This is a genomic window from Streptomyces sp. NPDC058880 (genome assembly GCF_042742535.1).
Lineage (GTDB): Bacteria > Actinomycetota > Actinomycetes > Streptomycetales > Streptomycetaceae > Streptomyces.
The window spans coordinates 1-40,765 of the sequence record NZ_JBHYMC010000065.1; the positions used below are offsets into that span (position 1 = coordinate 1).

The 40,765-nt window shown below is 72.4% G+C and carries 28 protein-coding genes and 5 pseudogenes; 18 read left to right on the forward strand and 15 right to left on the reverse strand.

Annotated features, from left to right (window positions below; genetic code table 11):
* From ACFW2G_RS27540 to ACFW2G_RS27550, 3 genes and pseudogenes are all read right to left on the reverse strand, one after another.
* Positions 1 to 383, reverse strand: a 383-nt coding sequence (locus tag ACFW2G_RS27540) for a hypothetical protein (protein WP_384681080.1), incomplete at its 3' end; no start/stop codon positions are given.
* A gap of 175 nt (positions 384 to 558) precedes the next feature.
* A pseudogene (locus ACFW2G_RS27545) lies at positions 559 to 1,207 on the reverse strand (STAS domain-containing protein); the annotation flags it as partial.
* A pseudogene (locus ACFW2G_RS27550) lies at positions 1,207 to 1,734 on the reverse strand (polyphosphate kinase 2); the annotation flags it as partial. The pseudogenes ACFW2G_RS27545 and ACFW2G_RS27550, both read right to left, overlap by 1 nt.
* A gap of 126 nt (positions 1,735 to 1,860) precedes the next feature.
* Between ACFW2G_RS27550 and ACFW2G_RS27555 the strand changes: the two are divergent.
* A pseudogene (locus ACFW2G_RS27555) lies at positions 1,861 to 2,901 on the forward strand (GAF domain-containing sensor histidine kinase).
* An 89-nt stretch (positions 2,902 to 2,990) separates the two neighbouring features.
* Positions 2,991 to 3,637: pseudogene (locus ACFW2G_RS27560) on the forward strand (response regulator); the annotation flags it as partial.
* 109 nt (positions 3,638 to 3,746) lie between these two features.
* Here the strand turns inward: ACFW2G_RS27560 and ACFW2G_RS27565 are convergent.
* Positions 3,747 to 4,622 (reverse strand): universal stress protein, encoded by an 876-nt coding sequence (locus ACFW2G_RS27565; protein WP_384584158.1) that lies wholly within the window; start codon positions 4,620 to 4,622, stop codon positions 3,747 to 3,749.
* A 315-nt stretch (positions 4,623 to 4,937) separates the two neighbouring features.
* Positions 4,938 to 6,077 (reverse strand): helix-turn-helix domain-containing protein, encoded by a 1,140-nt coding sequence (locus ACFW2G_RS27570; protein WP_037928783.1) that lies wholly within the window; start codon positions 6,075 to 6,077, stop codon positions 4,938 to 4,940.
* A 133-nt stretch (positions 6,078 to 6,210) separates the two neighbouring features.
* Between ACFW2G_RS27570 and ACFW2G_RS27575 the strand changes: the two genes are divergently transcribed.
* Both ACFW2G_RS27575 and ACFW2G_RS27580 read left to right on the forward strand, forming a co-directional pair.
* Entirely contained in the window at positions 6,211 to 7,221 is a 1,011-nt protein-coding gene (locus ACFW2G_RS27575; protein ID WP_037928785.1) for a ferredoxin reductase, read from the forward strand.
* 7 nt (positions 7,222 to 7,228) lie between these two features.
* Positions 7,229 to 8,347 (forward strand): fatty acid desaturase family protein, encoded by a 1,119-nt coding sequence (locus tag ACFW2G_RS27580; RefSeq protein ID WP_384455499.1) that lies wholly within the window; start codon positions 7,229 to 7,231, stop codon positions 8,345 to 8,347.
* A 176-nt stretch (positions 8,348 to 8,523) separates the two neighbouring features.
* On the opposite strand, the gene ACFW2G_RS27585 is transcribed toward ACFW2G_RS27580, so the two are convergent.
* The 5 genes and pseudogenes from ACFW2G_RS27585 to ACFW2G_RS27605 all read right to left on the reverse strand — a co-directional run bounded on the left by ACFW2G_RS27585 (position 8,524) and on the right by ACFW2G_RS27605 (position 14,845).
* Positions 8,524 to 9,915, reverse strand: coding sequence for a serine/threonine-protein kinase (locus ACFW2G_RS27585; protein ID WP_384584161.1), 1,392 nt, complete (start codon positions 9,913 to 9,915; stop codon positions 8,524 to 8,526).
* Positions 9,912 to 10,721, reverse strand: a complete 810-nt coding sequence (locus ACFW2G_RS27590) for a serine/threonine protein kinase (RefSeq protein WP_172671409.1) — start codon at positions 10,719 to 10,721, stop codon at positions 9,912 to 9,914. Before ACFW2G_RS27590 ends, ACFW2G_RS27585 begins: the two co-directional genes overlap by 4 nt.
* 497 nt (positions 10,722 to 11,218) lie before the next feature.
* Positions 11,219 to 12,085: a hypothetical protein gene (locus tag ACFW2G_RS27595; protein ID WP_384584209.1), complete on the reverse strand. Its 867-nt coding sequence runs from the start codon at positions 12,083 to 12,085 to the stop codon at positions 11,219 to 11,221.
* 461 nt (positions 12,086 to 12,546) lie between these two features.
* Positions 12,547 to 13,248, reverse strand: a pseudogene (locus ACFW2G_RS27600) (glycosyl hydrolase family 32); the annotation flags it as partial.
* A gap of 25 nt (positions 13,249 to 13,273) precedes the next feature.
* Entirely contained in the window at positions 13,274 to 14,845 is a 1,572-nt protein-coding gene (locus tag ACFW2G_RS27605) for a peptidoglycan DD-metalloendopeptidase family protein (RefSeq protein ID WP_384584164.1), read from the reverse strand.
* A 229-nt stretch (positions 14,846 to 15,074) separates the two neighbouring features.
* Here ACFW2G_RS27605 and ACFW2G_RS27610 point away from each other — a divergent pair, with 229 nt between their 5' ends.
* On the forward strand, positions 15,075 to 17,531 hold the full coding sequence (locus tag ACFW2G_RS27610) for a penicillin acylase family protein (protein ID WP_384584167.1): 2,457 nt from the start codon (positions 15,075 to 15,077) through the stop codon (positions 17,529 to 17,531).
* Between the two features lie 53 nt (positions 17,532 to 17,584).
* Positions 17,585 to 18,616: an alpha/beta hydrolase gene (locus tag ACFW2G_RS27615; RefSeq protein ID WP_384455512.1), complete on the forward strand. Its 1,032-nt coding sequence runs from the start codon at positions 17,585 to 17,587 to the stop codon at positions 18,614 to 18,616.
* Between the two features lie 102 nt (positions 18,617 to 18,718).
* On the opposite strand, the gene ACFW2G_RS27620 is transcribed toward ACFW2G_RS27615, so the two are convergent.
* Positions 18,719 to 20,464 carry a peptidase M23 gene (locus ACFW2G_RS27620; RefSeq protein WP_384584170.1) on the reverse strand — a complete coding sequence of 582 codons (1,746 nt, stop codon included), beginning with the start codon at positions 20,462 to 20,464 and terminating at the stop codon, positions 18,719 to 18,721.
* Positions 20,465 to 20,620: 156 nt separating this feature from the next.
* On the opposite strand from ACFW2G_RS27620, the gene ACFW2G_RS27625 reads away from it, so the two are divergent.
* On the forward strand, positions 20,621 to 21,286 hold the full coding sequence (locus ACFW2G_RS27625; protein ID WP_384584173.1) for a cutinase family protein: 666 nt from the start codon (positions 20,621 to 20,623) through the stop codon (positions 21,284 to 21,286).
* Here ACFW2G_RS27625 and ACFW2G_RS27630 read toward each other — a convergent pair whose 3' ends face one another.
* Positions 21,287 to 22,372, reverse strand: coding sequence for a BTAD domain-containing putative transcriptional regulator (locus ACFW2G_RS27630; protein ID WP_384584176.1), 1,086 nt, complete (start codon positions 22,370 to 22,372; stop codon positions 21,287 to 21,289).
* 117 nt (positions 22,373 to 22,489) lie between these two features.
* Positions 22,490 to 22,621: a hypothetical protein gene (locus ACFW2G_RS27635; RefSeq protein ID WP_384455343.1), complete on the reverse strand. Its 132-nt coding sequence runs from the start codon at positions 22,619 to 22,621 to the stop codon at positions 22,490 to 22,492.
* Positions 22,622 to 22,712: 91 nt separating this feature from the next.
* On the opposite strand from ACFW2G_RS27635, the gene ACFW2G_RS27640 reads away from it, so the two are divergent.
* From ACFW2G_RS27640 to ACFW2G_RS27660, 5 genes are all read left to right on the forward strand, one after another.
* Complete coding sequence (locus tag ACFW2G_RS27640; protein ID WP_384455382.1) at positions 22,713 to 23,048, forward strand: hypothetical protein; 336 nt, start codon at positions 22,713 to 22,715, stop codon at positions 23,046 to 23,048.
* Positions 23,033 to 23,716: a hypothetical protein gene (locus ACFW2G_RS27645; protein ID WP_384455346.1), complete on the forward strand. Its 684-nt coding sequence runs from the start codon at positions 23,033 to 23,035 to the stop codon at positions 23,714 to 23,716. Before ACFW2G_RS27640 ends, ACFW2G_RS27645 begins: the two co-directional genes overlap by 16 nt.
* A gap of 1,032 nt (positions 23,717 to 24,748) precedes the next feature.
* Positions 24,749 to 25,909 carry a hypothetical protein gene (locus tag ACFW2G_RS27650; RefSeq protein WP_384455349.1) on the forward strand — a complete coding sequence of 387 codons (1,161 nt, stop codon included), beginning with the start codon at positions 24,749 to 24,751 and terminating at the stop codon, positions 25,907 to 25,909.
* A complete protein-coding gene (locus ACFW2G_RS27655; RefSeq protein WP_384455352.1) occupies positions 25,903 to 26,580 on the forward strand; it encodes a hypothetical protein in 678 nt (225 codons plus the stop codon). The genes ACFW2G_RS27650 and ACFW2G_RS27655 overlap by 7 nt, the downstream gene beginning before the upstream one ends.
* 1 nt (position 26,581) lies before the next feature.
* The gene (locus tag ACFW2G_RS27660) at positions 26,582 to 27,262 is read left to right on the forward strand and encodes an RES family NAD+ phosphorylase (RefSeq protein WP_384584179.1); all 681 of its coding nucleotides are present in this window, start codon (positions 26,582 to 26,584) and stop codon (positions 27,260 to 27,262) included.
* A 76-nt stretch (positions 27,263 to 27,338) separates the two neighbouring features.
* On the opposite strand, the gene ACFW2G_RS27665 is transcribed toward ACFW2G_RS27660, so the two are convergent.
* Positions 27,339 to 29,216, reverse strand: coding sequence for a caspase domain-containing protein (locus ACFW2G_RS27665; protein WP_384455358.1), 1,878 nt, complete (start codon positions 29,214 to 29,216; stop codon positions 27,339 to 27,341).
* 380 nt (positions 29,217 to 29,596) lie between these two features.
* Here ACFW2G_RS27665 and ACFW2G_RS27670 point away from each other — a divergent pair, with 380 nt between their 5' ends.
* The 4 genes from ACFW2G_RS27670 to ACFW2G_RS27685 all read left to right on the forward strand — a co-directional run bounded on the left by ACFW2G_RS27670 (position 29,597) and on the right by ACFW2G_RS27685 (position 37,640).
* Positions 29,597 to 30,667, forward strand: a complete 1,071-nt coding sequence (locus ACFW2G_RS27670; protein WP_384584182.1) for a hypothetical protein — start codon at positions 29,597 to 29,599, stop codon at positions 30,665 to 30,667.
* Positions 30,668 to 30,756: 89 nt separating this feature from the next.
* Positions 30,757 to 35,109 (forward strand): CHAT domain-containing protein, encoded by a 4,353-nt coding sequence (locus ACFW2G_RS27675; protein WP_384584185.1) that lies wholly within the window; start codon positions 30,757 to 30,759, stop codon positions 35,107 to 35,109.
* A gap of 64 nt (positions 35,110 to 35,173) precedes the next feature.
* Complete coding sequence (locus tag ACFW2G_RS27680) at positions 35,174 to 36,406, forward strand: TerD family protein (protein WP_384584188.1); 1,233 nt, start codon at positions 35,174 to 35,176, stop codon at positions 36,404 to 36,406.
* 283 nt (positions 36,407 to 36,689) lie between these two features.
* On the forward strand, positions 36,690 to 37,640 hold the full coding sequence (locus tag ACFW2G_RS27685; protein WP_384584191.1) for a serine hydrolase: 951 nt from the start codon (positions 36,690 to 36,692) through the stop codon (positions 37,638 to 37,640).
* A 215-nt stretch (positions 37,641 to 37,855) separates the two neighbouring features.
* On the opposite strand, the gene ACFW2G_RS27690 is transcribed toward ACFW2G_RS27685, so the two are convergent.
* Positions 37,856 to 38,446: a hypothetical protein gene (locus ACFW2G_RS27690; protein WP_384584194.1), complete on the reverse strand. Its 591-nt coding sequence runs from the start codon at positions 38,444 to 38,446 to the stop codon at positions 37,856 to 37,858.
* Between the two features lie 389 nt (positions 38,447 to 38,835).
* Here ACFW2G_RS27690 and ACFW2G_RS27695 point away from each other — a divergent pair, with 389 nt between their 5' ends.
* Positions 38,836 to 39,264: an SsgA family sporulation/cell division regulator gene (locus tag ACFW2G_RS27695; RefSeq protein WP_384455376.1), complete on the forward strand. Its 429-nt coding sequence runs from the start codon at positions 38,836 to 38,838 to the stop codon at positions 39,262 to 39,264.
* Positions 39,265 to 39,677: 413 nt separating this feature from the next.
* The gene (locus ACFW2G_RS27700; protein WP_384455379.1) at positions 39,678 to 40,655 is read left to right on the forward strand and encodes a hypothetical protein; all 978 of its coding nucleotides are present in this window, start codon (positions 39,678 to 39,680) and stop codon (positions 40,653 to 40,655) included.
* Positions 40,656 to 40,765 lie beyond the last annotated feature (110 nt).

Consider the following 40,765-nt stretch of genomic DNA (forward strand, 5'->3'; position numbering starts at 1 on the left):
GCGCAGGGCCGAAGGGCCCTGCGCAGCGACCGAACGGGACCGAACACGGCGGGGCGGGGCGAACCCCCCGCCTGAATTCCAAGCCAGACTTCTCCCGCAAGATCACCTTCGTCGTCCACGGCGATCTCGCCAGTCAGTTCGTAACCGACTCGCACCGGGAGTACAGCAAGAAACTCGTCCTCGCCGCACGGGAACGCGAGCAAGGACATCGCGGATGCGTGGTGGACGGGAACGGATTCGTCGACTTGATCGATGGATATCCCGCGCCCTGCCGAGAGCTGCAACGGGCCCAGGGCGCGGACGACGGCGTCTTCGTCCTTACCCGGTCCGAAGACTGAACCGAGATGGACCTCGCTCACGGAAGCCAGCGAAATCATGCTCACGTGGGCTCCCGGCTTCGCCGGATGCTGAGCCAAAGACTCAGCCCCTGCCATGCGCAGCAGGCCCCCGGCGCAGGCGACACACCAGCTCGGAGAAGACCCGAACCACCCCGACTACGCTCCCCGGCCCAGTCACCAGCAGGTGCCGGGCAGCCCTCTTCGGGACGGCAGGTCCTGCTCATTCCGCCTCGGGCCCTGCCCCGCGGCTCCATTCCCGATCGGCGTCCAGAGCCGTGGGCAGGGTCGGGTAGATGCGGTCGGCGCCCACAGAGGCGGTCAGGCCGTATGCGTCCAGGTCCTCGCGGAGTTCCTGCTTGACCCTTGCCGGGACCAGGACGACGCCCTGGTCCTTGAGTTCCTGACGGAGTGCGTCCACGGCGTCCAGCGCCGTGATGTCCACCTCCATGTTCGCCTCGGTGTTGAGGACGAACCACCGTGTGGGAGAGGTCTGCTCGTCGATCGCTGCCAGGGCACGAGGCGGAAGTTCTCCGCGTTGGCGAAGAACAGCGGCGAGTCGTAGCGGTAGATCACCAGCCCCGGAACGGTCCGCGCCGTCGGGTAGTCGTCCACGTCGTGCATGCCGGCGAGCCCGGGCACCATTCCTTCCACGGCGTCGTGCGGGCGGGCCACGCTGGCCAGCAACTCGACCACGGACAGGGTCACGGCGACAAGGACCCGTACAGGATGCCGAGGGCGAGAACGCCCAGAAGGCAACCGAGTGCCAGGAGCAGTTCGCGTCGGCGAAAGGCCGCGAGGCGCCGGAACTCGCCCAGTTCGACGAGGCGGACGGCGGCATAGGCGACGATGGCGCCGAGCACGGCGCTCGGCGCGAGTACGCCTCCGAGCGCGTGAGGGACTCCAGGTCCATCGGGGGGAGCTTCCAGCGCCGCAGCGGGTCCTCCGCCGGGCGCGGAACCGCTCCTCCTGCACTGCGTCGCTGGCGGAGAACCAGTACTTGCGGAGCAGGATCCCGTCTTCGACGAGCATGTGCTCGAAGAGCGGGCACTGGCGCAGGAAGAGCCGGTGTTCCGCGGGTGTGCAGAAGCCCATGACGTGCTCGACTCCGGCGCGGTTGTACCAGCTGCGGTCGAACAGGACGATCTCGCCGGCAGCCGGCAGGTGCTCGACGTAACGCTGGAAGTACCACTGGCTGCGCTCCCGCTCCGTCGGAGTGGTCAGGGCCGCGATGCGTGCGCCCCGGGGGTTGAGGTGTTCCGCGACACGCTTGATCGTGCCGCCCTTGCCCAGCCGCGTCGCGGCCCTCGAAAACGACCACGAGCCGAGCGCACTCCGCACGCACCCACTCCTGGAGTTTGATCAGCTCCGTCTGGAGCCGTAGCAGCTCGTCCTCGTAGACCGCGGCGCTTCGGTCAAGTCAGTCTCGGCTGGCATCCGCGCGCAACGATGCCCATCGGGCCTGGGCGTGTCGATACGCTGACCGTGGATCGGGCCACCGAGCGAGCCGTCGGAGGGAAAGCACGTGGGTGTGAGGGATCCGTTGACGCAGGTACCGCGGAGGCGACTGGACGAGCTGCTGGACGAGCTCCAAGCGCGCATCGACGAGGTGCGAGGCACCCGGGACCGGGTGCACAGCCTCCTGGAAGCCGTGGTGTCGGTGGGGCGGGAACTGGAATCTCGCCCAGGTGCTCCGGCGGATCGTGGAGGCCGCCGCGCTGCTCGTCGACGCCGAATACGGCGCGCTGGGAGTGATCGGCCCCGACGGCCGGACTCTCTCACAGTTCCTGACCGTGGGGCTCACGGATGAGGAGATCGCCGAGATCGGTCCCTTGCCGGCGGGCCACGGCCTGCTCGGGGAGGTCATCCACCACCCGGAACCGCTGCGCCTGACGGATCTCGGCGCGCACTCCTCCTCCTACGGCTTTCCGGCCCATCACCCGCCCATGCGCGCCTTCCTCGGTGTGCCGATCCGGGTCCGCGACGAGGTGTTCGGCAATCTCTACCTGACCGACAAGCGTGGCGGGATCGACTTCGACACCGAGGACGAGACGGTGATCTCCACCCTCTCGGTGGCGCCGAAAGGGTCGGCCGGGCGGTCGACGACCTGGACGAAACGATCAAGATCATCCGGTCGACGATCTTCGGGCTGCGCACCAAGGACCGCGAGGGCGGTCCTGGTCTGCGGGCGCGCGCCGCCCGTGCCGTCGGCGACGCGGCCACCACCCTCGGTCACCCGCCGCGCCTGAGCATGGAAGGCCTGCTCGACACCGACGTACCTCCACAGATCGCCGACCACGTCATGGCTGTGCTGGGCGAGCTGCTCAGCAACGCCGCCCGCCGCGCACAGGCGACCCGGGTCGGAGTGACCCTCAAGGCCGGCCAGGGCGAGATCGTGCTGACCGTCTCGGACAACGGGACGGGCATTCCGGCCCAAGGCCGCAGAAGCGGCCTGCTCAACCTCGACGAGCGGGCGCAGAGCCTGGGTGGCTCCTTCACTCACGAGACTCCGGAGGACGGGGGTACAAGGCTCGTCTGGCGGGCTCCCCTCTCCACCGGGGGTTGAGGACCGGGGCACGGCATCAGCCCCGGTCCGCGGGCACGGGCTGCGCCGGGTCCGCCTCCAACCGGAACCTGGTGACGAGATCCGGACGGATGAGCGGCGCGACCGATCCCATCAGCATCTTCCTGCTCGACGACCACGAAGTCATACGCCGGGGAGCGCACGACCTGTTGGACGCCGAGCCCGACCTGACCGTGGTCGGTGAAGCCGGCACGGCGGAACAGGCGCTGATCCGCATCCCCGCGCTGCGCCCCCGGGTCGCGATCTTGGACGTACGGCTCCAGGACGGCGACGGGGAGAGCGTGTGCCGGGAATTGCGCTAGCGGATGCCCGAGCTGGCCTGCCTGATGCTCACGTCGTTCGACGACGGGGAGCACTGCTGGACGCCGTGATGGCCGGGGCCTCCGGCTACGTGCTCAAGCAGATCACCGGCACCGACCTCGTGACCGCCGTCCGGACGGTGGCCGCCGGCCAGTCGATGCTCGACCCCGGGGCCACCACGCGGCTGATGGCCCGCATGCGCGGCGACGTGCCCAAGGAGGAGCAGGCCCCGGGGCTACCGGGCTTCACGGACCGGGAGAAGGAGATCCTGCTCATGGTCAGCGAGGGTCTCACCAACCGGGAGATCGGCCAACGGCTGTACCTGGCGGAGAAGACCGTCAAGAACATCATCTCGCGGCTCTTCATCAAGCTCGGCGTGGAGAGGCGCGTCCAGGCCGCGGTGATCGCCAGTCACGCGCCGACCCCGCCCGGTCGGCACCCGGTCCGGCCGGGGAGTAGGAACCGTCCACGGGACGGGCCGGGCACGCCGTACGACGGCGGGCCCGGCTTCAACCGTCGATTCGGCGTCAGTGGTGCGGGACGACAGCGACGGGGCAGGCCGCGTGGTGGAGCACGGCATGGGCCACCGAACCGATGCGCGTACCCACCGCCGACTCGCGGACCCGGCGGCCGACGACGACCAGCTGGGCGTCCGAAGCCTCGGACAGCAGCACGTGGCCGGCGCTGCCCCGCTCCACGTGCGCGACGACCTCGACCTCGGGAAACCTCAGCCGCCACGGCTCCAGCGCCTGGTCCAGCGCGGCCTTCTCGAACGGCTCCAGCCCGCCGAACTGCTCGGCGATCCACATCGAGCCGGGGCTGTATCCGTACACCGGGGGCAGGTTCCAGGCCCGGACGGCGCGAAGCGGTACCTTGCGCGCCGCGGCCGCCTCGAACGCGACGCGTAGTACCTCGGCGGACTCCTCCACACCACCCTGCTGTCCCACGACGACCTCGCCCTCCTCCGGCACGGCCAGCGGCCTGGCGTGGGCGGAGCGGACGGAGACGACGGGGCACTCGGCGGCAGCGATCACCTGCTGACCGTAGGAGCCGAGCAGGAAGCCGAGCAGGGCTCCGTGCCCGCGGGTGCCGAGGATGAGCATCTCGGCTTCCTTGGCGGTGCGCAGCAGGGCCGGCACGGGCGCGTCGCACAGGACTTCCGCGGTGAGCGCGAGCGACGGGTACCGGTGGGTGAGCTCCTGCTCGACCTCCTTCAGGATGTCATCGGCGCGGCGGGACTCGGTTTGGCGGTCCTGGACGATCGGAACGGCGAGCGGCTGCCACAGCCAGGCGTGGACCACCTGCAGGGGCAGGTCACGCCGTACGGCTTCGCGCGCGGCCCAGTCCGCAGCGGCCCGGCTTTCCGGGGATCCGTCCACTCCGACGACAAGGGTGCGCTTCACAGGTCTGTCCTCCGTATTGATGTGCGAGGCATCGGGGTCCGCCAGCGGGACTCACGTTGCTCGTGACCGGCAGGGGCGGACAAGGGCCGACGGTCCCTTCTCGAGGGCCGGTCCTCCTCTCGCGGCCGCACCTCGGCAGGTGCAGCAGACGAAGAACCTCCTGGTGAGCTGCTCCCCGAAGAAGCTCGGCTTCTTTGTAGAGCCTGAAAGACGGCGCCTGACCTGGGCTTTCGCCCGTCAGGCGCCGTCGGCGCGACCCGCTCGACACGGGTGCCAACTCTTTCTGTTCCTCCTCTCCCCCGATCGCGGTACGCGTCAGCCGGCCCGAAGACCGACCGCCAGCGTCAGCTCGAGGACCCGGTGTGGCGATGCGAGATCCGGAAACAGCTCCCGCAGCTGCGACATCCGGTACCGGACGGTCTGAGGATGGACGAACAACGCCGCCGCCACCTCGTCCCGCCTGCCGTGGTGAAGCAACCACGCCCGCAACGTCTCCTCCATCCGCCGTGCGGTCGCGACAGGCAAGGTCCGCAACGGTGCGAGGGCCCGGGCCCGCAGGTCTGCGAACGCGTCCGCGTCGGCGCTCAGCACCAGCTCGGGCAGGTGGTCCTCGGTGTCCCGGATATCCGGGGAGAGGGAGCGCGCGCGTGCGGCTCGTGCGTACGAGGCGGACGCACGGGTCCATGGCCGGGCCGGGCCCACCACGGCGGTGCGGTCGGTCAGCTGCCGCAAGAGGTGCGACCGGTCGGCATCGGGGACGAGCAGCACGCCGTAGGCGTCCGGCAGGTCGTCGAGGACGAGGGTGCCCGGGTCGAGCGTGCGGTAGGCGGGCCGGGTCTGGGCGGCGGGCAGCAGGACGGCGGTCAGCGTAACGGGGGGCTGCCACCCGGCCCGTTGAACAGCGGCCAGCAGCACATCCTGGCTCGCGCCGGCGAGGAGGTCGCGGGCCAGGTGTTCCAGGTGGCGCTCGTGGTCCCGGCCCCGGGCGGCCAGTTCGTCGGCGTGGCCCGCGGCGCTGGCGGCGGAGAGCTCGTCGATGTAGGCGAAGGTCAGCTCGGCGAACTTGGCGACCTCGGCGGCGGGCAGACCTGCGGGTACGGCACCCGCTGCCAGGCATCGCCAGGCCACGCGGGCGCCGACGCGGTAGGCACTGAGCAGGGCGTCCATCGAACGCCCGTCGCGCACCTCGCCCCGGCCCAGCTCGTAGGCCGCGTCACCGGCGTCGCCGCCCGTGGCGTTCCCGCTCGCGAGGTCCAGATAGTGCCCCAGGGCGGTGCGGACCGCTCGGCGGATGGTGACGCCCATGCGGCCCGAAAGGGCGTTGGCGTAGGGAGGGACCTCGTCGATGATCGCCTGGACGACCTCGTCGGCGGTGGTCGTCAGCGCGGCCCGGAGTGCGGTGACCGTTGTCGGGTCCAGAGCCGGTTCGGTGACCCTCCGGATCGGATGGCTCATGTCTTTTATTCCCTGCGAACAATTCAGCCGGCCAGATTTACGTCCTGCGGTCAGGACTTTACGCCCTGAGGCGCATCAAGCTGGGGTCATGACGAGTGCAGCCCTCCGCAGTAGGGCGTGGAAACTGCTGGAGATGGTCACGACGCCGCTGCTGCCGTCGGACTACCTCGACCTGGTCAGCCCGCTGCGTGCGGGCGCGGACCTGCGGGGGCGCATCGAGGCCGTGCACCCCGAGACGGGGGACGCCGCGACCATCGTGATCAGGCCGGGAAAGGGCTGGCGCGGTCACACGGCCGGCCAGTACGTGCGGATCGGGGTCGACGTCGACGGCAGGCGCCTGTGGCGCGCCTACTCCATCACCTCGCCGGCGAACCGCCGGGACGGCCGCGTCACGATCACCGTGAAGGCGATCCCGGACGGCAAGGTCAGCAACCACCTGGTCCGCAGGGCACAGCCGGGCACGCTGGTCCAGCTCGACCAGCCCACCGGCGACTTCGTACTGCCGCGGGCCCGGCCCGCCAAGGTGCTCTACCTGACGGCCGGCAGCGGCATCACGCCTGTGATGGGCATGCTGCGTGACACCGAGTTCGACGACGTCGTCATGGTCCACAGCGCGCCACGCCCACAGGACGTGATCTTCCGTGACGAACTGCACGACCTGGTCGCGGACGGGAAGCTGCAGCTCACCGAGGTGCACACGGACACGGACGGCGTGCTCGACATCACCCGTCTCGCCGAACTGGTACCCGACTGGGCCGAGCGCGAGACCTGGGCCTGCGGACCCGCGGGCCTGCTCGACGCCGCCGAGGAGTTCTGGAGCGAACACGGCGTCGCAGAGCGCCTGCACACCGAACGTTTCCGTGCCGCCCTCGTCGTCGCCGGTGACGGCGGCGAGGTCACCTTCAGCGCCACCGGCAAGACCGTCGAGGCGGACGGCGCCACGCCGCTGCTGGACGTCGGCGAGGAGGCCGGCGTGCTCATGCCGTCCGGGTGCCGCATGGGCATCTGCTTCGGCTGCGTCACGCCGCTCAAGGCGGGCGCCGTCCGCGACCTGCGCACCGGCGAGATCACCGAGGCCGAGCCGGGCGTCCTCATCCAGACCTGCGTGTCCGCCGCGGCGGGCCCCTGTGACATCGAACGGTAGGAGCACCTTGACCGCCATCGACCCCACCGCCCACCTGACCGCGGAGCAGATCGAGGAGCTCGGCCGCGAGCTGGACGCGATCCGCGACGAGGTGATCGCCAGCCGGGGCGAGAAGGACGCCGCCTACATCCGCAAGGTCATCTCGGCGCAGCGCAAGCTGGAGCTGGTCAGCAGGGGCGTGCTGCTGTTCTCGTTCTTCCCGCCCGCTTGGCTGATCGGCACGGCCGGACTGTCCGTGGCGAAGATCATGGACAACATGGAGATCGGGCACAACATCCTGCACGGCCAGTGGGACTGGATGCGGGACCCGAAGATCCATTCCACCACCTGGGAGTGGGATCACGTATCGCCGTCCGACCAGTGGAGGCATTCGCACAACGAGCTGCACCACACGTACACCAACGTGATCGGCAAGGACAACGACCTCGGCTACGGCATCATGCGCGTCGACGAGGACCAGAAGTGGCACCCGTTCCATCTCGGCCAGCCGTTGTGGAACTTCATCAACGCCTGCTTCTTCGAGTACGGCATCGCGGCGTACGACCTGGAGCTCGGCAAGAACCTGCACAAGCGCCGCCGCAAGGACCCGGAGTTCCGGGCGCGGGCCAGGGCCGTGGGCCGCAAGATCCGCAAGCAGGTGCTCAAGGACTACGTGATCCACCCGCTGCTGTCGGGCCCGTCCTTCCTCACCACGCTCGCCGCGACGTTCACAGCGAACCTGGTCCGCAACATCTGGTCCCACTCGGTGATCATGTGCGGGCACTTCCCCGAGGGCGTCCAGGTCTTCGAGCGCCGGTCGATCAAGGGCGAGACGCGCGGCCAGTGGTACCTGCGCCAGATGATGGGCTCGGCGAACATCAGCGGCAGCCGGGCCATGCACTTCATGACCGGCAACCTGTCGCACCAGATCGAGCACCACCTGTTCCCGGACCTGCCGAGCAACCGGTACGCCGAGGTCGCGGTGAAGGTGCGCGCGCTGTTCGAGAAGTACGAGCTGGAGTACGTCACCGGGCCCCTGCCCAAGCAGGTGTTCTCCGCGTGGCACAAGGTCTTCCGGCTCTCGCTGCCGAACAAGAAGCCCAAGGTCGATGCGCCGGACCGCGAGCAGGAGCTCGTCGCTGCCTGACTTCCGGTATCGGTTCGGATCTTCCGGCCGTACCGCAGGCACCGCCGGCCAAGATCCGGACCACTTCCGGGCCAGCCCCTGTGAAAGCGAACTGACCGCACACCGTACGGCGTGAACCCTCGCGTACCCCCGGGAAGCAGCTCTCCCGGGGGTACGCGCGTCCCCGCACCTCCGGCTCAGGCCGTCGGGCGCGGGCACTCCGGCAGCGCCGGCCGCTCCTTGGTGCGCACGGCGGGCAGCCAGGCCACCGGGGGACCAGACCCGGAAGGGAGCCGGACGCGGAACCAGCGGGTGGACCACCGGGCCTCCTCGTCGACGATGGGCTGCCCGTCGGGGACCTGGCAGTCGGCGGCGAGCACATCGCCGTGCCACACCCTGGTCGGCACGACGTTGTCCGCCGTGTACGGCCGTACGGGATCGATCGCCAGCCCCAGACTGCACCCGGGGTGCCGGTCGACCCGCTCGCGGCAACTCCGCTCCGCGTTGAACACCCGGATCGTGCCGGCCGTCGAGCCCAGGACGTCGGGCGGCACGGACCCGACCGGCCGCACCGCGTCCGAGCACAGGGCCGCGGCGGCGAACCCGCACATCGCGGTCGCGAGGACGGCGGCGCGGGCCCGGACCCGCTGACGCCCGCCGGCGGGCGTCTTCTGACGGCCGGCGATGCGGGCGAGCAGGCTCTCGGCGGTGTGCGGCGCCCGCGCCTCGTGGGTCGGGGCGAGACAGTCGGCGGCCAGCTCCCGCCAGAACGGCGGCACCGCGTGGTCCATCCGCAGCGGCGCCCGCCCCTCGCCGTACTCCTGGACCGCGGCGCCTCGCGCCACCGGCGTGGCGCCGGAGAACGGCGAACCGCCCGACGAGAACACCTCGTGGACGACGATGCCCAAGGCCCAGATGTCCGCGGTCGGCCTGATCCGGACGCCGAGTTCGCCGAGGGGCGCCCGCCAGCGCTCAGGCGGCAGATAGTCCAGGGTGCCCATCGGCGGGGCGTACCCGTGGGTCCCCGTGAGCTCGGTCGCGAGGCCGAAGTCCGACAGCTTCACCGAGCGGTCGGCACCCAGCAGGACGTTCTCCGGCTTGAGGTCGGCGTGGACCCAGCCCGACCGGTGGAGATGCGCGAGCCCCTCGCAGATTCCCGCGATCAGCGGTCCCCGGTCCGCCTCGGGCACCCCCGCGTCGAGGAGTTCGCGCAGGCTGCCGGAGGCCCGTTCCATCACGAGCACGATCGCGCCGTCCACGGCGGGCCGATCGGGCGCCGCGAGCACGAACGAGCCGAGGAGACCGATCAGCCGGGGATGCCCGACCCTGCTCCCGAGCTCGACCTCGCGGCGGGCGGACTCCATGATCCTGCGCGCCTGCCGGGGCGCGAGTCCCGCGGTCGGCATGATCTTGAGCGCGACCTCGGCGGGGCCCGCGGGCCCGTCGGCCGGCCGCGCCGCGTAGACGGTGGACCACCCCCCGGACCCGATCAATTCGGAGACCACCCAGCCTCCCACCCGGTAGCCGGGTGGGAGTTCGTCCGAACGGTCGTGCCCCGCGATGCCTCCCGGGACGCCCGGGGAGGTCACGAGGCGCCCTGCCGCTCCCGCCCGCCGGCCCCCGTCAGGGGCGGCAGCAGCGCGAGGTGCTCCTCACGCACGAGCCCGAACCGCAGGGCGAGCCCGACGATCTCCTCCCGCTTGCCGTTGCGGCGGTCCCCCTTGCCGGACTCCCCGGTGGCGGGGCCCGCGATGCGCAGCTTCTCCTCGGCCAGGTAGTCGATGTGCGAACTGACCGCCCGAGCGGTCAGCGTGCCGCACGTGACGTGACCCCTGAGCCGCTCGACGATCTGCGGGGTGGTGGGCACCGCGACCCGGGACTGGTCCCGCAGACGCGGCTCGCAGAGCGCGACGAGAACGAGGAAGTACGTGGCCGTCTCGTCCAGGGAGTACGCGGTCACCGTGCTGTTCCCCCAGGGGACGTCCGTGGCCTCCGGGTCGAGGAACACATGGTCGGGGGCGAACACCTGGAAGGAGACGGTGGCGTCACCCCGGGTGGGCAGCACCACCCGGGAGAACTCGAACGGGATGGGCGCCCCGACCCGGCGCGGCGGAATCCTCAGGTACTCGCCCGCGCCCTCCGGGTTCTCCACCAGATAGCTGTGGCCGGCGCTGTAGTTCGTCAGCTGCCAGTGGTCCTGGGTCACCCGGATCTCCCCGGCGAGCCGCGAGATCGCCGGGTCGTCCAGGACCAGCTCGACGGGGACCGCGGCGGAGCCCCGTCCGAAGCGGGCCACCTCGCCCGGGCCGAGCCGGAGCGTCACCGCGTCCCCGCCCGGCTCGCCGCCGTCGGCGCCTCCCGTACCTCGCGGCAGATGGACGACTACGCCGCTCACCCGTTCCCCCGTTCCCCCGGCCGTACTCTCGGACGAGCCGAACGATACTCATCCGTAGGGGGAGTTCACCGTCGTACTTTGGCCACCTCGTCCGGACGGGCCGCCCAGCGGCCGGAGCCACCCGCCACGACGGTGCGCGGGGCGCCCCGGAGCCTCTCCCCCGTGACTCCGTGCGACGCGGACTGCCGGGGACCTTCTCGCCGGCCCAGGTCATGTCGGCGCCGTGAAATGAGCCGCCATGTGGGACTGTTTCCGTTCCTCCGCCGAGCAGTTGGGACGTGGAGCGTGCACCGGGGAGAGCGGGAGACGGGCCGTGTCCGCGCGCCGCCGGAGCGGCGGACCGGCCGGGCCGGGGCCGGCCGCCGCCGCCGGGCCCGGGGCCGCACAAGGTGGGCAACGTCACCGTGAACGGCGGGCGGAATCCGGGTCCGGGGCCCTCACAGGTGTCCGGAGGCGGCCTATGTCACCGTTCACGTGGCGAGATCCGTACGCTCCGCTCACAGAGCGGGAGCATGCGACACCAGCGGCGCCACCGCACGCTCGCCGAAGGAGGTCCACGGCCGCCACTCGCCGCTCGGCCGCTCCTGGACACGGGTCCGGATCCGCCCCGCGGCGGTCACGGCGAAGACGTGCAGCCGCCCGGCCGGGTCGCGTACGGCCGTGGGGGTGGCGACGAGCCGGACACCGGGCTCGCCGAACTCCCGCTCGGGGCCCCAGTCACCGCCCGGAGCGAGCTGCCAGCGGTGACTCAGCCGGGCGCCGCCCGGAGCGAGCGAGAACGCCTCCAGGCGGCCGTCGGCGTTGGCGGCGAACGCCGGGACGGCGGCGCTCCATCCGAACATCGGCAGCCATGCGTCCCAGCCGCCGCTCGGCGCGGTCTGCCGCCGGGTGAAGGTCCCGACGCCCGACGGCCCGATCGCGGCGACCGCGAGCCGGCCGCTGCCGTCCTCGGCCACCCGGGGCGCGGAGCCCGCCGCGGTGCCGTACGGGTGCCATGCCGGGGTCCACGGCCCGCCGGGGGTCTCCTGCCACCGGTGGACGATCCCGGCGCCGCCGGGCGCGAGGGCGAACACCTCGAGCCTGCCGTCGGCGTTCGCCGCGACCACAGGTGGCGCGCCCGCCGCCGGACCGAAGCCGGGTTCCCACGGATCCCAGGCCAGTGCCCCGGGCGACCGCTGCCGGCGCCGTGCGAAGGACGCGCCGCCCGGGCTGAGGGCGAAGACCTCCAGCCGGCCGGCCGCGTCACGGGCGACGGCGGGCGCGGCGCCGGCCGGGCCGCCGAACCCCTCCCAGTCGTGCCACCCGCCGTCCGGGCTCTGCACGCGGAGGTTGAGGTGGATGCCGCCCGGGGCGATCGAGAACACCTCCAGCCTCCCGTCGTGTCGCGGCCGAGGGAGGGAACCGCGCCCGCCGGGCCGCCGAACGGCTCCCACTCCGACCAGCCGTCGCCGTACGGGTCGAGCTGGACGCGCCGCAGCATCGAGCGGTCGGCGGCGTCGAGCGCGAACAGCGTGAGGCGGCCGTGCACGTCGAGCCCGGCCACCGGGTGGTCGGGGCTCTGCCACGGGACCGGAGTGTCACGCCACTGGAGCGGCGCGAGGAACAGTCCGTTGCGGAACCAGCCGGCCGCGCTCGCGTACCAGGTGCCCCCGTCGTCGATGACCTCGACGGCGTGACCGGCCACATGCCCCGCGTACCCGGCGAGTTCGAAGCGGAAGGGGTCCCGCGACGCCAGTACGTCGGTTCCCTCGTAGCCGCCCCGCGGGCCGATGAACAGGTAGTACCAGCCGTCCCGTCGGACGACGTACGGCGACTCGGTGACCGAGACGGTCGCGTCCGTGCTCGCGTCGGTGAAGGCGACGCCCGGCTCGCTCCAGTGCGTCAGGTCGGCGGACCGCCGGTGGGCAACGACGTGGTGCCCACCCGGCCCGGAGAGCTCCGTGTAGTACATGACCCACTCGTCCCCCACCCGCAGCACCATCGGGTCACGCGCCGCGAGGCCCCGGAACAGCGGGCCGGACGGTACGCGGGTCCAGGTGAACAGATCGGTCGACGTGGCCAGGTTGACGGCCGCCCCGCTCGCGCCGCCTGCGGCGTAGAACATCCAGAACGTGCCGTCGGCCTCGACGACGTGCGGCGCCCACAGGTGCTCCTCACCGAAGTAGGACCGGTCGATGGTGAGGGCGTCGGCGTGAGTGGTCCACGGACCCAGCGGGCCCGGGGCGGAGGCGTGGGCGAAGGAGATCTCCGCCGAGCTGTCCGGCGCCTCGCCGCGCGGCGCGCTGTCGCCGACGATGCCGAAGACGTGCCAGCGGCCCCGCGCCCTGATCAGCGTATGGTCGTTGAGATAGCGCGGGCCGGCGGGGGTCGACGGGTCGTGGACGTACGCGAAGGGGCCCGCGCCGACCCACGAGGGCGCCGGGGCGTCACCGGTGGGCGAGGCGACGGCCGGGGAGAGGCCGAGCAGGGGCAGCGCCCCGGCTCCGGCCACACCCCGCAGCACACTCCGTCTGCTGATCGGAAACACGGATCTGATCCTTCCGGGTGAGCGGTCAGCCCTGGCCGGGGCCGGGGGAGCCGCCCAGCCACTCCCAGCCGGACCAGCTGGAGAACCCGGTCTGCCAGATGTGGAAGGTTCCGGAGGGATTGGTCCCGAAGACCTCGATCCGGCCGTCGGCGTTGGAGGCGGCGGTGACCTCCGTACCGCCGGAGCCGAAGGGGGCCCAGTCACTGTAGGGGGCGTTGACGGCGGTCTGCCAACTGTGCATGGCGGTGGTGCCGTTCATGGCGAAGACCTCGACGCGGCCGTCGGGAGTGCGTTCGCTGGTGAGCTGCGCGTCGGCCGGGCCGCCGGTGCGTTCCCAGCCCGACCAGCCGGAGGGCCCGGTCTGGTACCGGTGGAACACGCCGACCGGACCCGAGGCGAAGACCTCCAGGCGGCCGTCGGCGTTGTGGTCGACGGTCAGGTCGTGGCCGCCTTCGCCGAACGGGCCCCACGCGGACCAGCCGCCGCTGGGCGCGGTCTGGTAGCGGTGCTGGAAGGTGGTGCCGTTGAGGGCGAAGACCTCAAGGCGTCCGTCGGGAGCCTTCCCCATCTCCACACGGCTGTCGGCGGGGCCGCCGCCCGTGGACTCCCAGCCCGACCAGCCGCCGTTGGGGGCGAGCTGATACCGGTGGAACAGCCCGACCGGGCCGGAGGCGTAGACCTCGATGCGGCCGTCCGCGTTGACTCCGGCCGCGGTGTCCCGGCCGCCCTCGCCGAAGCCCTCCCAGTGCGACCAGCCGCCGGACGGGCTCAGCTGCCAACGGTGCTGGAAGGTGGTCCCGTTGAGCGCGAACAGCTCCAGCCGGCCGTCGGCGTTGGGCGCGAGCGCGAGCTCGGCGCCGGCGGGACCGCCCAGCGACTCCCAGGGCGACCAGTCGCCGTTGACCTCCCGCTGCCAGGCGTGGTGGATGCCGTCGGCCCCGGCCGCGAACACCTCCAGACGCCCGTCCGCCGACCGCGCCGACACGACCCGGCCCGACTCCGACGGATACACGAGCGGCTTCGGCCGCGGCCCCGTGCCCGGGGTGCAGGGCAGCACGACGCCGCGTTCGGCGAGATAGACCTCGGGGTCGACGCCGTAGGAGGCGGACGAGTCCCCCCAGATCCGCAGATGCAGGTGGGGGCCGGTGGAGTTCCCCTCCGAACCCATCAGGGCGATCTGCTGGCCGGCCACGACACGGTCGCCGGCGAAGACGTCCCGCCGGGACATGTGCCCGTACTCGGAGATCCGCCCGTCGGGCTGCTGGATCCGGATCCACTGGCCGTAGCCCGGCTCGTACCCGGAGATGGTCACCTCGCCGTCGGACACGGCGTAGATCGGCGTCCCCACCCCGTTGGCGACGTCGACGCCGTTGTGCCCGGAGTGGAAGTGCTGGGACACGGGCCCCGCCGCCGGGCACGCCGCGGTGGAAGCGGCTGATGCGACCGAAGCGGCGGGAACGGTGGATCGGACGGACGCGGTGGAAGCGGTGGTCCGGGCCGCGGCCGGGGCCGCAGCGGGCACCAGGGCCGGCAGCAGCAGGGCGGCCGACGCCGCGAGCACGGAGCTCACCGCGCGGCGGGAAAGTCCACGAAGCACAGGAAGCTCCTCCAGGGGCGCGGGCCGCCGACCGGGTGGCGCGGGCGGGCGGTAGGGAACGTAGCAACGCCCCGACGGCCCGGAGACCCCGGAAGGTTACGGGGTGACAGCCGGCCCCGCCTCGGGTACCGGATCGCCCGTCGGCGGTGGTCCATCATCGGGATTTCATCGCCCCTTCCTAGCGTGACCGCGTTCGCACGAGGAGCGGTACGAAGGGGAGGACGGGCCGATGGCACGGACGCGAGCAAGAGCGAGGCTGCCGATGGCGGTGGCGGCCGCCGTCGCGGTGATGAGCACGATGGCCGCCACGGGCTCCACGGCCGCCACCCGGCCGGCGGCGGGACCGGACAGGCCGACCATCCGGTACACCGAGTACGGCATCCCGCACATCATCGCCTCGGACTGGGAGGGCCTGGGCACCGGCTACGGATACGCGGCGGCCAAGGACAACATCTGCACCCTGGCCGACACCTATCTGATGGTCAACGCTCAGAGGTCCCGCCATCTGGGGCCCGACGGCAGGGCGAGCCCCGGCCAGAACCAGAACACCACCACCAATCTCAAGAGCGACCTGTACTTCCAGCGGATCAAGGACGACGGGGTGGTGGAGCGGCTGATCGCACAGCCCGCCCCCGACGGCCCGGAGCCCGAGGTCAAGGAGGCCATCCGGGGCTACGTCCAGGGATACAACCGGTACCTGTCCGAGACGGGCGCCGACGCCCTTACCGACCCGGCCTGCCGGGGCGCCGCCTGGGTGCGGCCGATCACGGAACTCGACGTCTACCGGCACGCGCACGCCGAGATCATCATGGGCAGCGCCGACGCGCTCCTCGACGGCCAGGTCGACGCCGCGCCCCCGGGGGCGGCGTCCGCCCCCGCGAAACCCGCGTCCTCGCCCAAGGAGACCGCGGCGAAGATCAGTTCCGCGCTGGCGGTGAGCCGGCAGCAGAGCATGGGCAGCAACGCGCTGGCCGTCGGCTCGCAGGGCGTCTCCGGCGGCACCGGCATGCTGCTGGCCAACCCGCACTTCCCGTGGCAGGGCAAGAACCGGATGTGGCAGAGCCATCTCACCATCCCGGGCAAGGTCAACGTCTCCGGGGCGAGCCTCCTGGGACTCCCCGCGGTGAACATCGGGTACAACGACGACGTCGCCTGGAGCCACACGGTCGCCACGGTCGCCCCGTTCGGGCTCTTCGACGTCCAGGTGGATCCGCTCAACCCCACCACGTACCTCGTCGACGGCGTCTGGGAACAGATGACCTCGCAGCAGGTCACCGTCGACGTGCGAAAGTCGGACGGCTCCCTCGGCAAGGTCACCAGGACCCTGTGGTCCACCCGTTACGGCCCCGTCACCACGTCGATGCAGGGGGTGTCGCTGCCCTGGGTGGTCAGCGCGCACGCCGTGCGCGACGTCAACATGAACAACCTGCGGGCGCTGAACACCTGGTTCCGTCTCGACCAGGCCAAGGACGTCGAAGACGTCGTCAACACCCTGGAGACCACGCAGGGCGTCCCCTTCTTCAACACGATCGCCGCGGACCGCAAGGGCAAGGCGTTGTACGCGGACATCCAGGCCACCGCGAATATCACCGACGCGCACGCCCAGTCGTGTCTCACGATGACCGGCCAACTCCTCTTCAATCAGCCGCTGAGGCTGCCGAACGTGCCGCCGATCTCCATCTTCGACGGCAAGCGGAGCGCGTGCGACTGGCCCGACGACCCGAACGCGGTCGCGCCGGGACTCCTCGACCCGCGCAAGCAACCCCGCCTGATCCGGGACGACTTCGTGGGCAACGCCAACGACAGCGCCTGGCTGGCCAACCCCGACCAGCCGCTGACCTTCCCCCGGGTGATGGGCGACGCCCAGGCACCCCGCTCGCTGCGCACCCAGGAGCTCATCCTGACCGCCCGGAAGCGGATCGACGGCACGGACGGGCTACCGGGCAGGGGCTTCACCCCGGAGACCATGGGGAAGCTGCTGTTCGCCGACAACAGCCGAGCGGCCGACCTCGCCCTCGACGCCACCGTGGCGATGTGCAAGAGCGTGCCCTTCGGGCTCATCCTCGTGGACGGCACCCTGGTCAACGTGAGCGAGGCGTGCCCGATCCTGGCCGCCTGGAAGAGCCACGACTACACGGCGGACAGCCGGGGTTCCCTGCTATTCGCGAACTACTGGGCCTCCCTGCAGGGCGGACAGGGCATCGAGAAGCTCCCCTGGCGGGTCCCCTTCGACCCCAAGGACCCGGTACACACACCGAATTCGCTGGACTCCGGCAGCTCCGCCGTCCGCGACGCGTTCGGCCGGGCCGTCCTCGCGATGCGCAGGGCGGGCATTCCGTTGAACGCGCCGCTCTCGGACGTCCAGAAGGTCACCCGCGGCGGCGAGCAGATTCCGATCCACGGAATGATCGGCGAACTGGGCGTACTCAACGTCATCACCATGGGCCAGGTCGACGGAAAGACGAACGTCGTCTTCGGGTCCAGTTTCATCCAGCAGGTCCGGTTCACCGCCGAAGGGCCGCCGCAGACCCGCTCCGTCCTGGCCTACTCCCAGTCCGCCGACCCGAACTCGCCGCACCACGCCGACCAGACCAGGCTCTTCTCGGCCGGCCAGTGGGTGACCGAGCGGTTCACCGAGGAACAGATCGCGGCGTCACCGGCCCTGGTGGTCAAGGTCCTCGACTGATCCGACGCACGGAATCCGAAGCGCAGACAGAGCATCACAAGAGAGGGAGCACAGTGAGAGGAACAGCGAACGTCCGGCGCACGGCGCTGGCATGGGTGTTTGCCGTCCTGGCCGTGGTCACGGTCATACCGGCGGCCTCGGCACAGGCCGCCGACGACGGCACGCCGCCCCCGATGGCGAACGGGTTCGGCCTGACGCAGGTCGGCACGGCGACGGGCGACGCGACCGAGTTCTACCTGACCGTGACCACGCCCGAGGTCGCGGAGGAACAGCACATCAAGATCATCCTGCCGAAGACCTACTACGACGACCCGAACCGGCGCTATCCGGTGATGTACTTCCTGCACGGATCACCCGACGACCCGATCCAGCAGAACTATCCGGCGCTGCGCATGTCGGACCGGATGATCACCGTCATCCCGGACGGCGGCGCCCGGGGCTGGTACGCCAACTGGCTCAACCAGAAGACCGCCGCCGGTGCCCAGAACTGGGAGAACTTCCACCTCAAGCAGGTGATCCCGTTCATCGACGCCAACCTGCGGACCATCGCCACCAAGAAGGCCAGGGCCGTCGCCGGTGTCTCGATGGGCGGGTTCGGAGCCCTCCACTACGCCCAGGCGCGCCCGGACCTCTTCAGCCAGACCGCGTCCCTGTCCGGCGACATCGACCTGTCGGTGCGGTCCATGGACCTGCGCCTGGCCGTCGTCGCCTCCCTCGTCGCCTACGAGCCCTCCGTGGACAGCGACGCCGCGTTCGGCTCGCCGTACCCGGTGTTCAACGCCGACTGGCGGTTCAACGAGGTCGACCCCTCGCAGCACATGGACCGGATCAAGCAGGGCGGGATCGGGGTCTCGATCTACGTGGGCAACGGCGGAGGCTCGGTCACCGACCTGGAGTTCTGGCTGGAGGGCGCGGCCAAGCACGTCAAGAACGCCATGGACGCGCTGGGCATGTCGTACCACTACGTGAACTACGGCGACGGTTCCGGCTGGGGCACCCTGTGCAACGGCGGCCACAACGCCGGCTGCTGGGAGGAGGACCTCCGGGACCTGGTTCCCCGGCTGGAGAGGCACTTCGCCTCCTGACGCCATGAGCCCGCCGTCGTCCCGTACCGCACGAGCGGTACGGGACGACGGCGGGCTCGCACCATCCGCCGGCGGGCCTGTACGGTCCGCCGGCGGACACGTCTAGCCGAGCGCCGGTACGGGCCGGCCGACGGGCGCGCTCCGAGCGGGGGCGGAGGCGGACCGGGCGGGCGCGGCGGGCCTGCCGACCGCCGGGCCGGGGCCGTTCAGCCAGCCCCATTGCGACCAGCTGGCGAACCCGGTCTGCCACCGGTGGTAGACACCGGCACTGCTGGTGCCGAACACCTCGATGCGGCCGTCGGCGTTGTTGCTCGCGCCGATCGCAGTGCCTCCGGTGCCGAAGTTCTCCCACGGCGAGAAGGGCGCGTTGGGGGCGGTCTGCCAGGAGTGGCTGGCCGCGTCGGCGTTGATCGCGAACACCTCCACCCGGCCGTCGACCGACCGCGAGGTGGCCAGCTCGGCGTTGGGCAGCCCCCCGGTGCCCGTGCCCGTCCATTCCGACCATGTGGTGGGGCTGGTCTGCCAGCGGTGGAACACCCCGCCGGCGTTGGAGGCGAACACCTCCAGCCTGCCGTCCTGGTTGTGGCTCGCGGTCACGCCGTGCCCGCCCTCGCCGAAGTGCTCCCAGGCGGACCAGTCGCCGTTGACGCCCATCTGGTACAGGTGCCCGAAGGTCGAGTCCGACAGCGCGAACACCTCGAGCCGTCCGTCGGGCGCGTTCTCCATGGCGAGCCGCGCGTTCGCCGGGCCACCACCGGTCCCTGTCCAGCCGGACCAGCCGCCGCTCGGCGCGGTCTGCCAGCGGTGGAACACGCCTTCGGCGTTGGAGGCGAACACCTCGATACGGCCGTCGGCGTTGTTGCCCGCCGCCAGCCGGTACCCGCCGGTGCCGAAGGTCGCCCAGCCGGACCACCCCGCACTGGGCCCGGTCTGCCACATGTGGTCGAGCGTGCTGCCCGACAGCGCGAACAGCTCCAGTCGGCCGTCGGCGTTGGCGGCCACCGCCAGCTGGGCGTCGCCCGGGCCGCCTGCGAACCGCCATGGCGCCCAACCGCCGTTCACCTCGTTCTGCCACGAGTGGTAGACGCCGTCGGCGCCCGCCGCGAAGGCCTCCAGGCGTCCGTCGGCGGACCGGCCCGACACCACCCGCCCGGAGCCGTACGGGTGCCGGGGACCCGTGCTCATCCCGGACCAGAGCGCGTTGGCGATGATCACGGCGTCGCCCGCCTCCAGGCCGTACTTGTACCGCAGGTCCTCGCGCGGCCGCTGCACCTGCCAGCACACGTCCCCGATCGCCACGTCGTTCCACGAGCCGCCGGGGAACATGTCCTCCATCGCGTCGAGGAACGCGTTGGTGGCGTAGACCGGGTCCAGCCGCTGCGCCTTGCTGCCCCACCAGTCCTGCTGCTGGAACAGCCCGATGCTCGTGTAGTCGACGGCCTGGGAGTAGTTGTTGATGTCGGTCTCCACGATGACCGTGGCGATCGCGATGGCCGCGGCCCTCGGGTTGAGCCCCCGGTCCTTGACCGCCTTGGTGACCATCCGCGCACAGGACATCCTGTAGGGCGTCAGTAGGCCCGCCATCCGCGCCCCCAGCTGGGGGTTGAGCTGGCCGGCCATGATGCCGTCGGCGGCCGAAGGGCCGGCCGGGTCGCAGGGCTCGGTCGGTAGGGGCAGGGCGTCCGGTCCCCTGAAGTACCGGGAGACGCCGTAGTGGTCGTCGCGCGGGGCCGGTCCGGGGTCGGGCAGGGCCACGGCGACCGAGGCCGTCAACCCGACGACCAGTGCCCAGACGCCGACCAGCAAGGCCAGTCTGCCGAGCACGCGTGTGAAGCCGGTTCCTCTCATCGTGTGCCTTCCGTCATGCATTCAGGTGGTCGGCGGCCGACAGTAGGAGGCACCGATGAAATGCCGATGGAATCGATTCCCGAGCGCGTTTCATCGGGATGTCATCGGCCGCTGCCAATCTCGTTGCACGCAGGCCGAACACACGGGAGGATCGACATGCGAGCGAAGAGGATCAAGGCCGCGCTGGCCGGAATTCTGCTGACGGCCGGGATTTCGGTGACGCAGGGCGCCACGGCGCAGGCGGCGGCGACGGCTCCGTGCGAGGGCACGTACACGATCGTCGTCGGCGGTACGGGAAGCTCGTGGAACAACGACGGCTTCTCCGGCAACATCCAGCAGCACGTGGGATATCCGACCCAGATTCCCAACGGCGCGAGCGCCCGGGCCGGTGTCAACGAGCTGAACCGGCTGGTACGTAACCAGCGGGCCGCGTGCCCGTGGCAGCACGTGAAGATGGGCGGATACTCGCTGGGCGCTGCGGTCGTCCACATCTGGGTCACCGAGAACTGGCAGACGTTCGGCAATGTCAACGCCATTCTCATCGCCGACCCGAAGCGGCAGGGAAATCCCGGCGCCAACGGCGGATCCGTCCCCTTCGGCGGAATCGTCGGCGCCCCGCTGGCCGGTGCCGACCGGTTCTTCGGTAATGTGCCGGTCAAGACCATCTGCCACTGGGACTACGTGTGCGACGAGTCCGCCGGAATCTGGACCTACCCCGGCAACCACGTGAGGAACTACCCCAACGACTTCAACATGGACTTCCACAACGACGTCGCCAACGAGCAGTGGTACAACGGCGCCTGGTATCCCGCGTCCTGGTGATCACGCGAAAGCGGTGCGACCGGCCGAGGGAGTGAGGCCGAGGCCGATCTCGTCACCGCGCAGGATCATCTCGTGCGTCCGCCGCAGGGTCCGGCCGGGGGAGACGCCCAGTTCGTCGGCGAGGCCGCGGCGGGCCCGGTCGAACACGGTGAGGGCGTCGGCCTGGCGGCCGTCGCGGTACAGCGCCCGCATCAGCAGCGCGGCCACCGGCTCGTCCAGGGGGTGCGCGGCGGACAGGGCGAACAGCTCGGAGATGGCCTCGGCATCCTGGCCGAGCCGCAGCTGGCACTCCACCTTGCGCTGGACGACGGCGATCCTGCGCCGGGTGAGCCGCAGCCGCTCCAGCTCGGCGAGCGGCCCGGGCAGACCGGCCAGCGGTTCCCCGCGGAACAGGTCGAGGGCCTGGGCGCACAGGCGGACCGCCTCGGCCGGTTCACCCGCGCGCTCGGCCGTGCCGATGCCGACGAGGAGCTCCTCCATCCGCGTCACGTCCACGTCGACCGCGCCCGGGACGAGCCGGTATCCGTGCCGGGCGTGCTCGATGACCGAGCCGGGACTGTCACCGATGCGCAGGGTCTTGCGCAGGCGGTAGACGTACACCGGCACCACGTTCGCCACCGGCGGCTCCGTGCCCCAGACGTCGTCGAGCAGTTCCTGCCGGCTCAGGGACCGCCCCGCGCACAGCGCCAGGGTCGCGAGCACCGCCTGCTGGCGCGGATGCCCCAGGTTCAGCGGCCGCCCGTCGTGCCACGCCCGCACCGGTCCGAGCAGGGAGATCCGCACCGCAGGACCGGTCGCCCGGCCGGCCGGCCGGGGCGCCGAGCTCACCGGCTGGGTACGGGTGCCACGGCCGGGGACGACCAGGCCGCAGTCGAAGGCGTGGACGATGGCCGCTGCCCGGTCGCGGAGCCGGAGGGTGACGAGTATCCGCGCGATGAGTTCGGCCACGGCGTCCTCGGGGATCGCGAGGGCGTCGGCTATCTCGTCGTCCCGCAGGCCGCAGCCGACCGCGGAGAGCACTTGACGCTCCCACTGCCCGAGGGCGGTGGCGGCGGGACGGCGGGCGGTGGTGGTAGTCGTCGGCATCGTTGCTCCCCGGGCTCCGGACTGGTCGGGTCTGGTGGGCGCCGTCGACACGGTAGGACGGGGAGCGCCGGGCGGGGCATCCGGAACGATCCGGAGTGACACGCGCGATCTACGGCGTCACTCCATTCCGCCGTCCCGCTCGCCGTCGCCGCTGTCGGGGCCGTAGTCGTCCAGTTCGCCCCGCAGCGAGGACGGGCCGGCCGAGGGGTCCTCCCCGAGAAGGGTGAGGAAGCTGCTGAGGGGGCTCATATGCCTGATGACAATGTGCAGATGACGGTAGACGGCGAGTTGTTGAAGGCGCCGCGAGTATCGCGGGCTCCGCCGCTCGGCGCTGGGCGGCCTGGTCGGCCGGAGTGAGGACTGGGTCAAGAACGTCGAGCGCGGGGAGCGCACCGTCCGGTCGCTCGCGATGATCGTGCAGCTCGCCCGGGTGCTGGGTTGCCAGGACGTCAACGAGTTGCCTCAGGCGGATGTCTCCGTGCCGGTGTACGACGGCGGCAAGGTCACCCATCCTGGCGTGGGCGCGCTGCGTCGGCGATCCACGCGCCGCTGTTCGCCGCGGCCGGCACGCCGGAAGACGTCGGGCATCTGGCCGGGCGGGTCCGGCAGGCGTGGGACGTCTGGCATCGCGCCCGCGACCAGCGCACGGCGGTCGCCTCGGTGCTGCCCCGCCTGATCGAGGCCGGGCACGCCACGGTGCGGGCCACGGAGGGCGCCGAGAAGCGCCGGGCCTCGGTGGTCCTCTCCGAGACCTACGCCCTCGCCCAGCAGTACGTGGCCCCCATCGTCGAGCCCGAGCTGTACTGGGTCATCGTCGACCGCGCCCGGATGGCCGCCGAGCAGGCCGACGACCCGATCGCGCTCGCCTCAGCGGCCTGGATCATCGGCAACGGGCTGCGGGTCAGCGGCTACACCGAGGAGGCGCTGCGGATGGTGGCGGATGCCGCCGACATCCTGCGCCCGCAGCTGGAGGGCGGCAGCGACCGGCTGCGCGGCACGTTCGGCAGCCTGTGCCTGCACACCGCGGTGACGGCCGCCCAGGACGGAGGCGACGGCGACGCATGGCGCTGGCACGGTGAGGCCGACCGCACCGCCACGAAGCTCGGCAGGGCTGGCACCGGTGGCACGGAGCATCGCTCCGGCGCCTACTGCAGCAGCGATGGCCATGCGCCGGGCGAGGCCGGGGGCAATCCCGAGCGCGGCACCCGACGTCGCAAGATAGGCACCGTGGGCCCGGCAGAACACCGGTCCCCACGCCTCATGGCTTGCCCGAGCACTACCCCCACCGCGAGACAGAGCGCTGAGCGCCGCGAGCTCGCCACGCCGACTTCACCAAGGAGGTGACGCCGTGAGGTCAACGGAGAGGTGCCGCCGGTTGCGTGCCGACTCGCCGCCGCTACGGGCGATTCGCCAGAGGCCCATTCCCTGCCGATCAAGATCCGGGCCATACGTGGACCAGCCACCCACGGCATGGCCGAATCCTGGCCGTTTCCGTTGGTCAGAGGGCACGCGAGGCGTGTATCACCAGCACACGAAGAATCTCCTCGCCTCGTACTCGCCCAAGCGGCTCGGCTTCTTCTGAGCGCCCCCGACAGCCGCTGCCTCGGATGTCGCAGAGCTCCGCCGCACCACGGAAGACGACTTCATTGCCTCGTCGCGGAACTGCTCGACCGCCCGAAGCCGGGAGGAGTGGCCTCAGAGGGGTACGGTTGCCGCCGCTCTACCGGTGCTTGCGGGTACCGGAAGGGATCCTCGGTCGCGGGCCTCCACGACGACAGCCACTTGAGTCAGTCGGCAGCCGCAGGGTCAGGCCCACCACCGGTCGCGGCCGACAAGGAGGCGATCAAGTACGTGCCCGTGGAAGTCGCCATCCTGAAGTGCGCCCCCGCGCGTTTGAGAACCGCCCGCCCCACGGGCAGGCGCCTCCCCGGGTTCCGCACCCAGCCGGCCGCCGTCCGGTTCTGACACCAGGCCCGGCGGCGGCCTCCGAAGTCCGGCAGGCCGACCTCTTCGGGGCGGGGGAACGCCGGGAGCGGAGGAACTCGCCCGGCCTGATCTGTCTGTTCAGACGAGGACCGGGGGGACGACAGCAGGTGAGGCGGGGTGCGGGTCGGCGGCGGCGAGCAGTGCAGGGATCGAACCGTCGGATGCCGGGACGGCGTCCACCAGCGAGCCCCCGCTCACGCCGAACGGATCCGCCGAAGCGGTCCGCGGGGAGCCGTCGGAACTCGTCGGTCGGCGAGCAAGCCTCGCCCTACCCGCCCCGCGTGTGCGTAACCAGCCTGCACTGTGGGGCATGTGGGAGAGGGGCGGGCGGTGGAGCGAGAACGGGGAAGTGCGACATGTCGGAGGCGTGGCTGTGCCACGATGGGCAGCATGCCATGGCCGACCGAGGAGCCCCTCGACCCCGCGTCGATGCTGGCCGAGATCAAGGTCGTCCGCCGCGAGGGCGTGACGCGGCTGCGCCACCTCGACGTCCCGCTGCTGCGCCGGGCCGCGGCCTGTGTGGCGGATCCGCCCCCCGCCTCCTGGCCGATGGCCGTGGAGCGGACGCTGCGGACGGCCGTCGAACTACTAGGAGAGGGCGACCTACGACAGGCCGCCGAGTTCTCGCTCGGCCTCGCGCCGGCACTGCGGAGCCGGGCTGCCGCCGACCGCCGCCGGCTCGCGGCCGAAGTCTACGGGGTGAGCACCGAGCGGTTCCGCAAGTTCCAGGAGGGGATGGTCCTGAACCAGGTGGCCGAGCAGGTGTGCTGGGTCGCCGCGAACGGTGCCGCCGCACACCCCCGCACGCTCGCCGAGCGGGCCGCACCGCTGCCCGCCCCGGACCTCCAACACCAACGGGCCGAGCTGCGGGGGGCCGGGCGCCACGCGCGGGTGGTCCTGCACATCCACCCCGTGGAGCTGTTGCGCGGCGTGGACGTGGTGGTGGCGCCGACCAATACCCACCTGAGCCTCCCGGGCCCGTACAAGGCCTCGGTGGGAGCCGCCCTGCGCCGGGCCGCGGCGGTCCGGGACGCCTCGGGGACCGTCGTGGAGGATCCGCTCCAGGAAGGGCTGACCGCCTGGCGCCGGGAGCACCGCCTGGCGCACGGAGCGGTGGCTCCGGGTACCGTCGTCCCGACCCCCTCCGGAGCCCTGGCCGGACAGGGCGTACGCCGTGTCTACCACGCCGCGGTGGCCATTCCGCGCACCGGCTCGAACGACTACGACGTCCTGCCCCGGGACGTCGCGGCCGCCGCCTCCGGGGCGCTGTCCCTGATGGCGCGGGAAGCGCCGCTCTTCGATCCTCCGCTGCGCTCGATCTGCTTCGCCCTGCTGGGCGCCGGGCGCGGGGGGCTGCCCGTCCAGGAGAGCGTGAGCGCCCTGTGGCCGACGCTCGCCGCAGCCGTCGCCGCCGGGCGCGAGGTGCACCTGGTCATGCGGCGTCCGGCCTCCGCCGGAACACTGCTGCGGGTGCTGGACGGTCGCAGGGTGGAGGGGGCCGGCGAGCCGGCCGCGTACCGGTGCGACGAGGTGGTGGAGGGGACATGGTGAGTTCCCCCGACATGCTCGGGGTGTTCGCCGCACGGTGGGACCGACTGGCACCGCGGCTCCCCCGGCCCGTGCGGCACGAACTCACGGCGCTGCTCGGCAGGCTGCGCGCCGAGGAGGACGCCGGGGCAACGGAGCGCGCGGAGATCGTCGCGCACGTCGTACGGGCGGTGCTGGACGCCCTGCCCGAGGACGAGGCGGACCAACTGCGCCGCGACACCGACGCGGCCCGGTATGCCGGAGCGCAGGCCCAGGCCGCGGCCGGATTCGACGCCGCCGACCTGTGCATGCTCGTCATCGACGGCAATCCCATGGTGGGACCCCGGCTCCGACCGGTCCGCGAACGGCTGCTGGACATGCCGGCGCTGTCGGAGACGGAGCTCGTGCGGGCGGGCGGCGATCCGACCCACCGGGACCTGATCGCCCTGTCCGACGCACGGGGCCGGCGCCGCTACCCAGCGTTCCAGTTCGAGTCCGGCGCCGCCCCCTGGGACATCGTCGCCCGGATCAATGCCCTGCTGGGGGCGGCCGAGGACCCGTGGGGCACGGCCGACTGGTGGGCCTCGGAGCACACCTGGTGGGGAGAGCCCCCATCGGCACTGCTCGGAACCGGCCGCGACGTCGCACTGTGGGCGGCCGGCCGCGAGGCGTCCGGCGCGGGCGAGGGGGACTGACGTGCCGAACCAACCGCCGCCCGCGGCCCTGCCCGGCGTTCCGCGACCGGTGGTCCTCCCGGCCGGGACCCCGCTGTACCGGGTGCACTCCTCGCGCCGTCCCGGTACGGCCTTCAACCCCGTACCGGCAGACGAACTCTACGGCGGCGGCCGGTTCGACGGCACCGCCCGCGCCCCCTTCGGGTTCCTCTACGCGGGCTTCGGCGTGGGCGCCGCGGTGAGCGAAGTGCTGCTGCGGTCGGTGCCCTTCCGCCCCGACGGCGGGCTCCGCCTCCTCCCGCGGGCCGCAGTGGCCCGGCGGAGCCTGTCCTTTCTGCAGCTGTCCGAGGACATCGACGTGCTGTCGCTCATGTCGGGCGCCGACCTCGCCGCCGTCGGCCAGGACTCCTGGCTCATTCACGCCGAGCCCCCCGAGTACCCGCAGACCCGCGACTGGGCGCGGTGGATCAGGGAGCACACGGAACCCTGGGCGGCGGGCTTTGTGTGGCCGTCGAAGCGGGAACCGGCCGACCGGGCGACCGTGCTGTTCGAGGACCGCTGCCCAGCGAAGCTGCTGGAGGCGGACACGGCCCCGCGCATCGACTTCGGGACACCGGAGGGTGAGCACTGGCTGAACCAGGTCCTCTCCGGCTACGGAGCCAGGGTCGCTCCCGCCGTGTCCGTGTCGCAGTTGGCATGGTGACCTGCCTGGGCGTCCCCGCACCGACCCGCGTGGGCCTACCTGTTCCGGGTCCACACGCGGGCCTTCCCAGGCGTCCTCACCAACGGGCCGGGCCCGGTACCTCGGTGCGCAGGGCCAACGTGGACGTTCCCCACCGGCCGGTCGCGGAGGACCCGCCCAGGTCACGGTCGGCGGCGGATCCCCCGACGCGCAGGAGCGGTGCGGACGCCCCGCGTGTCGAGCGCCCCGCATTCTCGGTGGACCAGGGCGGGAGCAGGAGGGGTTCGAGGTCGAACTCGTTCTCGGAAACGATGACCTTCAGCCAGTCCTGGACGTACGCGCCGGGCTGCACCAAGCGGTCCTCGGGCAGGTAGAGCAGGACGGGGGCGCCCCTGAGGGCGTACGCCGTGTGGCCGGGCGCCACGAAGTCGCCTTCGTAGAGCCCGTGTGAGATGCCGTGGCTGTCCGTCAGGTCCAGCAGGGTGCACCAGAGCCTGCGGTCCGCAGTGTTGTGGATCGTGATGCGGGCCTGCGGCGGCTGCCCGTCGGGGGTGTACTCGTGCACCAGCTCGCCCGTGGCCGAGAGGCGCTGGGCACCGAGGATCGGCTCCACGCGGACCCGGACGAGCTCGGACAGCGTCGGATCGGGGTTCGCGAGGGCGCGTACCCGGTGCCAGTGCGCCAGGTGCGACAGGGCATTGACGACGCCCGCCACGTCGCCGTCGTCGCGCAGCGGCAGCGACGGCAGGGGGCGGCTGCCGCCGGTGACGCGCGCGACCCCGTCCGTGACGGCGACGGTCAGCGGCGTCCCGTCGCCGCCGGTCGCCAGCAGGGGGTGGTCATCGATCGCGGACCTGAGCGGATCCGTCCACGCACCGCCACCGGTCACCGTGACGGCCGCGGGCCGGAAGGCCATGGCGGACGGTACCGCGGGGGTGAGGCGGGTACGGTCCAGCGCCCCGGCAAGACCGTCCAGCGGTTCCACCCGGGACCGTTCGGGGAACACCTCGCGCACCGCCACGGTCCCGGTTCCGCCCGACGGAGTCCGTACGGTGAACTCGCCCCCCACCGCGTCCAGTCCGTGCACGGAACCGCAGTTGACCGACCAGGACCCGTGCGCGAAGCCGAGCCGAAAACGGGACGCGGGCACCCGCCCGCCGTGCAGGAACCCGAGGTCCCCCCGGCCGTGGAGGGTGGGGTGCTGCCGTCCGGGCCTGCCGTGCATCCGCGCCGTGGCCACGTCGAGGATCTCGCGGCACGATGCGTCGGGGCCCAGGTCGGCGAGGACCTCCAACAGCGCTGCGCTGAACACCCCGTGGCTGCTCCCCGGATCGACGGGTGAGGGCGAGACCTCCGTCGCCGGATGCGGGTCGGCGTCCGGGACACGGGTCTCGTAGGCGAGTTCGTCGAGACGGCTCGCCGCCAGCAGGACGTGCCGGGGTGCGCCGGCGGCCGGTCCCGAGAGCGATCTCCCAGCGCCGCGCCGCGTGAGCCGGTCCCACGACGGCTGCCAGGGCAGGCTGCGGGCCCTACGGTCCTCACGGGTCGCCCCGCCCGAGTAGCAGCAGTCGAGGACGGCCACGACGTGCGCGCCGGTCGCCGCGATCCCGTCCAGCAGCGCGCCCAGTTCGTCGTCGGCCAGGGGCAGGCCACCTTCGTCCAGGCTGTCGTGGCACACCAGCGCCTGCGCCCGGCCGGTGGCCTCGCGCGGATCCTCGGTCGCACGGTCGGAGCCGTGCCCGCTGAACCAGAGCAGGGCCGTGTCCCCGGGGCCGACCGCGCCGAGGTGCGTGGTGATCGCCTCGACGACGGCCGACCGGTGGGCCCCGGCGTCGGTGAGCACGCGGATGTTCACCAGGGGGTCCGCCAGCGAGCGGAGCCATCGCTCGGCGGACGCGACGTCGTTGCGGCAGCCCGTCAAGGGGTGGGTGGGGTAGGCGTCGATGCCCACGAGGAGGCAGTTGACCGTTGGCATGCGGAAAGCCTGGCAGAGGGGGTGGGTCGCCCGTAGGGCGAATCCGGGTTGTCTTCGGGGCGCAGACGGTGAAACAGGCCTCCAAAAGGCTCGGGTTGGGGTTCACTTGAGGTCGGCACCCGCCCGGCGCGCGGGCTCGGGGCCGGGCCGTAACAGCGTTCGGACGGGCACATCACCGTCAACCCGGGCTGCCTGCACACGCCTTCGCGCCCGTCCGTGGCGCACTGAATCCGCATGCTCCGTTCCTTCTCGTACCCGCATCCGCATACGCGCCGCTCGTACGGCCCGTACCACCCGCGCCACCGCCCGGGTGCCTCCGCCTGATCCGTTCCGTAGCACCGCGCCGCCCTCTCGGGGGTCTCCGGCGCAAGGGGGACAGCATGACCGACACCACTCCGAACGCGACGCCGCCGGGCAACCCCGGCGGTCCGTACGGGCACGGTTCCATACCGGGACAGCCGCAGCCCTGGGGCGCCGGGCAACCGCCAGCTCCTGGTTGGGGACAACCGGCCCCGCACCCCGTCCAAGGGTGGGGTTACCCGACCCCTCACCCCGGGCAGGGCTGGGGACACGGGCAGCAGACCCCCGAGGGCTGGGGGGCCGCCGCCCCGCAGGAGACGCCCCAGGGCTTCCGCGAGTGGCGGTCTGTGGGAGAAATCGCGCAGTCCGTACCCGGCTGCCTCAACGCCGCCGTCCTGCTGGTGCCGGGAACGATCCCGCTCCTCATCATGTACTCGCTGGTCCGATCGGCACGCAATCGCGCGCATCGCGTCTTCCGCCTGGAACACGATCCGATCCTCGACCCTCCCCTGTCGCGGATGAAAAAGGTCCGCGCGGTGCTCGCCGTGCTGGCGTCGTCCGTCTTCCTCATCGCCTACGGGGCGCAGAACGACATCGAGAACGCCCTGACGGACGGCGCCGTACGCATGATGGTCGCGCCATGGCTGCTGGTGCTGACCGCCCCACTGCTCGTCTACCTGCTCATGAGATGGGCCTCCGTGAGCGAGCACGCCCGGATGAGGGGCACGCTGCGCGTGCCGCTCATCACCGTGGCCAAGTACGTGGGCGCGCTGTCGTCCGTGCCGTTGCTGCTGCTGGCGACCATCGGGGTACTGGGCTCCCTGGAGGATCACCCGTACATCGCTTTCGCGGTCGCCATCGTGATCGTGGCCCTGCTGGTGTGGGCTGCGGCGTTCACCTTGTTCTCGTCCAGCCTCGTGGTGCGCGCCGGGTTCGGGACCGGCCAGATCCACAAGGCGCTGCCCGGCCTGCTGACCGCCCTCCTCGTGTGGGAGTTCGTGCCCGTCGGCCTCCTGACGTCGGGCCTCCCGCCCGGGCCCGTACCGCTCGCGCTGCTGTTCGTGCTCGGCGGCCCGGTCACGGTCACCGCCGTGACGTGGTGGGAGGTCCACCGGCTGACGACCCGGTTCGGCGTGGTCCTGCGGCCCTGAACGGGGCACCCGACAGCGGCAGCCGCCCACCCGCCGCCGACATCCGCCCGCCATCCGCACCAGGACGAAGCACCCGAGGGAAATCCACGATGACCGGCTCCCGCCACCCCTGCTTCGATCCCGCCCACCCGCTGCCGCCCCCGTGGGAAAGCCAGTGGTTCGACGCCTCCCGCTGGGACCGCGACCTGCTGCTGGGCGAGGCGCAGGAGGCGGCTCCCGGGTCCCCGGAGGCTGCCGGTACCTGGCTGCGGCTCGGCCTGCTCTGTGCCGAGCGGGTGGCGGACGGCGGCGACCCCGAACAGGGCCCGTACGACCGTGCACTGGCTCGGGCCGCACTGGAGCGGGGCCTGGCGGCGGACGGCGGGCCCGTTGAACTGCGCGCCCACGGGTACCTGCACCTGGCCCAGTTGCTCCTCACGGAGGACGACGGGCACCCGACGCCGGCCACGGTGGATCGCGCCGAGACGCTGGTCGCCGCCGTCGTGAACCTCCCACGGGACACCGTCGACGCCGACGCGGCCCGGTGGGCACGCCTGCACCTGCCCGAGATCGCCGCCCTGCGCTGGTCGCTCACCGGCGCGCCGTCCGACCACGCGCGGGCCGTGGCGGGCTACACGGCGCTCCTCGACGGCAAAAGCCCCGAGGCCGGCGAAGGCCACGAACCCGCCCTGGCGCCGGCGGACCGCGCGGCGCTGCAGGAAGCCCTGGCCCGGCTGCTGTCCGAACGGGCGGCGCACATCGGTGACGCGCCCGGCCTCGCCGAGGGGGCCCGCCACTTCGCCGAAGCCCGGGCAGCGAGGGTCCGGGGCGCGCAGGCCGACGCCGACGACGTGTCGCCCATCGGGGACGGCCGGGGTGTCGCCCTCTTCAACCAGGGGGTACTGGCCTCGGACGCCGGGCTGTTCCGGGAGGCGGACGCCGCCTTCACCGCGTCGGGCGAGGAGGCGAGGGCCCGGCAGGCCGCCTCCGCGGCGCAGTCCGCGTCGGAGGGAGAGGCCTTCTGGGCCGACCGCGCGCAGCGGGCCGAGACGCTGGCCGTCTGCGCAGCGGTACAGGCCTGGCAGGTGGACGGAGCCGCCGCCGCACCGGGCGCACTGGTCGACCGTGTCCGCAGCGTCACCGGTTCCGCCGCGCACACCGGCGCGGCCGTCCCGAACGTGCTCGTTGCGCTGGCCTGCTTCCTCGTCGACCTCCCCGCGGCCGACACCGACCCGACGGAGCAGGCACACGCCCTGGAGCTGCTGGAGGAGGCCGCCGCCCGGTGGCTGCCGGAACACGGCCCCCCGCACGTCCCGTTCCTGAAGCTGGCGGCCTACCGCCTGGACCTGTCCAGTGACCGGCCGGCGGAGCTGCTGGCCTCCGCCCGGGCCGCCGCAGCCGTCCTCGACCGGACGGCGGAGCCGAATCCCCTCCTGTCGGCGCTCCTGATACGAGCCGTCGTCCGCGCCCAGTTGCTCGCCGGCGGGGGGAACACCGCCGACCCCGACGCGGCCCGCTACCGCGCCGAGACGGCCGCGGCGGCCGGCGCCGGTACGCCGACGGATGCCGAGCACTGGACCCGAACCGTCGACCAACTCGTCGGGCCCACCGAAGACGTCGAGGAACTGCTGCGGCGCTGGCAGCAGGGGACCGACCGCGACACGGACCACGTCGCCCACGCCATGGTCCTGCTGCGGCACACCCCCCTGCTCGACCCCGACCGGACGCGGCTCACCCCCGACCGTCTCCAGGCCCTGCTGGAGACGGTCGCGCCCGTGGAAGGGGCGCTCGGCCGGAACGCGAGCATGGCCGTCAGCGTGGCGCAGGGCCACTACGGGGCGCTGCGCGCCGGCCCGCTGCTGGGCCGCGCAGTCGAGGCCGCCGGGGTGGCGGCGACCGCGACCGGCGCCCCGGGCGAGCACGGCCCGGCCACCGGGCACCCGGACGTGATGGTCGGCATGGAGTCCGTCCTCAGAATCCTCAACGGCGTGGTGAACGGCGGCCACGACGACGTCACCGCGGGCGTGCGGGCCATGCGGGACCTCATCCGGCGCATGGAGGGGATGACCGAGGCCGAGCGCGCGGGCCTGCCGGACCTCGCCGGCCTCCAGGCCGTCTTCCCCGTCCTCTCAACGCTCCTGGAACCGGGATCCGCCGGCCCACGGGACCGGGCCCTCGCCGCCCTGAGCCCCGAGGTCCTCGGCATGGACCCCGGCCATCCGGCGTGGGAGGCCCTGCGGACCGAGCTGGCCCGGACCGCCACCCCACCGGGGAGCGGCGACATCGCCGCGCTCGACCTCGTCCGTTCCACGGCGGGCATGCCGTCGACACAACGCGCCGGGATGCTGGCCGCGATCGGCACTGCGCGCGCGGCGCGCGCCTACGGCAGCAGGGACCGCTCCGCCCTGCGGGACGCCGCCGCCGTGCTGAGGGCGGCCCGGGACGCAGCCGTACGCGGTGACGACGTGTGGCTCGGGTCCGGCATGCTCATCGGCCTCCTGGGCTGCGGTGAAGCGGTCCTGGGCCGCCCCTGGTCGCGGCGCCGGCGGCTCGACGAAGCCATCGAGGTCCTGGACCAGACGTACCGGGAGACCGGGGGCCCCGAGCATCCCTTCCGGGCCCACAGCGGATTCCTGTTCGCCAAGTCCCTGCGCCTGCGGGACGACGGGGCCGCGGGCGACCGGCAGAGGTCCCGGCGCATCGCCGCGGACGCGCTGCGGGCCACCGCGTACGGCGTGCTCCTCCAGGCCGGTACGGCCGACGCCGCGACGGCCGCCGCCGGGGCGAGCGCCACCGCGCTGAGCGTGGCCCACTGGTGCCTGGCGGACGGTGAACCGGCCGAGGCCGCCTGGACGCTCGACGCCTGCCGCGGCCTCGTCCTGCACGCGGCGACGACGGCCCGGACCGTCGAACGACGCCTGAGCGACGCCGGGCACGGCGCGCTGGCGGACCGATGGGCAAGGGTGCTCGCTTCCGGTGCCGCTCCGGCGAGCGCCCTGCGCCGCGAGGTCCTGGATGTGCTGCTGGCCTTGGACGGCGATGCTGCCGCCCGCCTGCTCTCCCCACCGGGCGTACCGCGGATCGCCGCCGCTTTGCGGACGCTCGGGCGCGACGCCCTGGTCTACCTGCTCCCCGCCGGCCCGCCAGGCTCTGTCGGTGAGGGCGCCGGCGCCGCGCTCGTGGTGGCGGCCGACGGACGGACCGGCGTCGTACCACTGCCGCTGCTGCGTGAGGACGCCGAGCCGATACGCCAGTACCTCGTCCGGCCGGAGGGCGGGCCGGTCCGGCAGGCCCGGATGACGGCCACCCCGCCGGAACGGGACGGACCGCGGAGGGACGCCGGTGTCGCCCCGGCCGACGGGTTCGATCCGGCCGCCGTGTTCGATCCGGTCGCCGCATTCGACGCCCTCACCACCGTCACCACCACGGAGCGGGGCGGCCGGCCCGCGCGGCGGGACATGGGCAGCGGGCCCGGCACCCATGTCCCGCCCCGTGCAAGGTCGCTGTCCCAGCGGCTCGACCGGCTGTGCGCCTGGGCCTGGCAGGCGGTGGCGGAACCCTTGGCGTGCGGATTGGATCGGGACGTACCGGTCGCACCGGCCGGCCGGGCGCCCCGGCTGGTCCTCGTCCCCATGGGAGAGCTGTCGGCCGTGCCCTGGCACGCCGCCTGGAGCACCCGGTCCGGCGGAGGGCGCCGGTACGCGCTGGACACGGCGGAGTTCACCTACACCGCCTCCGCCCGACTGCTGTGCGAGGTGGCCGAGCGCCCGGCACGGCCCCGCACCGACGCGGCCCTCATCGTCGGCGATCCGACCGGAGACCTGCCCTTCGCCGGTCGGGAGGCGGCGGCCGTGCGCGAGGCCTACTACCCGCAGGCCGTCTACCTCGGGCGCGCCGGGGCCGGCGGCCTCACCACACCCGGCGGGACGGGCCGTCCGCAGGAGGTGCTCGCGTGGCTGCGGTCCGGCGCCGGCCGGGGCGGCACGCTCCACCTGGCCTGCCACGCCACGGTGGTGGAGAACGTGCGGCACAGCGCGGCACTGCTGCTGCACGGAGGAAACCTGGCGGCGGAGGAGCTGACGGAGACCATCGACGGCGACGCGGACGGCGGGCACCCGGACCTGGTGGTGCTGGCGGCCTGCCGCAGCCACGTCTCCGGGCGCGGGACCAACGAGGCCTACACCCTCGCCACGGCCTTCCTCACGGCCGGGGCGCGGTCGGTGGTCGGCTCGCTGTGGCCGGTGCCCGACGAGGCCACGTCGCTGCTGATGTTCATGACCCACCACTACCTGCGGGCCGAGGGCCGTGGGCCGGCCGAGGCCCTGCGGCTGGCGCAGCGGTGGATGGCGGACCCGGGCCGGTCGCTGCCGCCACACGCTCCCGACGGGCTGGCGCGCCTGCTGCCGCGCATCGTGCCCGACGACCTGAGCGCCTGGGCGGGCTTCATCGCCACGGGGCGCTGACCGAACGCACGGGGCGGGACGCGGAGCCGGGACCGCCCCACAGGAACACGACGAGAGGCCACCGATGGACATCAGACTCGCCAAGGGCGCCAACGCCCCGCTGCCGGCACCCTCGTGCCGGGTGCAGCTCGTGTCGCCCGGCGCGGAGATCGATGTGTGCGCCGTGCTGCTCGGAGCCGACGGCAGGGTCCGCGGGGATCACGATCTGGTCTTCTTCAACCATCCGGTGGAGAGCGGGGTGGAGCTGACGGACGCGACGATCACGGTGAACCTGGCCGCGGTCCCCGCGTCGGTCGAGTGCGTCGCGATCGTCGCCGCGCTCGACACCGGCGCGAGCGGCCCCGTCTCCTTCGACGCCGGAAGCACCCCGCGGGCCGCGGTCGAGTGCGGTGGGACGCGGATCGTCTTCGAACCGCCGCCGCTGGTGGGCGGGGAGACGGCGGCCCTGGTGGTCGAGCTGTATCGGCGGGCGGGTGCGTGGAAGGTGCGGGCCGTGGGACAGGGCTGGGCCACCGGCCTCGCCGGACTCGCGACGGACTTCGGCGTGGTCGTGGACGACCCCGGCCCGACCCCGACCGTCACGCCCACCCCCGTCCAGGCCCCCGTTCAGGGACCCGTCCAGGTCCCCGTCCCGGCCCGGCCGTCGGCACCGCCGGCCCCCGCCGCGCGGCGCATTGTCCTCACCAAGTCCGGTACGGACGTGCTCTCGCTGCGCAAGGACGACCCCCGGGTCGTCGTGACCGCGACGCTCGAATGGGACGGCGGGAGCACGCGGCGACGCCAGGCCGGCGCGGACCTCGACCTGTACGCGCTGTCCGTCCCGAGGCACCTGGTGACCGTACGGGGGCAGCGGCCGAAGGCCACCGATCTGACCATCTACTACCGGCGCCTCGGCTCGCTCACCGGCCCGCCCTTCATCGCCCTGGACGGCGACGCCCGGGAGCCCGGACGCGAGACCGTCTCGATCGCCCGCCCCGACCTCCAGGGCTACGTCCTGCTGTGCGCCTACAGCGCGGTCGAGAACGGTGTCGGATCGTTCCGGTCCTACGGAGCACGGGTGGTCGTCACCGACAACTGCGGCTCCACCGTGACCGTGCCCCTGTTCAGCACCCGGGCCCAGGCCTACTGGGTGGCCATCGCCATGGTCGACTTCACGGCCGAGGAGGGCGTCCGGATCGGACACGTGGAGCAGTACAGCGGACGCAACGTCGAGGCGCGCCCGACGCTGTACTCCAACGGCAAGTTCCGCATGGGCACCGGTCCCGTCGAGTTCAAGACCGTCCCGGCCGGCGGCTGACCACGGCCGCGGCCGGCTCGATACGGCACTGGTTCGCGGTGCCGGACCGGGGACGGTGACGCGTGCGGGTCCGTTTCGCAATCGGTGGCGGCGGAAGAGGGGGAAGCTCGCGCGGCCGTCGTGGCGGGCCGGGCGCCGGGACGGGAGCGCGATCCGGTCGTGATACCCGTGGCCGCTCCCCGTCAGTGGCACCGCGCGGGCGGGCTTGGGGAGCGGGAGCCTTCACAGCGGATCCAGAGCTGCCACACACACCACTCCCATCCCGGGTTCGTAACTTCGCCCCATGGCACGCCACAGGCACCGCTCCCCGTCCCGGATACCCCGCTACCTCGCGATCGGCACGCTGGCCGCGCTCTCCGGCGCGATCGGTGTCGCCCAGACGGGGCCGTGGCCCCGGACGGGCGCGAACCCGGTTCGGACCGCCGCCTCGGTGACCGCGCTGCCGAGTCCGCAGACGACGGCTCCCTCACGGGAGGACATCGACACCGAGATCGCGGATGGGCTGGCGACCGAGGTCGAGGCGGCGGTACGGGAAGCCACGGCGGGGACCGAGGGGAACGCGGCGGTGGCCGTGCTCGACGTGACCACCGGGGTCAGTGTGTCGGTCGGCAGCGTCGATGCCGAGGAGCACACGTTCGACACCGCCAGCATCGTCAAGGTCGACATCCTCGCCGCGCTGCTGCTCCGGGCCGGTGACGCCGGGCGGTCCCTGACCGCTCAGGAGCGCCAGTGGGCGACGGTCATGATCGAGAACAGCGACAATGCCGCGGCGAACGCCCTGTGGGACGCCATCGGTGGTGCGCAGGGGCTCGCGGAGGCCAACACCCGGCTGGGTCTCGTCGAGACGGTTCCTGGCGAGGGCGCGTACTGGGGCCTCACCCGGACCACTCCGGACGACCAACTACGTCTACTCCAGGCGGTGTTTGGTCATGACTCGGTCCTGTCCGCGGAGGCCCGGAACTACCTCGGAGGCCTCATGGGCTCCGTCGCGGCCGATCAGGCCTGGGGCGTGTCGGCGGCCGCCGACGCCCCCGGAGCAGCGCAGCTCAAGAACGGCTGGCTCGCGCGCAGCGGGACGGGACTCTGGGTGACCAACAGCATCGGACGGGTGGAGACGGCCGGGCACACGCTGCTGCTGGCCGTGTTGTGCGACGGGCAGCGGTCACAGGAGACCGGCATGGCCCTGGTCGAGGACCTCGCCGTGGCGGCGAGCGGCCCGCTCACCGACGAGTGACCGGAAGCGACCGCAGCACCGGCGTTCCGGCTGGCGTGCGAAGGGCTGCCGTCGCCCACCGGCAGGTTGGCCGGTACGCACCCCTTCGGCCGCGCGTTCCGCCGGACTTGCGGCGGGGCGCCGCATGCAGGGCGGGACGTACGTGCGCGGCCCGTCTTGGGCGGTCGGCCTCGGCCTCCGCGGTGGCGGGCGGGCCGGTCGGCTCGACGGGGCCGTCACGCGCCGGGTTCGGCGAACCGCCGGACGAAGGCGAGTGCGGTGTCGGCGACCTGGCGCCAGCCGTGGTCGATGGTGAGGGAGTGCCCGCGGCCGTTGATCTCGGTGATCTCGGTGATCTCGGTGACGGCGTGCTCGTCGTGGGCCTGCTTCTTGTACGAGGCGTTGGCGATGGCCCAGGGGACGGTGTGGTCTCTCTCGCCGGAGATGATCAGAAGGGGGCCGCTGTCGGCGGCCGTGGTGTCCACGGCCGCTTCGGTCCACGGGTTGAGGTTGGCCGCGGCGGCCTGGAAGAGGGGTTCGCCGGGGGCGGGGACGGCGAAGCTGTCGTACAGCTCGCGGGCCTCCTCCTCGCAGGGCGAACACGGCGTTGAGCACGCCCAGCGCGAGTGGCGCCGCCACCGCTGCCGGCCCCCGCAGCACGGCGGCGGGTCACTCGCACAGCATCCGGCCGGCCGACCGAGGTGACCGCGGTCTCGGTGGCGCCCCGGTCCGGCGCGTGCTCCGCTCGCGTGCGTGCGGTCCCTCGGGCTCTTGCACGCCTCGGGCACCGGGTTCGCCAGGGTGGCTTCCTCTCGTCGTCGATGCATCCATCCTCGGCGCCCGGGCCGGCCCGACCGACGACGAGATCTGCACAGCTCGTTGAGCCCAGCGTTAACGGTCTGTGCTCGTTCGTCCGGCCGGCCGGGACGCGGAGGAGGTCCCCCGGCCCGCCCGGCATCGGCCGGGGCCGCCCCGCGAGCGGCAGAACCCGCACGGTGACGTGGTGCGGCCGCCCTTCGTTGAACCTCGCGTGATCACGCCAACCACCGAGCAGATCGGCCTGTCCGTTCCCGTACCCGCTCTTCGGTCAGCAGCTCCCCCGCCGCATCCGGATCCCCGTGACGACGGGAGCCGTCGCGCTCCCGTGCGCGGCGCCCGCCGCCGTGCCACGGGGCCGCGGACGCCGTGGAAGCGAAGAACGAGGAAGGAACGACCTGTGCGCAAGCTCGTCGACGAGGAGGTCCCGATGGACATCGTGCCGACCGAGGGTCCCCCGCACCGGATCCCGGTGCGCATGAAGTACGACACCTGCGACCCCCTCGCGGTGCGCCTCGACATCCCGTTGCCCGACGGCTCCACGAACAGCTGGCGCTTCGCCCGAGCGCTCCTCCTGGACGGCCTCGGACACCCCTGCGGAGAAGGCGACGTGACGGTCTCTCCGATGGAACAACCCTACGGCGAGCGGGTGTTGATCCGCCTTCGAGCCAACCGGCAGGAAGCGCTGCTCGCCGTCGTCGACCGTCCGCTCAAGGCCTTCCTCGACCGCACCCACACCCTCGTGCCGTTCGGTCGGGAGCAGCACCACCCCTGCTACTGGTGGCATCTGGATACGGAGCTGGACAGCATCTCCCGCTTCTCCCGGTGACCGTTGAGCGTGCTCGACTGACCGTGCTCGACCATGCGGCCGGCAGGCCCTCCTGCCCGTACGCACACTCCGGAGCCGCTTCGCCGGCCTGACACTCCTCGGCCCGGCCCGACCATCCGGAGCCCCCACCGCCGACCCCACGCCGTCACTCCCCCAGACCCCGGGACTGACCGCGTTCCGGCGGATCCGTCTGAGGGCGCGCCGTCCGAGCCGTCCCGGCAGAGCCCTGCACTGAGCCTCGGCCAACGTGAAGTCGCAGTTGAAAAGGCTGGTGTGAGCGGATCTCGGGCTGCCACCGTTGGTCCTGGGTTCACGTCTGGTGCGCAGATCGTCTGACGGTGCGGTCGGCTTGCCGGTTTCTGCGCCTTGCGTGCGAACGGCCTTCTACGATCCTGTGCACGCTGGATGCCGAATTGCGGAGATGCATCACCGCGCGGCGCACGGGACTGAACGAGATCGAGGAACAGCGCACCAAGCAGCTAGCGGAAGTTCGGGCCTGGCGGGACGAGCTCGCCGTGGCCGGAAGTGGGCTACTCGTACCGGCTGAAGAACAAGCGCACGGGGGTCGCTACCTGGCCAGCGCCGACTTCAGCGCGAGCAGCTACGCCACGATCTACCCGTCGGTCGCGAGTGGCCAGGGGCGACTGGCCCAGACCTGGAAGGTGCTGAGCCTGGACAACGGCGAATACGTCGTCGAGCAGAAGGTCGGCGGAACGATCCTGACTGCGGACAACTACTCCAGCGGCACGGTACGGGGCAACCTCGACAGCCCGCAGTACGGGACCACCAACGTCAACATCCGCAACAGCCAGATCTGGATCCTACGGCCGGAGGGCACTGGCTACACCCTCCGCAACGAGGACGACGGCCTGTTCGGCCCCACCGGCCTGGGAGCCGGCCCGGTACCCGCCCCGTCCGCGTACACCCGGCCCAACCCCCACACGACGCCCGAGGTCCTGATCGGCACCACAATCCTGCCCTGCCCACTGGTCACCGACCCCGCTCTGGGGCAGGCTCGCAAGGCCCAGGAGAGCCCGTACTACCTCCTCAAGCGGTACGGCTTCTACAAGGTCGTCTCCTCCTACGACCACAGCGGGCAGATCCCGAAGACGGAGTCCCAGGGCACCACAGTGGGCATGTCCGCCACCAACGCCCGCGAGGTGGAATCCACCACCGGCATCTCGGTCACCGCCGAGACCACGAACTCCAGCAGCACCACGGTCACGGTGGAGCGCTCCTACCCCGCCAACAGTGAGAGGCTGGCCCCGAGCATCTGGTTCCGCTCAGACCGCTGCGTCCTGGAACGCACCGACGGCAGCAAGGTCATGGAGTGGCAGACCAGCACCGACCAGGACACCGTTGACAGCGTTTACCCTCCCGCCACTGGCTGACAGCCGGATCGGCGGTCCGGGCCATCGACTCTCGGCGGTTCGGGCTGCGCCGTCCGGAGGACGGCGCCGCCCGCAGAAGTCGCCGGTACCCTCACCACACCGACCCGCGA

Excerpts from the sequence above, each read along its gene's own strand:
- ACFW2G_RS27650 (WP_384455349.1), top strand. The coding sequence starts at position 24,749 with ATGCCATGGCCGACCGAGGAGCCCCTCGACCCCGCGTCGATGCTGGCC.
- ACFW2G_RS27620 (WP_384584170.1), bottom strand. The coding sequence starts at position 20,464 with ATGAGAGGAACCGGCTTCACACGCGTGCTCGGCAGACTGGCCTTGCTG.
- ACFW2G_RS27680 (WP_384584188.1), top strand. The coding sequence starts at position 35,174 with ATGGACATCAGACTCGCCAAGGGCGCCAACGCCCCGCTGCCGGCACCC.
- ACFW2G_RS27675 (WP_384584185.1), top strand. The coding sequence starts at position 30,757 with ATGACCGGCTCCCGCCACCCCTGCTTCGATCCCGCCCACCCGCTGCCG.
- ACFW2G_RS27685 (WP_384584191.1), top strand. The coding sequence starts at position 36,690 with ATGGCACGCCACAGGCACCGCTCCCCGTCCCGGATACCCCGCTACCTC.
- ACFW2G_RS27665 (WP_384455358.1), bottom strand. The coding sequence starts at position 29,216 with ATGCCAACGGTCAACTGCCTCCTCGTGGGCATCGACGCCTACCCCACC.
- ACFW2G_RS27575 (WP_037928785.1), top strand. The coding sequence starts at position 6,211 with ATGGTCACGACGCCGCTGCTGCCGTCGGACTACCTCGACCTGGTCAGC.
- ACFW2G_RS27570 (WP_037928783.1), bottom strand. The coding sequence starts at position 6,077 with ATGAGCCATCCGATCCGGAGGGTCACCGAACCGGCTCTGGACCCGACA.
- ACFW2G_RS27635 (WP_384455343.1), bottom strand. The coding sequence starts at position 22,621 with ATGAGCCCCCTCAGCAGCTTCCTCACCCTTCTCGGGGAGGACCCCTCG.
- ACFW2G_RS27655 (WP_384455352.1), top strand. The coding sequence starts at position 25,903 with ATGGTGAGTTCCCCCGACATGCTCGGGGTGTTCGCCGCACGGTGGGAC.
- ACFW2G_RS27630 (WP_384584176.1), bottom strand. The coding sequence starts at position 22,372 with ATGCCGACGACTACCACCACCGCCCGCCGTCCCGCCGCCACCGCCCTC.
- ACFW2G_RS27670 (WP_384584182.1), top strand. The coding sequence starts at position 29,597 with ATGACCGACACCACTCCGAACGCGACGCCGCCGGGCAACCCCGGCGGT.
- ACFW2G_RS27690 (WP_384584194.1), bottom strand. The coding sequence starts at position 38,446 with ATGCATCGACGACGAGAGGAAGCCACCCTGGCGAACCCGGTGCCCGAG.
- ACFW2G_RS27625 (WP_384584173.1), top strand. The coding sequence starts at position 20,621 with ATGCGAGCGAAGAGGATCAAGGCCGCGCTGGCCGGAATTCTGCTGACG.
- ACFW2G_RS27610 (WP_384584167.1), top strand. The coding sequence starts at position 15,075 with ATGGCACGGACGCGAGCAAGAGCGAGGCTGCCGATGGCGGTGGCGGCC.